The sequence below is a fragment of the Streptosporangium sp. NBC_01755 genome, from assembly GCF_035917995.1.
Taxonomy (GTDB): domain Bacteria; phylum Actinomycetota; class Actinomycetes; order Streptosporangiales; family Streptosporangiaceae; genus Streptosporangium.
Genome location: NZ_CP109131.1, coordinates 7,183,616 through 7,240,625, shown reverse-complemented (window position 1 = coordinate 7,240,625; position 57,010 = coordinate 7,183,616). Strand labels below are relative to the sequence as shown.

Genomic DNA, 57,010 nt, shown 5'->3' with positions numbered 1-57,010 from the left:
TGGCCGTCCGCAACAGCGCCAGGGCCCCGGCCACCCGGCTCTCGTAGACGGCCACGGAGGTCATCAGCCGCTCCTCGGACGCACAGGCGTCCTGGGCGCCGACCAGGACCGTCACGTAGTCGGCGCGGCGGTCGATCGCCTGCTTCACCTGCCCGGCCAGGTCGGCACTGGTGGAGCCGGGGACGGCGAGGTTCACATTGTGCCCCGCGAGTGCCACATCCGCCTCGCGTAGCCTCAGGTAGTGGCTCCTGACATCGCGATGATCACCGGTCGACCAGGAGTGCGAGGCGCAGGTGACGTACCACCCGCAGGCGTTGAACCCCGCGCTGATGGAGTCTCCGAGTGCGGCCATGACCACCGGCCGCCAGGGTTGCCCCGCCTGTGTCGCCCCGGCCGGAGCGGCCTGGGCGACCACAAGGGCGGCCAGCCCTGTGAGTACTGTCACAGTCCTGCGAAGCATGACACCTCCGCTGAGAGATCGCGTCTGCTTCGGATGTATCACCGCAGGCCAGGACGGCGGGGTCCGTTGACCGAGTGCCTTGGTTTTCTTGACACCGCGTGGCGCCCGTGCTGGCGGGAAACCGTCGTCGAACATGTTCAGTTTCCGGCATAGAGTGGCGGGGGTGAGTGTAGCGCTCGGATCAATCCGTCCTCTCGTGGTGAGAACCACCTCCGTCGACGACCCCGGCGACCTGTTCGCACGACTGCCGGAGACCGCGCCCTACGCCTGGGTCAGGCGCGGGGAGGGCCTCGTGGCCTGGGGTGAGGCCCTGCGCCTGGAGGTGCCGCCCGGCCCCCGGCGTTTCGACTGGGCCCGCGACCTGCTGTCGGACCTCTTCGGCGAGGCGGACGTCGACGACGACGTGACGACCCCCGGCTCGGGTCCCGTCGCCTTCGGCTCGTTCACCTTCGACCCGGAGTCGCGCGGGTCGGTCCTCCTCGTCCCCCGGACCATCCTCGCCCGCCGCGACGGCCGCGCCTGGCTGACCACCGTCGGCGAGCAGCGGCTCGACGCCGTCACCCCGCTCCGCGACCCGGGCAGGATCCGGTACGGCGACGGCAGTCTGAGCGCGCCGGAGTGGGAGCACGCCGTGGCCCGCGCCGTCCGGCGGATCAGATCGGGCCAGCTGGAGAAGACGGTGCTCGCCCGCGACCTGACCGCCGTCGCGGAACGGGCGATCGACGTCCGCCTGCTGCTGACCCGCCTGGCCGACCGCTACCCGGAGTGCTATACCTTCTCCTGCGCGGGGCTGGTCGGTGCCACCCCCGAGCTGCTGGTCCGGCGTACCGGGGAGACCGTCGAGTCCCTGGTGCTGGCCGGTACGATCGCGCGGGGCAGCGACAGGGCGGACGACATGGCGCGCGGCGCGGCCCTGTTCTCCTCGGAGAAGGACCGCCACGAGCACGCCTGCGCGGTCACGTCGGTACGGGAGGCGCTCGACCCGCTCTGCGCCGAGCTGAAGATCCCCGAGGAGCCCGAACTCCTGGTGCTCCCCAACGTCCAGCACCTGGCCAGCCCGGTGACCGGACGGCTGTCGGTGGGGGCCTCGGTCCTGGACGTGGTGGCGGCCATGCACCCGACCGCCGCCGTCGGCGGCACCCCGACCGGGGTGGCGCTCGGCGTCATCCGTGAGCTCGAGGGCATGGACCGCGCCGGTTACGCCGGTCCTGTCGGCTGGATCGACGCGCGGGGGGACGGCGAGTGGGGGATCGCGCTGCGCTGCGCCCAGATCGAGGGCCCCCGGGCCCGGCTGTTCGCCGGCTGCGGCATCATGGGCGACTCCGATCCCGCGTCCGAGCTCGCCGAGGCGCAGGCCAAGCTCCGGGTGATGCAGTACGCCCTGGAGGGCTGATCACCGCTGCGAAGGGCGTCGGCCGGGGCGACAAGTCGCTGACCAGGTAATTCCCCCCCGGCCTGGTCGTCCGCGGCCAGATGGGCGTACCCTCACAAGGGCAACACATCGGACATTTCCGGCAAGAAAACGATACTTTCTTCTGCTCGCTGTTCTCTCGTCGCCGCACGGCCGGCTTGCCCGCCGGGGAGAGGAAGACCATGGCGTTACTGACCACCGCCCGCCTCACGGTACGCGACTGGAGTCCCGAGGACTCCCGCGATGCTCTGGCCATCTACGGCACACCGGAGGTCACCCGGTGGCTGTCCCCGGCGATGAACCGGCTCGACGGCGAGCATGCCATGCGGACCACACTAGAGGCATGGCAACGCAACCGTGACACCCTGACGCCCCCGCTCGGCCGCTGGGCGATCGTCCGCAACTCCGACCAGCGGATCATCGGCGGCCTCTCCCTGAGATACCTGCCGCCCGACGAGGAGGACATCGAGATCGGCTGGCAGCTCGCCCCCGACTTCTGGGGCCACGGCTACGCCACCGAGGCCGGCCGGGCCCTGGCCGGGTGGGCCTTCTCCATCGGCGCCCACGAACTCGTCGCGGTCGTGCGGGTGAACAACGAGCGCGCCGCCGGCACGGCCAGGCGCATCGGCATGCAGTGGGTCGGTGAGACGGACAAGTACTACGAGACGCGTCTCAACGTCTACCGGCTCTGGCCCAGCGACCTCACCTCGGCCCAGGAGGACGAGCTCCGGCTCTGACCGGCGGGCGTCCCGGGGCGACCGTGGTCCCGGCCAGGGAGCTGCCGCACCACCTCGGGTGGGAAATACGGGAACTTCCGAGGCGCACGATGTCGCTGTTACTACGCTGGCTCGATGACCGATCAAACGATCTCTGCGGGTGGGCCGGCGACGAGCCTCGACCTTGAGGCCATCATGGCTGCGGGGTGGGCTGTCCCCGAGTCCTTCACCGCTGAGGAGTTCAGCCGAGCCGAAGCGTTCTGGCAGGCACGGCGCGCGGAGGATGAGCGGCTCCTGCGGGTCCGCGCCAAGGCGGCCCATCTTGTCGAGTCCTGGACGGGACACACTCCGCGCGACGTCGGTTCCTTCGGGATCCAGCTCAATCTGGAGACCAGCGATCTGGACCTGGGGATCGGCTACCCGGTCGCCGGTCGCGAGGAGCTGATGGCGGCGCTCGCCCCGCACGCGGCGTTCAAGGGCGAGCGCCACACCCGTTTCACCACCACCAGGCTGGTGTTCTCCTTCGAGGTCGACGGCGTCGAGATCGACCTGTCGGCGCTGACCGAGGAGGACTTCGCGGTCGCGTGCCGCATGCTCGACGAGATCGACACCGGCATGACCCAGGAGGAGCGGGTCGCCCACACCTGGGTCAAACATCTCCTGCGCGCCACCGGCCGGATGGAGCAGTACGCGGCCTGGAAGCTGGCCACATACTCCCGCTACTGCCCGGAGTTCAACTGGGTTCCGATCTCCGAGCCTGCCTGACCTACAGCGGGTCAGGTCCCACACGGATCAGCCGCATTGATCAATTTCCAGCCTGTCGCGGCCGCCCACCGAGTGTGCTCGTAAAGGAGCCGGTCGGCGGCCTGCGGCGGCAGCGCCGCGACAACCCCTGGCACGGTGGCGTCCATGCGGCCCCGGAGCACCCCGAACTGTTCCTCCAGCGCGGCACCGATCAGCGGCTCCATCTACCGGTTCGACGACGAGATGCTGGTCAATGTCCACGTCTACGGGATTCTGGCGGCGTACACACCAACACGGCCCATCGAGGAGGATGACCTGTGAGCAAGCGCAGCCGCCGGATCGACTACTGGCAAGATCCTGACGCTCCCAAGCCGACCAGCCGCAAGCCGTCGGCGAGCGTGTTCGTCCGCAATGACGAAGGCGCCGTGCTGCTGCTGAAGCGCACCGACAACGACCTGTGGACCATCCCCACGGGCGGCCTCGAGAAAGGCGAGACCGTCGCGCAGTGCGCCATCCGCGAGTGCGAGGAGGAGACCGGCCTGAAAGTCGAGATCACCGGTCTCGTCGGGGTCTTCTCCTCTCCGGACCACGTGATCGTCTACATGCACGAGAACAAGGTCGACGAGGTGCGGCAACCGGTCAATGTCTGCCTGCGGGCCCGCGTGGTCGGAGGCACGATAGAGCCAGACCCCCGCGAAGCGCAGGAGGTGCGCTGGGTGGCTCCCACTGACCTGGGCGACCATCCCGTTCATCCCGCCCTGCAGCGCCGCATCGAGATCGGCCTGAGCGATCAAGCGCCGTACCTGGAGTAGCGCAGTGCCCGCCGCCCGTCGTACCCGGACACCCGCGCTCCGCCGAGCAGCCGCAGCCGGGAGACCTCGGCGTCCGCCAGCCGGACGGCCCCCGCCAGCACGCGCGGGCGTATCCGCGCCACGAACAGGAACGGGCCCGCCAGCAGGAGGAAGACCGGAGCGGCCGGGGCCGAGAGGGCCCCGAGCGCGAGACCGGCCAGCGCCCGGCAGGCCCTGATCAGCGGGTCCACGGTCAGGCGTGGTGCTTGCCCTTGCGCCTGTCGGACAGCCTGACCACCAGGAAGACCACCACGGCGAGGATCACGATGCCCAGCACGGTCTTCGAGACGATCCCCATGTACTGCTCGACCAGATCCCACTGCTCACCGAGCAGGAACCCCGCCATCACGAAGGTCGTGTTCCAGATGAGGCTGCCCAGGGTGGTGAGGAGGGTGAAGATCATAATGGGCATGCGCTCGACCCCCGCCGGGATCGAGATGAGGCTCCGGAAGATGGGGATCATCCGGCCGAAGAAGACGGTCTTCCTTCCGTGCTTGGCGAACCACGCCTCGGTCTTCTCAATGTCGGAGACGCTGACCAGCGGCAGCTTGGAGGCGATGAACACCACGCGTTCGCGGCCCAGCAGGGCCCCGACCCCGTACAGCGCCAGCGCGCCGATCACCGATCCCAGGGTCGTCCAGAGCACGGCGTCGAACAGCCCCATGTTCCCCTTGCTCGCGGTGAATCCGGCCAGCGGCAGGATCACCTCGCTGGGCAGCGGCGGGAACAGGTTCTCGAGTGCGATCGCCAGCCCCGCCCCTGGCGCACCCAGGGTTTCCATAAGGTTGATCGCCCATCCGGCGACCCCGTCGACATTCGGTGAACTCATAGGGACAAGGCTACGGAGAGTTGGGTAGGGCGTGGATGAGGAATGCGCCCGCTCTTGCCTCGTATGCGCCACAGGGCTCGGCTGTGGAAAACCGCAGCCGTCTGGGTCACGACCGTGACGATCACGAAATATCCGAGGTTCTCGCACGTCAGGTGGCGTATTGGCCGGTCTGGCGAGCGCGGTGGGGATGCGGGCGGAAGCCCTTGGCTGCCGGGGAAAGGGGGGCCGCACCCGTCTTCCGGCCGGGATCGCCGCAGCCAACTGTGACCTATCCCACATTGACCATCGTCGGAAGACCGGGGTTCCGCAGTTGATGTAGCGGGATAGTCCGCGAATCTGGGGATTGACATGCGGAAACATGCCGTCTGCTGGCGGGACGGCGTGTATCTAGGGGCTGGGGTTCGGCCTGGTCAGCGGCTGGGCGGGGTGAGCTGGTAGATCCTGGGCGGGGCATCGATTTTGAGGGCGTGGAGCAGATCGCGCTGGGCTTTGGTGATCTCGGTGCGTTGCCGGAAGGTGCCGGCGGGGCCGGTGAAGGTGCCCAGAGTGATCCGGTCGAGCTCGCGGCGCAGGGCGGGCCAGGTCTGCCCGGTGGAGGTCTCGGCGATCCGGGCCAGCAGCAGCGCCAGCCAGCAGAGCAGGACGTGCGCGCGGATGCGCTGCTCCTTGCGGTGGAAGACCGGCCGCAGATCGATGATCTGCTTCATGTCGCGCCAGCCCCGCTCAACCTCGAGGAGCTGCTTGTAGCCGAGCGCGATGTCCTCAGGAGTCATCTTCGGGTCCGAGGTGCGCAGCAGGTACTTGCCGTCGAGGTTCTCCTCGGCCTTGATTCTCGCGGCGTCGATGCGCAGCAGCCCGCCGGGCGTGGTCCGCAGGTACCGGTTCAGGCCGGGCTTGGTGGAGATCACCCCGCGCAGCTCCGCACGTTTGGTCGCGTTCAGCCGATCGGTGCCCTCGATCAAGGTCGCGAGCTGGGCGAGCAGTCGTTCCCGGACCTTCTCGTCCCGCTGCGCGGCCTCGGGGTTGAAGCAGATGATGAACCGCTCGTCCTCGCGGATCCGAACCTCCTTGACCCGCAGGTTGTCGCGGATCTCCTGGTAGCGGCCCTGACGGGCGAGTGCTTCGGTGGCCTCGGCCGATCCGGAGCGGAGCTTCTCTCCGATGATGTAGTGGTGGTCGCCCTTGCGCAGGTGCAGCCGGTTGCGCTCGGAGGCGAAGCCGCGGTCGGCGACCCACACGATCCGCGACAACGTCCAGTCCCGCATATCGTCCTTGACCTGCCGGATCAGCGCGGAGTCGCCGGTCGCGCCGGGCCAGGACCACACCCGGACGGGGATGCCGGTGCGGGTGACGGCCATCCCGATCACGACCTGCGGCAGGTCATCGCGGTGGTCCTTGGACTTGCCGAACGACCGGAACCCCTTGCGCTTGTGATCGTCGGTGGCGTCCTGCTCGGGCACGACCTGGCCGAACGCGTCGCGAGGCACGGCTTCGTCGGCGTCTTCGGTCTCGAAGTAGGTCGAGGTGGTGTCGAAGAACAGCAGATCGACCTCGAGGTTGAGGAGGTTTGCGACCTGGTGGAACACCTCTTCCTCGAGCTTTCCGGAGATCTCGATCAGCCAGTCCATCGCCCGGTAGCAGGCGTCGTCGCTGGTCGCGGGCAGCAGGCCGTCGATCGCCACGTCCTCGTTCACCCAGCGGGCCGCCGCGAGCTTGGAGCAGGGGGCCAGGGCCCGGTTGGCGACCAGCGCGAACAGCACCCGCTCCGCGGCCGGGTCGAGCCGGCGGCCCTTGAGCAGCCGTTTCATCACCTTGCCGATCTCCAACTGCCGCCAGAGGGCATCCAGCACCCATGTGCCGCCCAGAGGTCGGGACTCGGTGAACGCCAGCCCGTCGGTCGCCGCCGACAAGGCGGCGTCGGGATCGAGGAACCGGGTGACCGAGGCGATCAGGCGCTGCAAGGCTTCCCGGTTCGCGGCATCCTCGCGGCCGAAGTTGTAGACGACCTGCACCTTCGACCGCTTCAACACCGGATCCCACACGTTGTGCGCGAGCTGCAGGTATCGGACTTCCGTCCCGTCCTTGTTCCGGCGAGGCGTCGACCGCAGATACATGGACTAGACGATAACGCCATAACCCTTGGCAGGCCTAGGAAACGGCGAATATGCGTGTATCTAGGCAGAATCGAGAATCCGACCAGTCCCCACCCCTCTGACCAGCATCTACACCTTCAGCCGTGGCCCAGAACCCTGATTAGCTGCGGAACCCAGGGAAGATGGTGGGGACCCGTGTGGGCGGCGTCCCGGCCACTACGGTCGAGCACCGTTTCAGCTGTTTCTGAAGCTGTTTCTGAGATGGACCGTCTCGCCCTGCTCGATCCTGGCGTGGCCCGCGGTCAGTGTGGCGACCCAGCCGGGGAAGGCCGCCAGGTCCCGCTCGCGTACCGCGACGCGGAAGCCGACCTCCGCGCCGTAGACGACCTCCCTGACCTCGTACGGCGAGATGTGCAGGTCGTTCTCCAACCGCCCGGCCCGCACGTGGTCCACGGTCACGGTCATGACCCTGGCGGGCACCATCTCGACCAGCGGCGTGAGATCCAGCGTCTTGCCGACCGACGAGCCGTACGCGCGGACCAGGCCCCCCGCGCCGAGCTTCACACCGCCGAAGTATCGGGTGACCACCGCCACCACGTCGGCGACGCCCCTGCGAAGGAGGGTCTCCAGCATCGGGGTGCCCGCGGTGCCGCCGGGCTCGCCGTCGTCGTCGGCCCGCTGGACGTGGCGGTCCCCGCCGATCACGTAGGCCGAGCAGTTGTGCGTGGCGTCACCGTGAAGCCGCCTGCGCCCGGCGACGAACTCCCTCGCGGCCTCCTCCGAGGAGACCGGGCCGACCGCGCACAGGAACCGGGATCGCTTGATCTCGATCTCGTGTTCTGTGGTGTCCTGCGGGGTCAGGTACGGGTCGGGCACCTGGCAAGGCTACCGGCGCGGGGCCGGCACGACGGTCCCGCGCGAAGGAGCGGCGGGTCAGAGGAAAGGAGCCCGGGGCTGGGCTGAGGCCGTACGACCTCGGCGCTCAGATCCCGCTGCCCCGGCCGCACGGGGAGGGAGCGGTCGGGGGGGCAGCGGGCCGCCTGGAAGGCGCGGCCCGCCCGGGTCGCGGTCCCGTCGCCGCGGAACAGCCCGCTGCCCGGTTCGGTCTCGGAGGAGGGCAGACCGAACCAGGCGTAGCGTCGCACGTACGGCAGGGAGGCCGGCATCCTGGTGGAGGCGGTGACGAAGGCGGCCTGCTGGGCGTCGGTGGCGTAGCGGGTGCCGTTGGAGAAGTCGATCAGGGCGTACTCGGTGAGCCGGATCGGCTTGCGGTAGCGCTTGTACACCGCCTGGACGTAGGACTTGAGCTGGCCGACCGCGGCCTGGGTGCGGAAGTCGCCGCCGTACCAGTGCAGCGCGATGAAGTCGACGCGGTAGCCGCGGCCATGGAGAAGGCCCACAGCGACCAGCTCGCCCGGCTGGAGCCGTGACAGGCGTCACGCGCGCCCGGCGTCACGGGACCCCGGCGCTGCCGTTCGCCCGGCGGGCGCACCCGCACCTGGTGCTCGCCCTGCTCTACGCCGGAGCCACCGCGGCGACCGCGAGACCGGGAGGCGCGGAGACCTCAGAGGAACATCGGACTCGAAATACGGCACGGGTATCGTGTTTATTCATAACACGACAAAACTCCCACATAGCACCGAAATAGCAGAAAAGAACTCAGTGCTCATTGAACGGGACGGCAGCGCTCACGTCCACGACCCGGGGATAGGCGTCGGCGGCGGGAAACCCTCGACCGGGAAGCCCCCCGGGTCACGACGATCCCACGGCCAGGCGCTTGCCTTCGCCAGAAAAGGGGCTATATTTACCAATAATAATAGTAGGGATTAAGGGTAATGACGATGCCCCTGCCGAATTTCCTCACAATCGGTGCCCCTAAATCCGGGACCACCGCCCTGCACACCGCATTGGCCCGGCACCCGGGGCTGTTCATGTCCCCGGTGAAGGAGCCGAAGTTCTTCCTCAGCGACGGCCCCCCTCCCACCGGGGGAGGCCCGGGCGACGCCCAGACCTACCGCGAGCACGTCTGGCGACGCGAGGACTACGAAGCCCTGTTCGACGCGGCACCGCCGGGAACGCTCACCGGCGAGTCCACCCCGTTCTACCTCTACGATCTGGCGGCACAGCGGCGCATCAGAAAGACCATCCCCGACGTCAGGCTCATCGTGGTGCTGCGCGACCCGGTGGAGCGCGCCCACTCCAACTGGACACATCTGTGGTCGGCCGGACTGGAGCCGATCGGCGACGTACTGGAGGCCTGCGCCGAGGAGAGCCGAAGGGTCACGGCCGGCTGGGCGCCGTTCTGGCACTACCTCGGGCTCGGCAAGTACGGCAGGCAGCTCGAACATCTGTTCACCCTGTTCCCCCGCGACCAGGTGCTCGTCTACCGCTACCGCGACCTGGTCGACCGCCCCGTCGACACCCTGGACCGGATCTGCCGCTTCCTCGGTGTGGAGACCGGCGTCGTCACCGAGGTCCCCCGGGAGAACGTGACCGCCCACCCGGAGCCGACCCGCGGGCACCGGATGCTGTCGCGGGCGTTACGCATGGGATCGTCCGTGGGGCGGTTCCTGCCGTCGCGGGTGAGCGTGGCGCTGACCGATCCACTGGAGCGCAAGCTGCAGCGGCAGGCCCGCTCCCGCCAGCCGCTGACCTGGGACCAGCGGGAGAGGCTGATCCCCCACTTCTCCCAGGACGTGGCGCTGCTGCAGAGCGTGACCGGTGAGAACTTCAGCGACTGGCTGCGCCCCCGCGAGCGCTCCGGCGGCCTGGTGGGCGTCCGCCCCAACGGCCAGCGCCAGGCACGCAACGGCCGCCCTCAGGTTTGACACTCCCTCGCACGTGGCGGCGCGGCCGGGGCGTGATCGGCATGGCCCGCGCAGGTCGGCGCGGCCGGGGTCAGCGCAGCTCGGTGCGGAGCTCGTGCGCCCCGTCCGCGCGGGTGTACTCGTAGTAGAGCCGCCGCCCGCCACCCGGCAGGTCCACGATGTCCAGGTAGCGCAGGCCACCGCCCGCGTGCGGCGAGAGGGCGGCGGGCACGGTGCCGACCGGGGTCAGCTCCGCCGGGTCGGTACCGATCGCGACACCGGTCTTCTCCTCGTAGTTCTCCGCCGCGGCGGCCCTGCCGTCGTAGAAGGCCACCACCCTCTCACCGAGGAAGCGGACCGCCGCCACCCGTGTCCCCCGGGCGTCCCAGGTTCCGGGACGGCCGCTGAGCGCGGTGCCCTGCCAGGTCCACTCGATGCCGTCGGCGCTGGTGGCGTAGTCGGTCACCATCTGGTCGGCCTCGTCGGCATCGGCCAGGGGGTGGCAGGAGGCCCACAGGTGCCACACGTCGCCCTGCCGCACGATCACCGGGTCCTTGACGCCGGTCTTCGGGTCGCCGGGCAGCACCACCTGCCGCTGCGCGGCGCGGAACCCGGACGGATCGTCGGCCTGGAGCACCTCGACCCGCCAGTGCTTGGTGTCGTAGGTGGCGCAGCTGAGATAGAGCCGCCAGCGCCCCTCGGGCGTGCGGATCAGGGTGGGCCGCTCCAGTGACTCGGTGTCCATTTCCTGTCTGCCGATGGTGAGCAGGGTCTCGAACCGCTCACCGTCGGTGGAACGGGCGACGACGACGGCGTAGCCTCGGCCCTCGCCGACGGGGCGGCGCAACCGGTAGGCGAGGTAGATCAGCCCGTCGCTCTCCACCGCGCTCGGTGCACCGGCCCAGTGGCCCGCGCCCGGCCGGACCGGCTCGATCGCGACTGTGGAACGGCCGGGATCGGGAAGGAGGTCGTCGACCGTCACGACACCGGGATCAGGCAAGCCCTGGGTAGTACTCACGAAGAATCACCAATCATGTTGACCTCCACTCGGCCCTTCAGGGACCGAGATTCCCCCACACCCTCACCGAGAATACGGGCATACTCGAAGACTTCTCGGCCAATCGGTCGGCGGCCGAAGGGTATGTCTTCCTTTTCGCACCGCCCAGGCCCGGCGGCTCCGGAACGCGCCTCCGCGATGACCGGCCGGCTCGCGGACGACGTGCCTTCCAGGATCTTCAGGACCGGCGGAGCGTCGCGCTCGGCAGCGGGATGGCGGGGAACGGGTTGTCCGGCGGCAGGATGAGCCGCCGCGCCTCCTGCGGACGTGAGGTGGCGTCCAGGTGCAGGAGCGCGGCCCCGATGCCCGCGGCGCCGACCATGTAGCCGGTGTCGGCGGTGACCTCCCAGGGGCGCAGCCGCCGGTAGGCCTGATACCAGCGGGCGCCCCGGCCGTCGTGCCCGGTGGCCAGGCCGGTCAGGTTCTCCCCCAGAGCGCGGGCGAACTCCAGGTGCTGCGGGCGTCCGGTCGCCGCCCAGAGCCCGACGAACAGCTCCACCAGCCCGGCGGTGCCGCAGCACTGGCAGGCCGAGTTCCAGTAACCACCACTCCGGTCGGCGGGGGCACCGCTGCTGACGATCCCCCTGGCCAGCCGCTCGACCCAGTCGAGGTCTCCGGCGTCGCCCGACACCCGGTGCAGCTCGTAGAACGTCCGGGCGACGCCCGCGGAACCGGAGCAGAAGCCCAGGTAGTGCAGGTCGCGGCCCTGCGGGATGTGGTGCGGCACCAGTGCGCACCGCTCGGTCACGGCGCTGACCGCGCGGACGAAGTCGGCACCCCTGCGGGAGCCGTCGAGAAAGCGGCTCTCGCCGGTCACGCCGTACAGGCGGGCCAGCAGGAAGGCGGTGCCGGCCGTACCGGACAGGAACCCCGGGGTGACCGCGTCCAGCGGCAGGTCGGCACAGGCGCCCTCGCCGAAGCGGTGGCCGGGGACGGCGAGCGCGGCGATGCGGGCGCCGGCCTCGACGGCGATCTCCTGGTAGGCGGGCACCCCCAGGATGCCCCCGGCGTGCAGCAGGCCGAGGATGATCCCGCCGTCGCCGCGCTGGGCGGGGTCACCGGTCCAGCCCAGGCCGCCGTCGACAGGGCGGGCGGCGCGCACGATACGGTCGGCGACCGCGCCGGCCTCGACCTCGAATTCCCGCTCCCCGGTGGCCCATCCGGCCTCGGCGAGGGCGAACATCACCCCGGCCAGGCCGTGGTGGAGGGAGAGGTCGGCCTGTTCCCGCCAGGTGGCGGCGAGATAGCGGGCCCCGGCCCCGGCATCGTCGAGGTAGCCCTCGTCACCTGTGGCGGTGGCGAGCTCCAGGAAGAACAGGATGATCCCGGCCGCCCCCGAGTACAGCGACAGGGGGTGGTCCGGCATGGCGGCCCGGCCCCGGGGATCGGGGTTGGCCTGCCAGTGCCGTCCCCGTTCGTCGTCCACGGCCGCCGAACGGATCCAGCGCGCGGTCTCGATCACGGTGGCCAGCGGGCTCGTGTCCCCCGGCTCCAGGCTCATGGCGGCTCCTTCGTACGGCGAGACAATCATGTTACCTGTATTTCCTACAGGATCAATAGGTAATGCGATGGCGCCCACCTGACGGACCAGCAGCGACCCCGCCGCCACGCCCCATGGACTGACCCTACTGCCGTAGGCGACGTCCGCCCACCCTCCCGCGACATGGGCCGGCTTGAGCGCCGTGCTGCCCGGAGATCACGCTCGTCGAGCATCGGCTAGATCGACAGAACGGATGGAAGCATTGGTTAAAGGTCAAATCTGCACCAAACAACCAGGAGCCGGGAGCGCCCACCGCATGGCGTTTCGTCCGGTGGGGATGTCATAGCAGGTAATCACCGCTAAGGAAGCTCTGGCGTATGACCCCAGATCCGAGACAAGATCATGCACGGCCGGAGAGATGAGCAGGCGGCGGTCCTCGCCCTGCTGGGAGGCATCGCGTCCCCGACGGTGAACGTCATGCTCGTCGAGGGCGAGCCGGGGATAGGCAAGACGCTGCTGCTCGGCGAGGCAGCCGGCCTCGCCGCCGCACAAGGGACGGCGGTCGCGAGCGGGCGGGCCGACGAGCTGGGACGGCTGACACCACTGGGACCGCTGCTGTCGGCTCTGGAGGAGTCGCCGGCGCCCATGACCGTGACCAGGAACGCCTTCCCCGACGGCCCCGGCCTGCTGCTCTGGCTGGCCGAGCAGGTCAGGACCTCGCTGGAGAGAAGGCTGGGCGCGGGGCCACTGCTGGTGACCCTGGACGATCTCCAGTGGGCCGATCCCGCCACGCTCATGGCCCTGCGCACCCTGCCCTCGCGACTGGCCGAACGGCCCGTGGCATGGCTGCTGGCCTGCCGCAGCACCCCGGCGCGCGGCGACGCCAGACGGCTGTTCGACCTGCTTGAGGAGGAGGGGGCCACCCGGACCGTACTGCGCCCGCTCGGAGAGGGCGCGGTCACCGAGGTCTCCACCGACATTCTGGGCGCGATCCCCGGGAAGGGCCTGGCGGCGCTGGCCGCCCAGGCCGGCGGCAACCCGCTCCTGCTGTCCGAATACCTCACCGGACTGCGCGAGGAGGGCGCCGTCCTCGTGGAGGACGGCGTCGCCCGGCTGGCCGAGACCGCCCCCGCCGGGGCGGAGCTGCCCCTGCGGGTGCACACCGCCGTCCGGCGACGGCTGAACGAGCTCGGCACCAGGACCCGGTACCTCCTGGAGGCCACGGCGGTGCTCGGGCGCTCGTTCTCGCCGGCGTACGCGGCCGAGATGCTCGGCGAGACCCCGGCTGCGCTGCTTCCCGCGCTGGAGGAGGCCCTGGCGGCCGGTGTTCTCGTCACCACCCCCGACGAACTGGCGTTCAGGCACGAACTGCTGTGGCGGTCGGTCGTCGAGAGGGTGCCCCAACCGGTGCGGCGGGCGCTGCGCGAGCAGGTCGAGCGCGCCGCCCGGGCGCGCCCGGCCCATCTGACCGGGGGCGGCGGCGCCGAGACGCTGACGGACCTGGCCCTGCTCGCCTGGGACGAGGGCAGGCTCTCGCACGGGCTGGACCTGGCGCGCGAGGCCGTGGGGAAACCGGCCGGCGGGCGGTGGCAGCCCCGGGCCGTGCTGGCCTCGATGCTGATCGACCTCTGGCTGCTGGACGAGGCGGAGGCCACAACGGAGAGCGCCGCGGCCGAGGCCGAGGGCGAGCCCGCGTGGGCCGCGGAGATCCCCGTCCTGCGCGCCCGCCTGCACCTGGCCGCGGGCCGGCTCGGCAGCGCGATCGAGCACGCGGAGGCCGGTCTGACCACCGCCGGGACTCTGGACGCCCCGCTCCTGGCCTCCTCGGCCCTGTCGGTACTCGGCACCGCGGCGCTGCGGGCGGGCGACCTGCCGAGGGCCATCAGATACATGGAGGGAGACTTCGCCAGGTCGGCGCGGTGCCTGCCCCCGTACACGCGGTTGCGTTCGGAGCTGGTGGCCGGGCGGATCAACGAGGCACGTGACGGGGCGGCGGGCGGGATGAGCTCGCTCGGCGTGCTGTACGACGCGCTGCCCCGGCACACGGGGGCGCTGACCAGCGAGCCCACCGCCGCGGCATGGCTGGTACGGATGGCGATGGCCGCGGGCCAGCGGCACAGGGCCGACACCGTGGTCGACGCGGCCGAGGGCATCGCCTGGCGCAACCCCGGCCTGCCCAACCCGTCGGTGGCCGCCGACCACGCCCGTGGCCTGCGGGAGGGCGACCCCGAGGCGCTGGGCCGCGCGGCGGCCGGGCACCGCGATCCGTGGGCCAGGGGCTCGGCCGCGGAGGATCTGGGCGTGCTGCTCGGCACGGGCGGCGGCTGCCGGGATCTGGCCGTGGAGAACCTCAAGGTCGCGCTCGCCTGCTACGGCGCGGTGGAGGCCACCCGTGATGCCGCGCGGGTGCGGGGCAGGCTGCGGCTGCTGGGCGAGCGGCGCCGCCACTGGGTCAGGACCACCCATCCCACCTCGGGGTGGGCCAGCCTGACCGGCACCGAGCAGGCCGTCTGCGACCTGGTCTCCCAGGGGTTGACGAACCGGAACGCCGCCGAGCAGATGTTCATCAGCGAGCACACGGTGGCCTTCCACCTGCGGCAGGTCTTCCGCAAGCTGGGCATCCACTCACGGGTCGAGCTGGCCAGGCTCTCCGCCGAGGAGGGCGCCCACCAGGGTCACCGGGCTCCTCGCTAGTGGCCCCACACCGAACGTTGACCGGGAAACCCGCAGCGGGGAACAGACGTTCCGGCCCGGAAAAGCCCGGTCAGGGTTCGGAGACGCCCCACCAGTTCCGGCATTGCGCGATATTTGGTGATATTGCCAATTCTCCTCATCAGTAGGTGACGGAGAGCTCGTCCTCGGCGAGGTCGACCCGGACCACAGCCCCCTCGTGCGCCTCCCCGGACAGCAACGCGCGGCCGATTCGCGTCTCGATCTCCCTGGAGATGAACCGGCGCAGCGGGCGGGCACCGTACACCGGGTCGTAGCCCCGCTCGGCGATGTACCTGAGCGCGGCCTCGGTGACGTCCAGCCGGATGCCCCGCTGTTCGAGACGGGTCCGCAGCTCGACGAACATCAGGCCGACGATGCGCTCGATCTCCTCCAAGGTGAGCGGCTTGAAGATCACGATGTCGTCGACGCGGTTGAGGAACTCGGGGCGGAAGTGCGCACGAAGCTCGGCCATCACCCGCTGCTTGGCGTCCTGCTCGATCTCCCCGCTGGGCGTGACGCCGTCGAGGAGGTAGACGGAGCCGATGTTGGAGGTCATGATCAGGACGGTGTTGCGGAAGTCGACGGTCCTGCCCTGCGCGTCGGTGAGCCGCCCGTCGTCGAGCACCTGCAGCAGCGTGTTGAAGACATCGGCGTGCGCCTTCTCCACCTCGTCGAAGAGCACCACGGAGTACGGCTTGCGCCGCACGGCCTCGGTCAGCTGGCCGCCCTCCTCGTACCCCACGTAGCCGGGGGGCGCGCCGACGAGGCGGCTGACCGTGTGCCGCTCCTGGTACTCGCTCATGTCGATGCGGATCATGTTGTCCTCGGTGTCGAAGAGCGCCTCCGCGAGCGCCTTGGCCAGCTCGGTCTTGCCGACACCTGTCGGTCCCAGGAAGATGAACGACCCGATCGGGCGGCGCGGGTCCTTGATGCCGGAACGGGCCCGGATGACGGCATCGGCCACCAGCTGCACCGCCTCGTCCTGGCCGATCACCCGCTCGTGCAGGATCTGGTCGAGCCGCAGGAGCTTCTCCCGCTCGCCCTCCTGCAGGCGGCTCACCGGGATGCCCGTCCACCGGGAGACGATCATCGAGATCTCGTCGTCGGTGACGACCTCGCGCAGCAGGCGCGCCGTCCCCTGCTTGGAGAGCAGACGCTCCTCCTCCGCCTCCAGCCGCCGCTCCAGATCGGGCAGCTTGCCGTGCCGCAGCTCCGCGGCGCGGTTGAGGTCGTAGTCGCGTTCGGCCCGCTCGGCCTCCGCGCGTACGTGCTCGATCTCCTCGCGCAGGCTCTGGACGGCGCGTAGCGCGTGCCGCTCGGCCTCCCACTGCGCCCGCATGGCGTCGGCCTCGGCACGCACGTCGGCGAGCTCGGCGCGCAGTTCCTTCAGGCGGACCCCGCTCGCGAGGTCCTCCTCCTTGGCGAGCGCGGCCTCCTCGATCTCCAGGCGCATCAACCTGCGGGTGAGCTCGTCGAGCGCGGCGGGCATCGAGTCGATCTCCGTACGGAGCATCGCGCACGCCTCGTCCACCAGGTCGATGGCCTTGTCCGGCAGGAAGCGGTCGGAGATGTAGCGGTGGCTCAGCACAACGGCCGCCACCAGCGCACTGTCCTGGATCTTCACCCCGTGGAAGATCTCCAGGCGCTCGCGCAGGCCGCGCAGGATGGAGATGGCGTCCTCGACCGAGGGCTCGTCGACCATCACCGGCTGGAACCTGCGCTCCAGGGCGGCGTCCTTCTCGATGTGCTTGCGGTACTCGCTGAGGGTCGTCGCCCCGATCATGTGCAGCTCGCCGCGGGCCAGCATGGGCTTGAGCATGTTGCCCGCGTCCATGGCGCCCTCGGCCGCTCCGGCGCCCACCACGGTGTGCATCTCGTCGACGAAGAGCAGGATCCGCCCCTCGGCGGCCTTGACCTCGTTGAGCACCGCCTTGAGGCGCTCCTCGAACTCGCCCCGGTACTTGGCCCCCGCCACCAGCGAGCCCATGTCGAGGCTGAAGACCGTCTTGCCCTTGAGTCCCTCCGGCACGTCCCCGTGGCTGATCCGCTGCGCGAGTCCCTCCACGATGGCGGTCTTGCCGACGCCGGGGTCACCGACGAGGACAGGGTTGTTCTTCGTCTTGCGAGACAGGATCTGGACGACGCGGCGGATCTCGGCGTCGCGCCCGATGACCGGGTCGAGCTTGCCCGACAGGGCATCGGCCACCAGGTCGCGCCCGTACTTCTCCAGCGCCTCGTACGCCACCTCGGGCATCGCGGACGTCACCCGCTGATTGCCGCGGACCGCGGTGAGCGCCTTGAGGAAGCCGTCCCTGGTCAGCCCCTGATCGTGCAGCAGCCTCCCGGCGGAGCTCGAACTGCCCTCCTCAAGCAGGGCGATGAGCAGGTGCTCCACCGACACGTACTCGTCCTTGAGCCGGTCGGCCTCCCGCTTGGCCGTCTCCAGCAGGCGGGAGAGCCGCTGCGTCACGTAGATCTGGCCAGGCTCGGCACCGGGGCCGCTCACATGGGGGCGGCGGGCCAGCTCGGCCTCCAGGTCGCTCCTGAGCCTGTCGGTGTCGACGTTCGCGTACGAGAGCAGGCGTGGTATCAACCCCTCCGGCTGGTCGAGCAGCGCCAGCAGCAGGTGCTCGCCGTCCACCTCGGTGTTCCCGAAGCGCAGGGCCTTGGTCTGCGCGTCGTGCAGCGCCTCCTGCGACTTCTGGGTCAGCTGGTTCATGTCCACGGCGAGCCTCCGGTGAGTCGGGAACGGTCACGTTGGGCGGCCTCCAACTGGGCGATGCGGTCCAACAGGTCCAGTACGAGGCCGAGCGCGGCATAGTTGATCGAGAACCCGGCCCGCAGCCGCCGGATCCGCGCCATGGTGAGCAGCTCGGAGGGCGAGAACCACAGGTGCCCCGCGGAGTCGGTCCCGGCGTCGAGCACGCCCAGCGTGACAAGACGCCGCACCAGCTCGGGGTGGGTCCCCGCCGCGTGAGCGAACGTCTCCAGATCCAGGCGCTCGGGCCTGGCGAGCTGGTAGGTCCGCTCCGCTTCCCGAGGGGCTCTCAGCAGGCGGGAGGCGGAGCCCCCGGCCGAGGCCGCCCCCCGAGGGCCGGAGGGTCGCGGGCCCGGGTGGGGCGACCTGCGCTCCGGGAAGGGGTGGGTCATCGCTGCCTCCTCGGATCGAACGTGGAGACCGCGGCGAGCTGCTCGAACAACCGCCGCTCCTCCTCCGGCAGCCGGGCCGGAACCATGATCCGCACCTCGGCGTACAGATCACCCGCCTTGTTCCGAGGGCTCGGCATCCCCCGGCCGCGCAGCCGCAGCCGCTTGCCGCTGGAGGTGCCCGACGGCACCTTGACCTTGGCCTCACCCGCGGGGGTGTCGACCGCGACGGAGGCACCGAGCGCCGCCTCCCACGGGGTGACCGGGAGCAGGACGTGAATGTCCCGCCCCTCGACCCGGTACCGGGGGTGCGGCGCGATCCTGACGACCAGGTAGAGGTCGCCGGCGGGAGCCCCGTCGCCGCCCTTTCCGCCCTGCCCGGCCAGCCTGACGCGCTGCCCGTTGGAGACGCCCGCGGGAATCTCGACCTGCAGCCTGCGCGAGCCGACGGTGAGCGAGCGGCGGCCGCCCCGGTATGCCTCCTCGACGGTCAGCTCGATCTCGGCCTCCTGGTCGGCGCCGGGGATCGGCCCCCAGCCTCCGCCGGCCCTGCCTCCTCGTCCGGTGAACAGCCCTTCGAGGAGGTCGTCGAGGTTGATCCCCTCCTCGAAGCCGGCCTGGCCGCCGGCCCTGCCCCGGCCCGCACGGCCCGCACCCGCACGCGTACGGCGGCCTTGCGCGCGCGCCCACGTCTCGGGGTCCACGTCCTCGGGCACCTGGCGGAAATTCGCCCCGAACGCGTCATAACGGCGCCGGGTCGCGGGGTCGGACAGCACGCTGTATGCCTCGGAGACCTCCTTGAAGCGATCCTCGGCGGCCGGGTCCCTGTTGACGTCGGGATGGTTGGCCCGCGCCAGCTTGCGGTAGGCGCGCTGGATCTCCTCCTGTCCAGCGCCCCTCTGCACTCCGAGGATCTCGTAGAAGTCGCGGTCAGGGGGCATCATGCCCCCTTGGCCACCACGACCAGCGCGGGCCGCAGCTGTTGTTCGCCGTCCCCGTAGCCGGGCCGCACCACCTGCAGGACCGTGCCGTCGGGCACGCCCTCCTGCGGGAGCACGGCCACCGCCTCGTGCCTGGCCGGGTCGAACGCGGTGCCGACCTCGTCGCGGCGCGGGTAGCCGAGGCGAGAGAGCACCTCCTGCGCCTGGTCCCTGATCGCCCGCATCCCGTCCACGATGGAGGCGGGATCGGTCTCCGCGTGCTCCAGCGCGCGGTCCAGGTTGTCCAGCACGGGCAGCCACTCGCCGGCGGCCCGCGCCCGCTCCTCGTCGCGCACCCGCCCGGTGTCCCTGCTGACGCGCTTGCGCAGATTGTCGAGGTCGGCGAGGGCGCGCCGCCAGCGGTCCTGCAGGTCGGTCACCAGGGCCTGGAGCTCGTCGACGCGGGCCTGGAGGTCGGCCGGGGCGGCCCCGGCCTCCCCGTGCACCTCCTTACCGTGCGCCTCCTTGCCATGCGCCTTCTGACCATGCGCATCCTTGCCTCGCGCCCCCTGCTCGCGGGCTTCCCTACCGTGCGGCTCCTTACCGTGCGCTTCCCGGCCCCCGTGTTCCTCCTGGCCCCCGTGCCGGTTCTGGCCCCCGTGCCCGGCTGCCTCACTCATCGGTCGTGAACTCCGCGTCGATGACGTCGTCGTCCCTGCCGCCACCCGCCTGGCCGCCTGGTGCCCCGGACGCGCCCGCCCCCGGACCACCCGTACCGGAAGCGCCGGAGGCCGACGCGCCAAGGCTGTGGTAGACCTGCTGGAGCTCGGCGGTGAGCGAGCGGACCCGGTCGAGCGGGGCCTCCTGCTTGATCGCGTCGCGGGCGTCGTTCACCAGCATCTCGCCCCGCGCCTTCTCATGGACCGGCACCGACTCACCCAGTTCCGCCAGGCGGTGCTCCACCTGGTAGGCGGCGCTGTCGAGCTCGTTACGCGCGTCGATGACCTGACGCATTCGCCGGTCCTCCTCGCGATGCCGCTCGGAGTCGGCGACCATCCGCTCGACCTCGCCGGCGTCCAGGTTCGAGCTCTCGCTGATCGTGATGCGCTGCTCGGCACCGGTGTCCTTGTCCTTGGCGGAGACGTTCAGGATCCCGTTGGCGTCGATGTCGAAGGTCACGTCGACCTGCGGCACGCCGCGCGGAGCGGGCCGGATGTTCTCCAGCCGGAACCGGCCGAGGGAACGGTTGTCGGCGGCGCGCTCGCGCTCGCCCTGCAGCACGACGACGTCCACCGCGGTCTGGTTGTCCTCCGCGGTGCTGAACACCTCGGACCGGCGGGCCGGAATGGTGGTGTTGCGCTCGATGACCTTCGTCATGACCCCGCCGAGCGTCTCGATGCCGAGGGAGAGCGGCGTCACGTCCAGCAGCACGACGTCCTTCAGCTCGCCCTTGATGACGGCGGCCTGGACCGCCGCGCCCAGCGCCACGACCTCGTCGGGGTTGACCGTCATGTTCGGGTCCTTGCCACCCGTCATGCGGCGTACCAGGTTCTGGACCGCGGGCATCCTGGTCGAGCCGCCCACCAGGATCACCTCGTCGATGTCGTCGGCGGTGAGCTTGGCGTCGGCCATGGCCTGCCGGATGGGGGGCCTGCACCGTTCGAGCAGGTCGGCGGTGATCTCCTCGAAGGTCGAGCGCCGCAGTGTGCTGTTCAGGTGCTTGGGACCGGAGGCGTCCGCCGTGATGAAGGGCAGGCTGACCTGTGTCTGGGTGACCGCCGACAGTTCGACCTTGGCCTTCTCCGCGGCCTCGAAGAGCCGCTGCAGGGCTTGGGGGTCCTGGCGCAGGTCGATGCCGTTGTCACGCTGGAACTCGTCGGCGAGGTGGTCGACGATACGCCGGTCGAAGTCGTCGCCGCCCAGATGGGTGTCGCCCGCGGTCGCCCGTACCTCGACGACGCCGTCGCCGATGGCGAGGATGCTGACGTCGAAGGTGCCGCCGCCCAGGTCGAAGACGAGCACGGTCTCGTTCTCCTTGCGGTCGAGGCCGTAGGCGAGGGCCGCCGCGGTCGGCTCGTTGACGATCCGCAGGACCTCCAGGCCGGCGATCTTCCCCGCGTCCTTGGTGGCCTGGCGCTGGGAGTCGTTGAAGTACGCGGGCACGGTGATGACCGCCTCGGTGATCTTCTCTCCCAGGAACTTCGAGGCGTCGTCCACCAGCTTGCGCAGGACGGCCGCGGCGATCTCCTCCGGCGCGTACAGCTTCTCGTGGATCTTGAAACGGACGGCCCCGTCCGGGCCGGGGACGACGTCGAACGACACGGCGTTCATCTCGCTGGTGACCTCGTCGTAACGACGGCCGATGAAGCGCTTGGCCGAGTAGATCGTTCCCTTGGGGTTCAGGATCGCCTGGCGGCGGGCAAGCTGCCCGACCAGGCGCTCACCGTTCTCGGTGAACGCCACGACCGACGGCGTCGTCCGCACCCCCTCGGCGTTGGGGATCACCGTGGGCTTGTCGCCCTCCATTGTGGCGATCACCGAGTTGGTGGTGCCAAGGTCGATTCCAACTGTTTTAGGCATGCTGGTCTCCTGTGCGATATGACGACAGCGGCACTCGCCGGACGGCATGGCATCTCCGCCCCGCTCCTCGGACCTGGTCGCTCCGCGCCCCGGTGATCCCGGTGATCCCGGTGATCCCGGTGGCGGGCATGGGAGCCCGCCGCGGGCGAAGATCGCCTGCGGCGCCCGGCGCGGGCCCTGTTCAGCCCCATTCGTCCCAGTTCTGCCCTGTTCGGCCCTATTCAGGAAGCGCCGATGTTCAGGAAGCGCCGATGTTGCCGATGTTCAGGAAGCGCCGATCAGCTCTGCTGGGGCATCTGCGGGGACATGCCCACGTTGAGCAGCCTGCGTGCCTCGGCCGCGTACGAGCTCGCGACCAGCACCTCGTAGCGGTCGGCGGCGATCGAACTCGACGAGAGGAAGTCGCGTTTGCCCGCGGTGAGCGCGTGGCCGATCAGTCCGAAGATCGCTCCGGCCACGGCACCCCAGATCAGGCCCCACAGGACCAGGACGAAGGGGAAGCGGCCCGGAGTGAAGATCGCGAAGAACAGGCCGATCAGCAGGCCGATCCAGGCACCGCCCCCGGCTCCCATCAACGCGGCGCGAAGGTAGGTCAGCCGCCCGAGCACCTTCTCGACGAGCCGGAGCCCGACTCCGACGATCATGGTGTGCTCGACCGGGAACTTCTGGTCGGAGAGCTGGTCCACGGCACGCTGAGCCTCGGCGTAGGTGCCGAAACCCGCCACCATCTCATAGCCGTGCAAGTTGACATCGGATGGCATGGCACTTCCCTTCAACGGGCACCCACGAAGTGGATCCGTACCCGCTCACCATGCCTTTCGCGATGACGCCCGCACATCCCCAGATCTGACAGTCATCTCCACCATGAGCCGACGCGGGCGCGACCGCCTTGGCTGGGGCGCGTCACGACATGACATCGCGGACGGCGGCGTGGGCCGCGTCACGCATCATGCCGTGCAGCACCGCGTTGGACTCCCGTTCCGTCCGCACCTCGACGATGCGCAATCCCTCACCGCGTAGCGCCTTCACCAGCTGGCCCGGCTCGTTCACGAAGGTGTACGGCGTGCCGGTGGCGGCTGCCACATAGCCCAGGTCCACTCCGTGCGCGGTGCCGAAGATCCGCTCGAAGGGGTCGCGGAGCGCGGCCTGGGGAAGCAGCGAGAAGATCCCGCCGCCGTCGTTGTTCACCACGACCAGGCAGAGGTCGGGGCGGGGCTCGCGGGGACTGAGGACCAGCCCGTTCTGGTCGTGCAGGAAGGTCAGGTCGCCCATCAGGGCGTAGGAAGGACCGTTGTGGGCCAGGGCCGCGCCCATCGCGGCCGACACGACGCCGTCGATTCCCGCCGCTCCCCGGTTGGCCAGGATCCGCAGCCCCCGCCGGGAGCGCATCGCCTGGTCGAGGTCACGGATCGGCATGGAGGAGCCGGAGAACAGCAGCGATCCGTTGGGCAGCGCGTCCACCAGGTCGCGGGCCAGGCGCGGCTCGCTGAGCCCGGTCCCGTCCAGCACGTCGTCGATCGCGGTCCTGGCCGCCGCCTCTGCGCGGCGCCAGGAGTGCAGCCACGTGTCGTCGCCCGCCGGGATCGGGATCTCCACCACCTGGGCGACCTGGGTGGCCGAGCGGGTCGGGTCGGGCCAGCGGGTCATGTCGGCGGCGACCACGATGTGCTCACCGGCGTGCTTCAGCCAGTCGAGCAGCGGCCGCGACAGCCCGGGGCGGCCCAGGGTGACCACCACGTCCGGCCGATGCCGGTCGGCGAACTCCGGGGTGCCGAGGAGGAAGTGGTAGGTCGACATCGCGTGGTCGCCGTAGCGGGCGCCGCCGTTGGGCTCCGACAGAACGGGCCACCCGGCCATGCCCGCCGCCGCCACGTATCGGCGCACGTTGGTCGCGCCGTCACCGACGACGAGCACACCCCGCCGGGTCGGCGGCAGGTGCAGCGCCACCGACGGGGAGCCCACCCTGGCGCGGATCCACGGCCCCGGCGCGTCGCTCTCCAGGGACTCGCACCAGGAGAGGTCACCGTCAGAGATCAGCGGCTCGCGGAAGGCCACGTTGAGATGGACCGGTCCCGGGTCGTACGGGCCCAGCGCGCGCTGGTAGGCGCGGCAGGCCAACGACCGCCAGTAGGCGACCTGCCCCGGCCGATCCTCGGGCACGCCGACCTCGCTGAACCAGCGGACGGCCGTGCCGTACAGCTTGATCTGGTCGACGGTCTGGCTCGCGCCGGTGTCGCGCAGCTCGGATGGGCGGTCGGCGGTGAGCACCAGCAGCGGCACCCCCGACTCGTGCGCCTCGATGACGGCCGGATGGAAGTTGGCCGCCGCGGTGCCGGAGGTACAAATCAGGACGACCGGGCGCTCGCTGCGGCGGGCCAGCCCCACCGCGAGAAAGGAGGCCGAGCGCTCGTCCACCCGCACGTGCAGCCGGATACGGCTGTCGGCGTGCACGGCGAGGGCGAGCGGCGCCGAGCGCGATCCCGGCGCGAGCACCACGTCCGTGACACCGCAGCGGGCGAGCTCGTCGACCAGCACGGTCGCGAGCACGGTCGCGGGATTCACCGCATCGCCTCCTTAACTTCACACCTGGGGGGGTAAGCCCATCCCGAGGCGCGCGAAACCGACCTCACCTACACGGGACGGCACACCTCTGGACCGAACCCGTTCGGATCGCTGCCCCTAGGGACGGCGCGGGAACCTGCCGAAGTCGGGGGCGCGCTTCTCCTTGAACGCGTCGCGGCCCTCCTGCGCCTCCTCGCTCATGTAGTAGAGCAGGGTGGCGTCGCCGGCGAACTGCTGCATTCCCGCGGCACCGTCGGTCACCGCGTTCAGCGCGCCCTTGAGCATGCGCAGTGCCAGCGGCGACTTCTCCAGCATCTCCCTGGCCCACCTGACCGTCTCGGCCTCAAGCTCGGCGAGCGGCACGACCGCGTTGACGAGGCCCCAGTCCAGGGCGGTCTGCGCGTCGTACTGGCGGCAGAGGTACCAGATCTCACGGGCCCGCTTCAGGCCGACGGTCTCGGCCAGCAGCCAGGAGCCGTAGCCGCCGTCGAAGGAGCCGACCTTGGGACCGGTCTGGCCGAAGACCGCGTTGTCGGCGGCGATGGACAGGTCGCAGCACACGTGCAGCACGTGGCCGCCGCCGATGGCGTAACCGGCGATCATCGCGATGACCGGCTTGGGGCAGCGGCGGATCTGGACCTGCAGGTCCAGCACATTGAGCCTGCCGACGTGCGGAGTGGACTTGTCGACGTAGCCGTCGTCACCGCGGATCTTCTGGTCGCCCCCGGAGCAGAAGGCCCTGTCGCCCGCACCGGTAAAGATGATCACGCCGACCTCGGAGTCCTCCTGAGCGGCGTTGAAGGCCTCTTTGAGCTCGAAAAGCGTCGTCGGGCGGAACGCGTTGTGCCGCTCCGGACGGTTGATCGTGATCTTGGCGATGCCCTCGCCGGTCTCGTAGACGATGTCCTCGTACTGGCCGGACCTCTTCCAGCCGACCGCATCGTCCCGCTCGGGAGTCGTCTCCGCCGCCACCTGCTCGTTCGCGCCAGGCTCGACTCTCTCCGTGCCCACGATTGCTTCGCCCCTTCCGCTGCGCCGGGACCGTCCCCGGCCGTTGTCCGGCTTTCGGCACTAACCTTACGACCGTGATGACCATTCCTGTGCACGAGGAGTGGCTTTCCGTGCAACGAGAACTGCACGCCGTGGTGTCGGCGGCCGGTCCGGAACTGTTCCGGGCCGTCGGTTCGGCACTGGACGGCCGCGGCCCCGCCGTGCTGCCCCTTTCCCCCGCCTTGCCCGCCCCCGCGCTGCGGGCGACGCTGGAGGCGCTGCGCCCGACCCACGTCGACGGGGTCCGGCGCGCGGACGGCGTCGGTGTGCCCGCCGAGGTGGCGGTGGTCATCGCCACCAGCGGTTCGACCGGCACTCCCAAAGGCGTGCAACTGTCGGCCGAGGCCCTGAGGGCTTCGGCGTCGGCCTCGCTGCGGCGCATGGACGCCGGGGCGGGCGAGCGCTGGCTCTGCTGCCTGCCCCCCTCCCACGTGTCCGGCCTGCAGGTCCTGGTGAGGTCGCTACTGGGCGGGACCGACCCGATCGTGCACGGGGGTTTCTCCCCCGAGGCGGTGCTCGCCAGCGGCGCGGACCACGTCTCGCTGGTGCCCACCCAGCTGCGCCGACTGCTCCATGCGGATCTGTCGGTATTCAAAACGATCCTGCTCGGCGGCGCCGCCGCTCCCCCCGACCTGCTCGACGCGGCCCGCGCGGCCGGCGCACGGGTGATCACCACGTACGGCATGAGCGAGACCTGTGGCGGGTGCGTCTATGACGGCGAGCCTCTCGACGGGGTGGGGGTCGGCATCGGCGGCGACGGCCGGATCCGCCTGAGCGGACCCGTGCTGTTCTCCGGCTACCGGCTCCGGCCCGGCCTCACCGAGGCCGTGCGCGACGGTGACTGGTTCCTCACCTCCGATCTGGGCGCCCTGGAAGGCGGGCGGCTGCGCGTGCTGGGGCGGGCCGACGATGTCATCAACACCGGGGGCGAGAAGGTCGTCGCCGCGGCGGTGGCCGCCGTGGTGGCCGAGCATCCCGCGATCATCGACGTCGCCGTGGTCGGCCGCCCCGATCCCGAGTGGGGCGAGCGGGTGGTGGCCTTCGTCGTTTCGCAGGCCCCTCCGTCCCTGACCGAGCTGCGCGCCTTCGTCAAGGAGCGGCTACCTGCCTACGCGGCCCCCGCCGAGCTGATCGTCATGGCCGAAATGCCACTTTTGGCCAACGGCAAGCCGGATCTGGAAACTCTTCGTTATGGTCGTGACCGGGAACCGTGAAGGCGCTGTCACACGTCCAAGGGATAGCCGAAGCAGGAGGACAATCTCGATGAACGTCACCCGGAAGACATGGGTCTCGGCTGGAATCGTGAGCCTGGTCCTGGCCGGCGGCATCTCCGTCACGGCGGCCGCCGCCTCGGGAGGCATCGGGAAGACCGGGAAACCGTCGGGCGAGCCGGTGCCGGTCGCTCCGCACGACCCCGCCCCGTCCTCGGACGGCCCGTACTCGCAGGAGCCGTCGCCGACCGCGTCGCCCCCGCCCGCGGAGGAACACGTGATCTCCGAGAAGATCAACCCTGACCCGGAGAAGGTCATCGGCTACTGGACGGAGCACCGCATGGAAGAGGCCGAGCCCTTCCCGATGCCCATGGTCGAGGGTCCTCTGGACGTGACCGAGTAGGCCGTAGCAGGCGCCCATACGCGGGTGGATCGCCGAGAAGGGCGATCCATCCATCATATTTTCCGCGTCAAGTCGGGAACAGAAAGTTCTTGACTGTGGTTATTGGTACTGGTGCGCCGAGCGGCCCCATGACCGCCCCACCCGACTGAAAATCGTAGTCAGACGACTCCGTGATGGAGGAGGTGTCCTCATGCCCCCAACCGCCGTGGCGGCCTCATCTGCAGCCCCGACGACCCTCGAACAGCTCATTGACCGAGGGCGAGTTCAGGGCCACCTTTCACTCGCGGAGCTGCGCCTCGCCTTCGCCGAGGCAGGCATCAGCCCCACCGAGGGCAGGTCGATCCTGCGGGAGCTCACCGAGGCCGGCGTCAACCTGGCCGCCGAGAACGAGCCCGTGCTCTCCGCGGCCACCGCCAAGGCGGCGAAGACCACCCGAAAGACCGCCACCCGCAAGGCGAAGCCCGCACCCGTGAAGAAGACGTCGGCCAGGACAGAGACCGCGGCCAAGGGCCAGGACACCACCAAGGACGCCGCAGCGGAGACGGACGACGAGTGGAACCCCCCGGAGGAGACGGAGACAGAGGTGGAGGCGGAGCCGATCTTCGACCTGGACGACCAGTCCTCCGTCATGGGCGACTCCGTGCACACCTACCTGAAGTCGATCGGCCGTCGCACCCTGCTCACCGCCGCGCAGGAGGTCGAGCTGGCCAAGCGGATCGAGGCCGGCCTGTACGCCGAGTCCAAGCTGGAGTCCGAGCCGGGCCTGTCCGCGGTCGTGCGCGACGATCTGGAGTGGATCGCCGAGGACGGCCGCCGGGCCAAGGACCACATGCTGGAGGCCAACCTCCGCCTGGTCGTCTCCGTGGCGAAGAAGTACACGGACCGGGGCATGGCCCTGCTCGACGTGGTCCAGGAGGGCAACCTCGGCCTGATCCGCGCGGTGGAGAAGTTCGACTACACCAAGGGCTACAAGTTCTCCACCTACGCCATGTGGTGGATCCGCCAGGCCATCCAGCGTGGCTTCGCCGACTCGGCCCGCACCATCAGGCTGCCGGTGCACGTGCTGGAGATGCTCTCCAAGCTGTCGCGCATCGAGCGTGACATGCACCAGCGCCTGGGCCGCGAGCCCACGCCGGACGAGCTGGCCGTTGAGCTGGACAAGACCCCCGACCAGATCGAGGAGTTGCTGCGCACCAGCCGCCAGCCGATCAGCCTCAACGCCACCATCGGCGAGGACGGCGAGACCACCATCGGCGACCTCATCGAGGACGTCGACTCGCCCGAGGCCTCGGAGGTCGTCGACCGTCAGCTGCTGGGTGAGCAGTTGCGCGGCGTGCTCGGCAACCTCTCCCCCAGGGAGGCCAAGATCATGGCCCTGCGCTTCGGCCTCGTCGACGGTAAGCCACACACTCTCGACGAGATCGGCAAGCACCTCGGCCTGACGCGCGAGCGCATCCGCCAGCTGGAGAAGGAGTCGCTCTCCAAGCTCCGCCACCCCAGCAACACGCGCCCGCTGCTCGACTGGGCCAGCTGACCTGCCTCGAAGGGCGCCCCGCGAGACCTCCCGGTCCGCGGCGGCGCCCTTCGCCGTCTCCGGATCGCCACGGAGGCCCTCCCCGGAGGGACCGGGCCTCCGCGGCCCCTGAAGATCACCCGGCCCCGCGGAGGCCCGGCCGGTCAGCCGCCCATCTTGTCGACGAGGCTCCTGGGGCGCATGTCGGTCCAGGAGCCTTCGACGTAGGCCAGGCACCCGGCACGGGAGTCCTCACCGTGGGCGACCTCCCAGCCCGCTGGGACGTCGGCGAACGCGGGCCACAGCGAGTGCTGTCCCTCCGCGTTCACCAGCACCAGGAAGGGCGCACTCTCGTCGTCGAACGGATTGGTCATCGGATACCTCCAGCGGGAACACCCCGGGCACCTGGCCCGGAGATCGGAATCGTTTGGCCCTCTCACGGATGTCACCCACCGGGCGGGCCGGGTGAGAACCGTCGTCCCCCAGATCCGGAGATCCTCCGAGGGCGCAGACGAAGGATCACTCGGCACCCTCGGAGGAAGACCTGGCCACGACACCGAACGAGTGGCCGGAGAGGCCCCTGAGACAGGTTTTACTTAGGCAAGGCTCACCTAAGATCTCCCTTATTGACGCCGACGTCAAGGGGCTTATCATCATGACCAGATCACATTCCACGCCCGCCTGGCGAATCCCTGACACTCAATGCAAGCGAGGCAAGCCTAACCTAAATTTTTAGTGAGGTATATGTGACCAACAGGCAAGACCATCCCGGCCTCCCCGGAACGGTGGCTCTCGTCACGGGCGCCGCGAGAGGCATCGGAGCCGCCGTCGCGACAGCCCTCGGCCGGGTCGGGATGATCATGGCCGGAGTCGACGTGCGCGACGAGCCATGGGAGGGCCGGGCAGAGCCGATCACCCGCCACCTGGCCGACGTCAGGGATCCCGGCCAGGTCGACGCCGTCGTCGGCCGGATCGAGAACGAGCTGGGACCGATCGGCGTCCTGGTCAACGTCGCGGGCGTGCTGCGTACCGACGGGGTGGCCGACTTCTCCGCCGAGCACCACAGGATGGCCCAGACCTACGCGGCCGAGCGGTGCGCGGCGATGCTGGCCGCCGTCCGCGTCCGGCGGCTGCTCACCGCCTCCGCCGCACACGCCGCACGCTGAGCGGGGCGGCACCTCCCGGCTCAGCGGGCGGCGGCGACCGGGCGCGGGACCCGGGGGATACCGGTCAGGCGGTTCTGCTCACGCAGGGTGCGCAGGCGGTTGACCTCGGCGGTCCACTCGGCGCCCTTCGGAGTGGCCCGGCCCTTGCGGCGGCGGATCCGGTCGTCGTACGACTTGATCCCGAACGTCGCGCGCTGGTTGGCCTCGGCCGCGCGCAGGGCCTCGGTCAGCGCCCTGTCGAAAGCCAGCCCGGCGGCCCGCAGTTCCTGCACGGGAGCCAGATCGGCCTGCGCCCGGCGCAGGTCGGCCTCGGCCGCACGCGCCTTCTCCAGAAGCCCGGGGAAGCCCTTCCCGACCTCCTGGTCAGCGTGGTAGCGAACCTCCGCCTCCCGGCTCACGCTCGGTCGGAAAAACGCCATCTTCTACCCTCTCTCACCGGTCGCCGGGTCGCCTCCGGCAGGTCACCGGTCGTAGCCTACGCCGTTCGCCCCCACCTCAGGTACTCGGGCATCAGCCGTACCCGGGACCGGCTCGGGGTACCGGTCGCGCGCGAAACGGAGCGATCTCCCCGGCGCGCCTTCCTTTACGTAGTAAGGTCAACGGTGGCAGGATGCCCCCATGCCTGCCAAGCGACCACCCGTCCCGCTCTCCAGGGAGCGCATCATCGACGCCGCCCTCCACATCGCCGACGGCCAGGGGCTCCGGCGCCTGACCATGCGACGGCTGGGCGACGCGCTCCAGGTGGAGGCGATGGCCATCTACCACCACCTGCCGCGCGGCAAGGACGCCCTCATGGACGCGCTGGCCGAGCATGTCACCACGGTCCACGCCGAGCCCGGCGAGAGCTGGCAGGAGAGCGCGAAGGCCTGGTGCCGGGCGAGCCGCGCCGCACTCAGGGAGCACCCCGGGGTGCTGGCGCTGGCCCTGACCAAGCCCCCGAGGGGCCGGGCCGCGATCGCGATCAGGGAGCAGACCGACCAGCTGGCCGACGCGGGGCTGGCCGACGCGGCGGGAGCGGTCAGGGCGCTGCGGGCCTACGTCTTCGGCGCGGTGGCGGTGGAGGTGCAGCAGTCGGGCTGGGCCGAGCCTTCCGGCGACGAGGACGAGCCCTGGCGCCCGCCTTCGAGGGGAGGCGGCAGCCCAGGGGCGGACGCCGATTTCGAGCACGGACTGGGCGCACTCCTGGCCGGCCTGGGCGCGCGATAGACGGCAAGGGCGAGAGAGCCGTATCTGCGCACGTCAGAAAGCCGTAACCGATCGTTTACCCGACGCGCGGCGTGTCGCCCTTGGTCGAATATCCTTATATGAGGCATGCTGTGTTATAGGTCACATCCCCTGATAAAGCCCTGACGGACTGGTCCTCTACCAGTTCGTAAACAGTCCTAACGGGCTATGTCGCCGAGGTGCGATCGATCGCACACTTGACCTGCTTGATATGCGATCCTGGCTCCGCCAGAGCCCGCATGGCCACATGTCAACATTCAGATGCTCGTCCCCCCGTCATGCGTGGGAACGGAAACCCATCGGTGACGGTGCCCGCCGGATGCCCGATGCCCGCCCCGTGCCCGGCGTGACAAGGGCGAGCCGACACGAGAGATCCGGAGGCACGCCGATGTGCCCGCACGAGCCGTCCTGTCCGTCCGCTGACGCGCTGGACCGCGAAGCCGCCCGCACCATGGCGGCCCACCCCGAGCAGGGCTGGAGCCTGCTCTGCAACGGTGTGGTGCTGTTCGAAGACACCGGCGAGCTCCTCCCCGACGGCGCCGTCATCGAGCCACACCGGCCACTGGCCGGCGTCGCCTGACGGCACTCACGCCGAACTCACATCGGACCCGGCCGCATCCTCGCGTCGAGCCATTCGGCGACCACCTCGCCCACCCTGGCGGGGTCCTTTCCGAGGTCGTGGCCCTGCCCCGGCAGCACCACCAGGCGCGCGGCATCCGCCGCTTCGGGCACGCCGAACGGGTCACGGTCTCCGTTCACCACCAGCACATCCACACCCGCCGCGCGCAGCTCCCCGGCGCGTGACCGCTCCGGCTTGCCCGGCGGGTGCAGCGGGAAGGCCAGCGCGACGACCGCGCGGGCCTCGACCCGCCGGGCCGTACGGCAGGCGACCCTGGCCCCGTTACTCCTCCCGCCCTGTACCAACGGCAGCCCCGGGTAGCGCTCACGCAGGGCGGCCACCAGCGTCTCCCACGCCTCGTCCTGCCTGGCCGCCGAGCCCGGCGCGCGGGCGCCGCGCATCCTGAACGGCTGGAGCACCCGCGCGACGGTCCCGCCGATCGCCGTCGCGGCGTCCCGTACGGCCAGCAGGTCGGGGGCGTCCACTCCCCCGGCCGAGCCGTGGGTGAGCACCAGCAGGAAGCGCGGCGAGGCCACCTCGTCGATCTCCACCAGGGCCGGACCGTGCGGAGTCGCGATCTCCAGGGGCGGAACGGCGCCCGCGAGGGGCATGGGCTTGGAGACGGACACGGATCTCGTCCTAACGACTGATGCCGGGCGGCCGGCGGAGGAGAACAATCGAGGGGTGCAGGATTACCAAGATATCCGCCAGGACATGCGCGCCACCGTCGAGGCCCGCCGTGATCTCGGCCCGGATTACGAGACCGCCCTCATCGAGTCGTTCGTGTCGCGCCTCGACGCGACCATCGCCCAACGGGTGCGCGCCGAGATGTACGCCGCCGGGGGGCACGTCGCCGAGATGCCTCGGACGCGGCCCCGCAGGACCGGGAACCCCTCGATCCCGATCGCGCTCGGTTCGATGGGCATCGGCATCCCGCTGACCGCCATCGCAGCGGCCGAGGCGGGCACCGCCGGGCTGCTGCTGGCCTGGGGAGGCATCATCGCGATCAACTTCGCCCACGCCCTGAGCCGCTGGCGAGAGCGCGACTGACGCCCGTCCCCGCCCGCGCTCCACGGGGTTCAGACGTCACGGCCCCGGCGGAGGCGGACCTCAGCGGCGAGGTCGGCGTCGGCGCTGTCAAGGCCGTAGCGCCACACGCGCTCGGCGTCCTCGACGCGCCCTCTGAGCGGGAACGTGCGGGCCAGCAGCTCGATGGCCAGCGCGCCGGTCTCGACGTCGCCGCCCTCCTCGATCGCGCCGGAGAACTCGGCGCACGCCAGCTCCAGGTGAGCGATGCCGAGCATCACCCGTAGCCTCGGCACCTCGGCCACGTCCGGTACCGAGAGCGCCTCCAGCAGCACCTGGGCGGCCTCTTCGGGCTCCCCCTCCTCGATGAACGCCTCCGCCAGCCGCTGAGCGGCACGTGGGGCGATCTCCGGGTCGCCGGTGGCCAGCGCGTCACGCAACGACCGCTCGGCCTCCTCCGCGCCCGTGGCGAGCCTGGCGAGGGCCATGTGCGCCGACGGGACGTAGGCGGGGTGGCCGACGCCCAGCGCGGCCTGCCAGGCGGCGCGGGCCTGGTCGGCCAGCCCCTCCCTTTCGAAGCTCCCCGCGAGCAGGCAGGCGGCCTGGGCGGCGAACTCCGGGTGCCCCGTCGCCAGCGCGGTGCGCGCGGCCGCGCGGGAGCCCGGCACGTCTCCGCGCTCCTGTCGCACCACGGCGAGGCCCACCGCCGCCTGTGCCCGATCGGGCTCGTCGGGGTCGGCGGCCAGCTCCGCGAAGATCACGGCGGCGCCGTCGAGGTCGCCGGACTCGGCCAGTCTTCGCGCGGTGTCCAAGGGACGGGTGTCCACCTCAGGCATGCAGGGTCCTTCCCGGATACGGAGACGCCCCGAGCCTAACCACTCGGGGCGCCGTCCGTCCTCCCGCATTCCCTACGGATACGCGGTTCTCGCGAGATGCGGGCCGCGGAGAGGATCAGTCCTCGTAGGCCTCCAGGGGAGGGCAGGAGCACACCAGGTTGCGGTCGCCGTAGGCCTGGTCGATGCGGCGGACCGGCGACCAGTACTTGCCCTCGCGCACCGAGGGCAGCGGGTAGGCCGCCTCGGTACGGGTGTAGGGATGCCCCCACTCGTCGGTGACGAGGCTGCCGGCCGTGTGCGGGGCGTTGCTCAGCGGGTTGTCGCCCCTGTCGTAGACGCCGGAGGCGACCTTCTCGATCTCACCGCGAATCGCGATCATCGCCTCGCAGAACCGGTCGAGTTCGGCCAGGTCCTCGCTCTCGGTCGGCTCGATCATCAGCGTGCCGGCCACCGGGAAGGACATGGTCGGCGCGTGGAAACCGTAGTCGATGAGGCGCTTGGCCACGTCGTCGACCGTCACACCGGTCTCCTTGGTGATCTGTCGCAGATCGATGATGCACTCGTGGGCGACGAGGCCGCCGCGGCCGGTGTAGAGGACCGGGTAGTGGGGGTCGAGCCTGCGCGCCAGGTAATTGGCCGACAGGATGGCCTGCTCGGTGGCCGCCTTCAGCCCGTCGGCGCCCATCATCCTGATGTAGGCCCAGGAGATGGGCAGGATGCCCGCGGAGCCGTACGGGGCTGCCGAGACCGGGCCGACCGCCGAGCCGCCGCGCAGCGGGTGGCCGGGCAGGTAGTCGGCCAGGTGGGCGCGGACCGCGACCGGGCCGACACCGGGGCCGCCGCCGCCGTGCGGGATGCAGAAGGTCTTGTGCAGGTTGAGATGGGAGACGTCCGCCCCGAACTCACCCGGCCTGGCCAGGCCGACCAGCGCGTTGAGGTTGGCGCCGTCGACGTAGACCTGCCCGCCGGCCTCGTGCACCAGCGCGCAGACGTCGACGATCGTCTCCTCGTACACGCCGTGCGTGGACGGGTAGGTCACCATGATCGCGGCAAGCCGGTCACGGTGCTTTTCGATCTTCGCGACGAGGTCGTCGAGGTCCACGTTGCCGTTGTCGTCGCAGGCGACCACGGCAACGCGCATGCCCGCCATGACGGCACTGGCGGCGTTGGTACCGTGTGCGGACGAGGGGATCAGGCAGACGTCACGGCCCGACTCGCCGCGTGCCGTGTGGTAGGCGCGGATCGCCAGGAGACCGGCGAACTCGCCCTGGGAGCCGGCGTTCGGCTGGATCGACACGGCGTCGTAACCGGTGACCTCGGCCAGCCAGCGCTCCAGTTCCCCGATCAGCTCGACGTAGCCCGCGGCCTGGTCCTCGGGCGCGTACGGGTGCAGCCCGGCGAACTCCGGCCAGGTGATCGGCTCCATCTCGGTGGTCGCGTTGAGCTTCATGGTGCAGGAGCCCAGCGGGATCATCGAGCGGTCCAGCGCGATGTCCTTGTCCTGGAGCCTGCGCAGGTAGCGCAGCATGGCCGTCTCGGAGCGGTGGCTGTGGAAGACCGGGTGGGTGAGGTAGTCGCTGACGCGCGCCAGCGCGCCGGGCAGCGCGTCGTGCGCGGCGGCGTCCAGGTCTGCCAGCACCGTGCCGCTGACCTCGAAGGCGGCCAGGACCTGCTCCAGGTGGAGGACCTCGGTCCTCTCGTCGCAGGTGACGCCCACGTGGTCGGCGTCGACCAGGCGCAGGTTGACCCCGTTCTCCCGGGCCGCGGCGACGACCTCGGCGGCACGCCCGGGCACGTGGGCGAGCACGGTGTCGAAGAAGGTGTCGTGTACCACCTCGACGCCGCCCTGGCGCAGGCCCTCGGCGAGCACGACGGCGTACCGGTGGATGCGGCGGCCGATCCTGCGCAGGCCCTCGGGGCCGTGGTAGACGGCGTACATGCCGGCGATCACGGCGAGCAGCACCTGCGCGGTGCAGATGTTGCTGGTGGCCTTCTCGCGACGGATGTGCTGCTCGCGGGTCTGGAGCGCGAGCCGGTAGGCGGGACGCCCCTCGACGTCCTGGGAGACGCCGACCAGGCGGCCGGGCAGCTGGCGCTGGAGACCTTCGCGGACCGCCATGTAGGCGGCGTGGGGGCCGCCGAAGCCGAGGGGGACGCCGAAGCGCTGCGAGGAGCCGACCGCGATGTCGGCGCCGAGCTCGCCCGGCGCGGCCAGGAGGGTGAGGGCGAGCAGGTCGGCGGCGGCGACCACCTGGGCACCTCGTGCGTGGGCGGCGTCGGCGATGGCGCGGAAGTCGCGGACCCTGCCGCTGGCGCCGGGGTACTGCACGAGCACTCCGAAGCACTCGGGGAGCCCCCCGGTGAAGTCGCTCTCGACCAGCTCTATGCCGAGCGGCTCGGCACGGGTGCGCAGCACCGCCTTGGTCTGCGGCAGCGCGTCGGCGTCGACCACGAACACCTTCGACGGGGTGCGGCCCGCGCGGCGGGCCAGGGTCATCGCCTCGGCCGCGGCGGTGGCCTCGTCCAGCAGGGAGGCCCCCGCGACGTCGAGGGCGGTCAGGTCGGAGACGACGGTCTGGAAGTTGATCAGGGCCTCCAGCCGGCCCTGGGAGATCTCCGGCTGGTAGGGCGTGTACGCGGTGTACCAGCCCGGGTTCTCCAGGAGGTTGCGGCGGATGACACCCGGGGTGATCGTGTCGTGGTAGCCCAGGCCGATCATCGAGGTGAGGACGGTGTTGCGCCCGGCGAGGACCCGCAGCTCGGCGAGAGCCTCGGACTCCCCCGCCGCCGGGGGCAGGCCCAGCCGGGTGAAGGAGCGGATCGCCTCGGGCACGGCCACCGCGACCAGATCGGCGACGGAGGCGAATCCGACCGCCTCCAGCATGCGGGTCTGGCCGGCGTCGTCGGGTCCGATGTGACGGGTCGCGAACGGCGGGGGGACGAGCTCGCTGAGCGATGGCAGATCGGTCATGGGAAGCCTCTCAGGGCGGGGTGGAGACCGGCGCTGGGCGCGGGCGTATGCCGGGTCTCCCCCTCTGTCATCACGACTGTCATCACGTGGTCGCGACCTGAGAGCTTCACCTGCCCTTGCCGGGAGGCTTGCACCGTCGGTGAGACGCACCTGGCGGGCGCGCCTGCTTTCCAGAGTTGCCTCGTCCGTGCGGTACAGGGTGCCTGAGAGATTCCGGGGAGGTTGCTCCTTCGGCGCCCCGATCGTGCCGGGGTCTCTCCCGCACAGGGTCAGTGGCGAGTCCGAGTTTACCCGGTTCGTCGTACTCGGCGACGGCGGGCCAACTCATCGGCCTGATGATCGTCTAAAGGGCCCCCGCCCAACTCCGCGCGTTCGCCGGGAAGATCCGCAAGAGAGCCCTCCACCTCCTGCCACACCCGTCCCAGCGCGATACCGAAGACTCCCTGGCCACCCTGGAGCAGATCGATGACCTCGTCGGGCGAGGTGCACTCGTAGACGCTCACCCCGTCGCTCATCAGGGTGATCTGGGCCAGATCGTTGACACCCCGCTCCCGCAGGTGCTGCACGGCGATGCGGATCTGCTGAAGGGAGACGCCGGTGTCGAGAAGGCGCTTGACAACCTTGAGGACCAGAATGTCACGGAAGCCGTACAGCCGCTGGGAACCGGAGCCGTGGGCCGCTCTCACGGTGGGTTCGACCAGGCCGGTGCGCGCCCAGTAGTCGAGTTGCCGGTAGGTGATTCCGGCCGCCGAACAGGCCGTCGGCCCCCTGTAGCCGATGTCGGCGGGCACTTTCACCGGTTGCCCGTCGAACAGCAGACCCTCTTCACCCGCGCGCTGACGTGCCGACTGGCGCCGTTCCGGGTCATCCTGGTCGGCGTTTCTACCCTCGCCGCTGCTGACCGCCACGCGGACCTCCGGCTTTCTCTCATCCCACGGCCTGATCTGGGGGTTTACGCATGACCGCGGGTTTCACTTGCACCGTAGGACTGGGGCCAAGTCCAGTCAACGACCCCACCCGGCGCGTCGTGAAGCGTAAATGCACCGAAATTCCTACCCCGCGCGGCCGAAGTCCTCGGGCGTGATCGTGTCAAGGAACTCCCTGAACTTCTCCACCTCGTCCTCCTGGTCGTCGGGGATGATGACCCCCGCCTCCCGGACCACATCCTCACTCGCGAAGATACGTGCGCCGGTACGAAGTGCCAAGGCGATCGAGTCGGAAGGCCGCGCGCTCACCTCGACCCCGTTCGAGAACACGAGATCCGCGAAGAAGATGCCATCGCGTAAAGCGACGATGTTGACAGTGCTCAACCTGACTCCGAGTCCTTCGAGCACGTCCCGGAACAGGTCATGGGTGAGTGGCCGAGGTGGTGGTTCCTCGGCCTGGGCCATGGCGATCGCCGTGGCTTCCGTCATGCCGATCCAGATAGGTAGGTAACGCTCCCCATGCGTCTCTTTCAACAAGACGATCGGCTGGTTGGAGGGCATCTCAACTCGAACGCCCACGACCTCCATCTGCAACACGGGCTGCTCCGTCTTCGCTGGATTCCGACCGGTTTGTTCAACGTAACACCCGTAGAGGTACGAGTGCCTGGTCAGGCTCTCACCGGCCCAGTGCCCCACGGACTCCGGAACGCAACAGTGAGGCGTGCAATTCCAGCATCAGGCCGGAAATCTCCCTCGCCGTCTCGTCTGCCTGGTCGATCGCGCCGGGGCCGCGACGGCGCAGCAGCGGGGCGACGGCCTGCTCCACCAGCCCCGCCTCGCGTTCCGCGGCGGCCTTGACCGCCCGCAGGTGGCGGGCGCGCAAGCCGAAGGCGGCCAGGGCTCCGACGCTGCGGGCCACGATCAGCGCCTCGGCGTCGTAGTAGCGGGCCACGGCGGCCAGGAGACCGTAGTCCTCCAGCTCCGTGAGGGTCTCCTCGTCGAGCTCGGCGGCGGCGAGGAACTCCTCACGGGTGAGGCGGACCTCGGGGGGCGCGTCGTCGGGGACGGCGCGTGGCCGGGCGGCCGGACGCTCCTCCCGGTCGGCCGCCTCCAGATGATCCTTGATCACGCGCAGCGGCAGGTAGCGATCACGCTGCTCGCTGAGGATGTAGCGGAGCCGCTCGACGTCGGCGTAGCTGAACTTGCGGTAGCCGGAGGGACTGCGTTCCGGCTCGATCAGCCCCTCGCCCTCCAGGAAGCGAATCTTGGAGATGCTGACATCGGGGAACTCGCCCTGCAGGAGAGCGAGCACCTCCCCGATGCTCATGTGCGCACGAGCGGCCTGCGAGCTCATCATCCTCCAGCGGCACCGCGGGTGAGGAAGACGAGGCGGAACTTGCCGATCTGCACCTCGTCCCCGCCGTACAGCGGGACCTCCTCTATGCGCTCACGATTGACGTACGTGCCGTTCAGGCTACCGACGTCACGGACCGTGAAGACCCCGCCGCCGCGCCGGTAGAACTCCACGTGGCGGCGCGAGACCGTGATGTCGTCGAGGAAGATGTCGCTCTCGGGGTGGCGGCCCACGGTGGTGAGGTCGCTGTCGAGCAGGAACCGGCTGCCGGCGTTGGGGCCGCGCATCGCGACCAGCAACGCGCTACCGGCCGGCAACTGCTCGACGGCCTGCCGCTCGGCGAGAAGCGTCTCACCGGTCTCCGCCTCGTAGGCCTCGATCCCGGAGAGGGAGATTGTCGATGTGCTGTCTCCGGGGGTGTCGGACCTGGTAAGCGGCGACCCGCATCGTGAACAGAAACGGGCATCCTCAGGATTGGCATGACCGCACTGCGTGCAGTAGACGCTCGGCATCGATCGGCTCGGCCTCCTACCGCGAAGACGCGGCAACGGTGCTCAGTGATGCGCGCCTCGCTTCTTCGCTTCTCAAGTGTTTTCTCGGACTGCGAATGCCGCAACATACAGCGATGAGGCGCGAAGGTCAAGGTTGACGCTGAACCGCGGGTACGGTCGGTGACAAAGTTACAGGGGACGCTGCCCCTGGTCCATGGCGCCGCGCTGTATTTGTCGCACAGGCCGCCTCAACCGCCGGCGGCCTCCTCCACCACCCGCGCCCAGCGCTCGATCAGGGTCTGCGCGGAGTCGACGTCGAACCCCTCGGCCCACAGGTGGGTGACCGCCTCGGTCGGATCGGGCAGCACCAGGGTCCAGCTGCCGTCCTCCGCGACGACCCGCACCCCGTCGGTGGTATCGATGCGGTGATGCTCGGCGGCCTCGATGACCGAGCGCATCACCGCCCCCTTGGCCGCCCACGGGGTCGGCACGGTACGGCGCAGCAGCTTGGCCTCGGGGATCCTGGCGTCGATCTGGCTGAGCGAGAGCCGGGTCCTGGCGACCAGGCCGAGCAGGCGCAGGAACACCGCCAGGCCGTCCACCGTGGGGCCGAACTCGGGCACGATGAAACCGCCGCGCCCGTCGGCCGCAAAGATCATCTCTGGACCCCTGGCGGAGGCGGTGAGCGCGTCGATCGCGGTGGACGTCCACTCGGCCTGAACCCCGTGGAACCTGCAGACCTGCTCGGCCACCCGGGTGGTGGTGACCGGCAGTGCCACCCTGCCGCCGCGGCGCTCGGCCGCGACCAGGTCGAGCACCACCAGCAGGGCGCGCTCCTCGCTGATCAGCTGGCCCATCTCGTCCACCAGCGCGACCCGCTCCCCCACCGGGTCGAAGCGCACGCCGAAGGCCGCCCTGGAGGAGCTGACGAGCTCGGACAGGCGCTGCAGGTCGCGGCGGCGCTCGGCGAGGGTCTCGGTGGGCGAGGCGTCGTCCAGCCGGTTGTTGACGGTCAGCACGTCCACCCCGACCCGGCCGAGCAGGCTGGGCAGCACCAGCGAGGAGGTGCCTCCCGCGCAGTCGACCACGACCTTCATGTCGGCGTCGCGGACCCCGCTGATGTCGATCAGGCGTAGCAGTTCGTGCGTGTAGTCCTCCACCGCCCTGGCGGGGAAGCTCAGCTCGGCGATCTCACCGGGGAAGGCGCGGCGGAACTCCTGCCGGGAGAAGACCCGGTCCAGCTTGCGCTGGGCCGGCGGTGACAGGTCCGCGCCGTGCTCGTCCATGAAGACGATGTCGACGCTCTGCGGGTCACCGGGGGTGGTGCGCAGCGCGATGCCGCCGACGGCGTTCTCCCTGGCGGTGTGGAAGCGCGCCACGGGGAGCGGGGACGCCTCCAGGTCGAGCACGTTGATCGCGCTGGCGTTGAGGGCGCTGATCACGGCCCGTTTCAGCGCCCGCGCGGCGCGGGAGGAGTCGCGGGAGGTGATGACCGAGGCCCCCTTCTTCAGGGTGGTGGCGTAGGCGCTGGCGAGCCGCACGCACAGCTCGGGGGTGATCTCCACGTTGACCAGCCCCGAGACTCCTCGGGGACCGAACAGGTTGCGCTGGGCACGCGGCTCCCAGATGACGCTGTTGTTGATCACCGCCCCGGCCTCGATGGTCTTGAACGGGTAGATCTTGACCCCGGAGGAGATGTACGCCTCGGCCTCGATGATGCACTCGTCGCCGATGACGGCGCCCTCCTCGACCCTGGCCGCCGTCATCAGGTCGGTGTTCTTGCCGATCACGCAGCCGCGCAGGTGGGCGCCGGGCCCGACGTACACGTTGTCGTGGACGACCGCGCGGTGCAGGAAGGCTCCCTCCCTGACCACCGCGTTGCTGCCCAGCACGGTGTACTCGCGCAGCTCGGCCCCCGCCTCGACCTTGGCGTAGTCGCCGACGTAGAGGGGGCCCTTGAGGATGGCGTCGGCGTCGACCGAGGCCCCCTCGGCCACCCAGACGCCCGGCGAGACCTCGAAGGCGTCGATGTCGACCTTGACCCGGCCCGACAGGACGTCGGCCTGGGCCTTGAGGTAGCTCTCGTGGTTGCCGACGTCCTCCCAGTAGCCGTCGGCCACGTACCCGTACAGCGGGGCTCCGCGCTCCAGCAGCCGGGGGAACACATCTCCCGACCAGTCGACGGACTCCCCCGCCGCGATCTCGTCGAGTACCTCGGGTTCCATCACGTAGATGCCGGTGTTGACGGTGTCGGAGAAGACCTGGCCCCAGGTGGGTTTCTCCAGGAAGCGCTCCACCCGCCCGTGGTCGTCGACGATGACGATCCCGAACTCCAGCGGGTTGGGGACGCGCTTGAGCCCGATGGTGACCATCGCGCCGCTCTCGCGGTGGAAGCGGATCATGTCGCTCAGGTCGATGTCCGTCAGCGCGTCGCCGGAGATGACCAGGAAGCGGTCGTCGCGGAGCCTGTCCGCCGCGTTCTTGACGCTGCCCGCGGTGCCGAGCGGCGTGTCCTCGGTGGCGTAGTACAGGCTCATGCCGAGCTCGTCGCCGTCACCGAAGTAATTGCGGACCAGCGCCGCCAGGAACTGCACGGTGACCACCGTCTCGGTGAAACCGTGCCGTTTCAGGAGGCGCAGTACGTGCTCCATGATCGGCCGATTGATCACAGGCAGGAGAGGCTTGGGCTGGTTCGCGGTCATCGGCCGGAGCCGTGTCCCTTCCCCGCCCGCCATGACGACGGCCTTCACAGATCACCTCTTAAGGCGTTTGGCCTCGCTTGTCAGCTGACGCACCTGTACCCAATACAGCACTCCGGACCACCAGTACAGGCCTGTGCCCCAGATGGCCAGGGACCAGCCGACGATCCGGGCGGGATCGGCGTACCAGGCGTCGTGGTGAGCGAGGAAGAGCAGGGGGAAGGCGTAGAGGAGGTTGGCGGTGGCGGCCTTGCCGAGGAAGTGCACGGGCAACGCGGGGCCGTACCCGAGACGGCGCAGGATGAGCGGGATGCCCAGCAGCATCACGTCGCGCAGCGGGATGGCCAGCGCCAGCCACCAGGGGATGATCTCACGCATGGCGAGGCCGAACAGGGTGGCCAGGATGTAGAGCCGGTCGGCCAGCGGGTCGAGCAGGCGGCCGAGCCGGCTGGTCTGGTTCCACGCGCGTGCGATCTTGCCGTCGAGCCAGTCGGAGAACCCGGCCAGCATCAGCAGCGCGACGGCCCAGCCGTCGGCCCTCGGGCCCAGCACCAGCCACAGGAAGACCGGCACCCCCAGGAGCCTGGCCAGACTCAACGCGTTGGGAACCGTCCAGATTCGATCTTCGGTTCCCGATGCTTCCGGATTCACCGGTCTGTCTCCCTCCCCCGCGCCTGATGCCGACCCTACCCGTGCGGAGCTCACACGGGCCGTACGGGCACCCGGCGGCACACGGGCCGCCGGGACATCGGGCATGGGACCGGGGGCGCCCAGGGCCGCAGCAGGGGCGGGCGAGGGGAACGGTGCCACGCGGGTCGCGCGGCACCCGGCCGTTCCCCCAGGGCACCGAGGCTTCCCACCTGGTCGAAACCCGTATCGGCTGACGTGCCCGCAGCACCGGCGCACCCCTTACGCTTCACAATATGACCAATGACACCACGCTCTTTCTTGGGCAGTGGATTCGCTCGCCGGGCACCGTCGGAGCGGTGGCGCCGAGCTCGCGGCGGCTTGCCGAGGCGGTGGCCTCGCCGGTCCCCCACCGAGGGGATCCGGTGATCGTCGAGCTCGGCCCCGGCACCGGCGTGTTCACCGCGGAGATCCAGCGTCGGCTGGGGGGCCGGGGGCACCACATGGCCGTCGAGATCAACCCCAGGCTGGCCGACTTCCTCGCCACCAGGAACCCGGGGGTGGACGTCGTGGCCGACGACGCGGCACGGCTGCCCGAACTGCTGCGGGAGCGCGGTCTCTCCAAGGCCGACGCGATCGTGAGCGGGCTCCCCTGGGCCTCGTTCTCCGCGGAGACACAGGGCCGCCTGCTGGACGCGGTCACCGCGATCATGGGTCCGCACACGGCCTTCACCACCTTCGCCTACAGCTTCGCCAAGCGCCTTCCTCCCGCGCGGCGTTTCAGGAAGCGCCTGATCGACACCTTCGAGGAGGTCGTCACGGGCCGCACGGTGTGGGGCAACGTGCCGCCCGCCTTCGTCTACCACACGCGCAGGCCGCGCCTGGATGCCGTCCAGCAGAACTGATCCCCGTGTCCCGGTGACCCTGGAGGCTTACCGAACTTCGTTCTACGATTGCGCGCGCAACCAGAATGGAGTTGGTCACCGTGGACTTCACACTTCCGGAGAGCGCCCTCGCCGTCCAACGCGGCGTCGGCGACATCTGCGCGCGCTACGACCTGGACTACTGGCAGCGGTGCGAGAGCGAGAAACGCTGGCCGGAGGAGGTCTGGCAGGATCTGGCCAAGGGCGGCTGGCTGTTCGACAGGCAGTTGCCCTGCGGCACCGAGGCCAATATCGCCAAGCTGACCGCCTCCCAGGCTGCCTAGGAGGCGGCCGACCACGCGTTCCAGACGCACGGCGGCATGGCCTACTCGCTGGAGTACCCGGTGGCCCGTCTGCTGGCCGACGCCCGCATCGGCAAGGTCGCCTCCGTCACCGAGGAGCTCCTGCTCAACTACCTGGCCACCCAGGTGCTCGGACTTCCCAGGAGCTTCTGACCGGATCGCCGGATGCGCCCGCTCGGCCGAAGCCGGGCGGGACGCCTCCCTGGTCCCGCCCGTACCCGCTCAGCTGAAAGCCTCAGCGAGACGGGCCGCGGCGTACTCGCGCGCCTCGGTCGCCTGGTCGAAGAAGCCCGGCAAGCCGAAGAAGCCATGGATCGCTCCCTCGTACCTTCTGACCTCGACCGGCACCCCGGCCGCGGCGAGCTGGGCCGCGTAGTCCTCACCCTCGTCGCAGAGCGGGTCGCACTCGGCGGTGATCACTGTCGCCGGGGCCAGACCGGCCTTGTCTGCCAGCTGGACGGGAGCCAGCCTGGGGTCGGCCGGGTCCCCTCCGTACTGCGCGACGAACCAGGCCATCTCGTCGGCGTCGAGCCCGAAGCCGTTGGCGTAGGCGCGGTAGCTCCCGGTCTCCATGGCCACGTCGGCTATCGGGTAGACGAGCAGTTGGTGGACCAGTTCGAGCCCGGCGTCCCTGGCCTGCCAGGCGGCCACGGCGGCGAGGTTGCCCCCGGCGCTGTCGCCGCAGACCGCGACGCGCTCGGGGTCGGCCCCGTAGGCGCCGGGGTGAGCGAAGACGTCCTGGACGACGCTCCAGGCGTCGTCCGCGGCCGCGGGGAAGGGGTGATCAGGCGCGAGCCGGTAGTCGACCGAGATCACGACCGCCCCGTTGCGCACCGCGAGGTCACGCCCGAGGGCGTCGTTGCGGTCGACGCTTCCGAAGACCCAGCCTCCACCGTGAAAGTAGACGATCGCGGGGAGGGGACGGTCGCCCTCCTCGGGCCGGTAGACGCGGACCGGTACGCCCGCGGCGACGTCATCTCTGACCAGCGGGAGCGGGATGATCGGACCACGCTGCTCGGCGAAGGCGTCGAGGGTCCGCATCGCGGCGATCGTCTCGGGTGTGAGCGTGGAGCGCGGGACTCCGAGGTCTGTCGGGAAGGTCTTCAGGTAGGCCTCGGCCTGCGGGTGCAACGGCATGACCGGCACTTTACCCGCCGGGTCCGGTCAGCCGCGGAAGGCACCGCGGCGTCGGTCTCGCCTCACCGGAAGCGCCCGCCCCCAGCGCGGGAATACGAGAAGAGTCGTACCCCCCGGCAACCCGAACCCCCCGGCAACCCGAACCCCCTGGCAACCCGAAACTCCGGAATGCCGGAAAATCTCTCGAAGGGTGGGACCGTGACTCAGGACGAACGTGATTATTATTCGCTTATTTTACTCGGAGCGGATTGCCTGGTCGCGCACAATAGCCCGCCAATTACGGATAGTTAGATTTCCCACCATATTGCCGAGAAACGGTTGTGACGCCTACACGGTGATGGAAGACTTGAATTTGAGCGACTCGGTGAGCCGGGGCCAACCGGTCGCTCGTCACCCGGAACCGTCAGGGAGGTGGATCTGCGTGATCGGACTTTGAGCCGGTCAATTAGGGTGGGTTCGTTAAATGTCTTTGAATCCGCGTCTCGTCAAGGAAAGTTTCGCCGTCGTCGAACCCGTCGCGGACAAGGCCGCGGCATACTTCTACGGCCGCCTGTTCGCCGAGAATCCGCACCTGCGGACGATGTTCCCTCCGGCGATGGACGTCCAGCGCGACCGCCTGTTCGGCGCGCTGACCAGGATCGTCTGGAGCCTGGACAGTCCCGACAGCCTGGCCTCGTTCCTGGGACAACTCGGCCGCGACCACCGAAAGTACGGCGTGGTCGCCGAGCACTACACCGCGATCGGCAACGCGCTCCTGGCCACGGTCAGGCGCTTCGCCGCCGAGATCTGGAACACCGAGATAGAGGCGGCGTGGACCGCCGCCTACACCGCCGCCGCCAATCTCATGATCGAATCGGCCGAGTCCGACGCGGGGGTGTCGCCCGCCTGGTGGCTGGCCGAGGTGGTCGACCACGAACTCCGCACTCCGGACATCGCGGTGATCACCTTACGGCTCGACCGGGACCTGCCCTACCTCCCCGGCCAGTACGTCAGCGTGCAGACCGCACGCTGGCCGCGCGTCTGGCGCACGTTCTCCATCGCGAACGCACCCCGGGACGACAACACGGTCCGCCTGCACGTCCGCGCGATCTCCGGCGGCTGGGTCTCCACCACGCTGGTCCAGCGCACCCGGATCGGCGACACCCTGATGGTGGGGCCCCCGATCGGCACCATGGTTCCCACCGACTCCGGACGCGACATCCTGTGCGTGGCCGGCGGCACCGGCCTGGCACCGATCAAGGCCATCCTGGAGCATGTGATCGGCTCCGGACGTCGCCCGAACATCCACCTGCTCCACGGCGCCCGCACCACCGAGGAGCTCTACGACCTGGCCGACCTGCTCCGGATGGCGTCGGCCTTCCCGCGGCTGCGGGTGCTGCCGGTGGTCTCCGGACAACCGGGGTACGACGGCATGCGGGGCCAGGTGGCCGAGGTGATGGAGCGGTTCCACTCCTGGGCCGGCCACGAGGCCTACGTCTGCGGTCCGATCGCCATGGTCAACGAGACGGTCCACAGGCTCCAGCGGGGCGGAGTGCCCCTGGCCGACATCCGCCGGGACATCGTGCAGGGCGAGCCCTGAACGACAATCAGGATTAATCCCCCAAAATGATTACGCAAATTCCATAGAGCCCGGCGGGACACGGCATGGCGTGGCAGCATGAGGCCCAATCCGAAAGGAGATGGTCATGCACGACTGCCCCCCTCACAGCCCGTGCCCCCCTCTCGACCGCCGCCCCCGTTCCCCGCACGGCCCCTCGGCCGGAGCCGTCCATCCGTACGAATCCGCCCCCGGCCCCCTCCACCGGCGGCTCCTCCGAGGCCAGGGCCACACCCGCCGCCGGCACGCGGCCACCCCCGGCCGCGGCACCCGCCCGTCGGGTCCACCGGTCGTGCCCACCCCGCGCCGCGCGGCGCTCTGAACCGATGGCCAGACCCGTCACGCTCGTGACCTTCATGCTTCCCAGCGCCCTGCGGCACTGGGCCGGCGAGAGCACCGAGGTCCGCGTCTTCGCCGTCGCCGACCGCGAGGACGGCGACCCCACGCTGGGCTCCGCTCTCGACATGCTCCGCCGCATGCACCCGTCGCTGGAGCAGCGGCTCCGCGACGACTACGGGAGCATCCGCCGGCACATCAGCATGTTCGTCTGCGGCGAGAACGCCCGGCATCTCGGCGGCCTCGACTGCGCGCTGCCCCCGGGGGCCGAGATCCTCGTCCTGCCCACCCTCTCACGCCGCCAGGAGACCACGAGCTGACCGCCCGCGCCCGCACCGCCCTGGACGCCCCGGCCATCTGGGCGCTGCGCAACCCGTACGAGCCGGTGGAGCCGTGGCCGGTGGAGCAGTTCGAGGCCACGCTCCACGCGCTGCCCGAGGCCGACAGATTCGGAACCTCTCGTCTAGAAGTGCACTGAAAATCTTGCGTTCTGGTCCCGCCTCGGATGATTCGGGGCCAGACTCGTTGCGTGCAGGGTGAATGGGCTGGAGAACCGGTAGGGCCGGATGTGTGGCAGACCTGCCGGGAGCTGATCCCAGCCGGGAGCGTTTTCGCGTTCCTGGCCGAACATCGGCAGACGCTGTTCCCAGCAGACATGTTCACGGACATGTATCCCTCGGCGAACGGGCGGCCGAGCATGCCGCCGCAGGTGCTCGCCACAGTGATCGTCCTGCAGAGCCTGCACGGGCTGTCGGACTTCGAGACGGTTCAGGAACTGCGTTGTGACCTGAGGTGGAAGGCCGCCTGCGGCCTGGGTCTGTACGACACCGCGTTCGACCCGTCGCTGTTGACCTACTTCCGACGGCGCCTGCAGCGCTCGGCCGATCCGAACCGGCTGTTCACCAAGGTCAGGGAAGTCGTCGCGGCCACCGGCGTCCTCAAAGGCAGGCAGCGCCGGGCGTTGGACTCCACCGTGCTGGACGACGCGGTCGCCACCCAGGACACCGTCACCCAGCTCATCGCCGCGATCCGCCGGGTCATCCGCGACGTCCCCGGCGCCGAGCCGGTCGCCGCCCAGTGGTGCACCGCCCACGACTACACCGACCCCGGCAAGCCGAAGATCGCCTGGAACGACCAGCAGGCGCGGGACACACTGGTCGACGCCCTGGTCACCGACGCCCTTAATCTCATCGCTCACGTGCCCGGCCAACCGCTCGGCGAGACGGCGGCAGGCGCCCTCGGACTGCTGGCACTGGTCGCAGGACAAGACGTCGAGCCCGCCGACGGCTCCGACGGCCGATGGCGGATCGCCCGGCGCACCGCCCACGACCGCATCGTGTCCACGGTCGACCCCGAGGCCCGCCACATCCACAAGAACCGCACCCGCCACCAGGACGGCTTTCGCGCACATGCCGCGTTCGAGCCCGAGGCGGGGCTGTTCACCGAGGTCGCCCTCACCGCGGGCAGCGGCGCGGACAACCACGAGGCCGCCGTCGCCCGAAGCCTCCTCGCCGGCGACGACGATGCCCTGACGGTACTGGGCGACACCGCCTACGGCACCGGCGACCTGCGACAGACCCTCCAAGCCGACGGCCACACCCTGGTGATCAAGCCGCCGCCGCTACGCCAAGCCGTCCCCGGCGGCTTCACCACCGACGATTTCCAGGTCGACACCCAAACCGGCCGCGTCACCTGCCCGGCAGGCCACACCAAAACCCTCGGCCGCCCGCTGGCAGGTGGTAACCGCCAGGCCCAGTTCAAGATCCTGTGCCGCACCTGCCCACTGCGCGAACGCTGCACCACGTCCAAGACCGGACGCACCTTCAACGTCCACCCCCACTATGACCTCCTCAAAACCGCCCGGCAGCAGGCCGCCACCAGTCAGCGATGGCAGCAGGAGTACCGCCGCTGGCGACCACCCGTCGAACGCGCCATCGCCTGGCTGGTCGCCAAAGGCAACCGTCGCGTTCCCTACCGCGGCGTCCTCAAGAACAACATCTGGCTCCACAACCGCGCTGCCGCACTCAACCTCCGCCGCCTCATCAACCTCGGACTCACCCACACAGGCGGCGCCTGGGCACTGAACCCCGCCACTGCATAAGCCGCCGGGGCGCCTGCTCCGCGCCGATATCCACTCAAACCAAGATCTTCAGTGCACTTCTAGGGCGCGACCCTGCCGCCGGCCACGAAGGCCTCGTGCGTGAGGGGCATCAGCGTCGCCCAGGCGGCCTCCATCTTCTCCGCCACCATCTCGATCTCGCGCTGCGGGAACGAGGGCACCTTGGCCTGCTCGTTCTTGGTTCGCAGGGAGAGGAAGTGCATGAGCGAACGGGCGTTGCAGGTGGCGTACATCGAGGAGAACAGCCCGACGGGCAGCACCGCCCTGGCCACCTCGCGGGCGATGCCGGCCTCCAGCATCTCCCGGTAGGCGGCGTAGGACTGCCGGTAGGACGCCTCCATCGCCTCGGTAACGATCTTGTGCTGCTCGGCACTGCCCTCGGCGAAGACGTACTTACCCGGCCGGCCTTCCTGAACCAGCTTCCGTTCCGTCCCCGGAACATAGAAGTTGGGCTGAAGCTCGCGGTAACGCCCGCTTTCTTCGTTATATGACCATCCGACCCTATGGCGGTGAAATTCACGGAAAACGAAGATCGGCGCACTGACGAGGAAGGTCATCGAGTTGTGCTCGAAAGGGCTGCCGTGCCGGTCGCGCATCAGGAAGTTGATCAGACCTCTGGACCGCGCGGGATCCTTGCCGATCTCCTCCAGGGACTGCTCCCCCGCGGTCGAGACCCGTGCCGCCCAGAGCACGTCCGAGTCGGAGGCGCTGTGCTTGATCAACTCCACGGTCACGTCGTCAAGAAAACGTGCCCCTGCCTCATCGCCCGTCAACTGGCTCCCCCTCGTCGCGTCGTCGGTCGCGCAACATCGTAGACCGTAACGGCGCGGGGAGCCCGGCCGCCCCGAAGACCGGCACCGTTCACAGCCGGTAGATCCTGCGGGCGTTGCCGGAGCCGATCATCTGGGCCACCCGGACGGCGTCCGAGGTGCTCCACTCTCCGTCTGCCAGTCGCGCGGCGAGCGCCCCGGCCAGCCCTCGCCGGTAGTGCAGGGCCCCAAGGTGACAGGTCTCCGCCACGCCGTGGCCACCGGAGCCGAACAACTGCTTGTGGAACGGTGCCAGCTCAAGCAGTTCCGCCATGACCGCGGCCGAACCAGTGGCGCTGCGGGTCAGCGCCGCTCCCACGTCGACGTAGACGTTCGGAAGCGCACCGGCGAGGTAGGCCGCCCGGCGGTGGAACGGGTGACAGTGCAGCAGGACGACGGGCACACCCACCGGCTGCACGGCCACGATGAAGCCGGTCATCGTCGCCGGACCCGCGCCGTACGGGCCGGGGCCCGCACGGCCTTCGAAGGCGCCGGAACCTCCGAAACCGGCGCCCCCCGCGGAACCGCTGTGAGCATCGCGACCGCCGTAGACCGTACGGCCGCCGCGACCGGCATGAACCCCCTGACGCGCGCCGCCGCCGTAACGGGTGTGACCGGTGTGGAACTGCAGCGGCCGTCCGTACTCCCTGGCCACGTCGACGGCCGTCCAGAGCAGGTGGCGCAGGAGCACCTGATCGACGAGCCTCTCGCCCGGGCAGGCCAGCCGCCGGGTGGCCGCCGCGATCACCGCTCCCCGGCTCGGCCTGGCCGGGTCGAGATGGAGCCCGGACCTGTGGGCCGTGACCGACTTCAGGGCGACGGCGCGGACGGCCCGCGCGGCGAGGCTCTGGGCGAGGGCCGAGATGTAGGAGACCCCCGAGACCGCGGTCCTGGCCACCCCCTCCTCGGCCCGCTCGATGTGGACGACCCGAGCGGTGTCGGCGCCACCCGCGTGGCCCATCTCGGCCGGCGGCAGCACCTCGGGCCCGTCGAGGTCCCCGTCCAGCCCGTCCAGCCCGTCGAAGCGGTCGAAGCCGTCGAACAGGAAGGTGGCGATCCCCGCGGCGCCCAGCAGTCGCCGGTTCACCTCGGCGGCGCCCAACTCCGCCCTGCGGGCCAGGTACACGGCCGGCGGCACGTGCGGGGCGAGACCGAGGACGGGCGCGCACCAGCGGCGGACCGCGGTGCCGACGGGGGTGTCGAAGTGGGTGGTACCCGGGGGCGCCGGAGTTCCCGCGTCGCTGAGCAGCGTCTCGAACCGGGCCCTGGTCAGGTCGTCACGGCGCACGCCGTGACAGTTCTGGTCGACCAGCGGCGCCAGCAGCGCCTCCCGTACGGCGTCGGGCAGCTCGACGGGCAGCACACCGTCCGACCTCATGCCCACTCCTCCCCCGGTCGCGGGGGCGGCGGCCAGATCCGGCCGTCACCCCTGCGATCCTTGCGACGGGGAGACCCCTGTGACTCCTCCGCTCCCCGAAGGGAGCGGTTTCTCGTCTCCCTCGGCCGAGGTGGGCGACGGCCAGGCCCTGACCGTTTCGATCCCAAGAACCGTAACGGAGCAGCGATTCACCTGCCGGATGAACCCGGCAATCCCCTCGCTGAACATGATGGTCACCCGAGGTGAGTGCCGGGTTCGAAATACCGGTTCTTTACCCGGACGTGCGGCAGAGCCGGAGAACGTTGGCGATGACCTTCGCTCCCGCTCCCCCCTCGGCGGTGAGGATCGACTCGGGGTGGAACTGCACGGCGAAGCGGCGCCGCTCCACGTCCTCGATCGCCATCACCGCGCCGTCGGGGGTGAGCGCGGTGGTGGTGAAGCCGGCGACACCCGTCCGCTTGGCGTGGACCGAGTGGTAGCGCGCGGCGGTGAACTCCTCGGGGAGCCCGTCGAGCAGCGCGCTGTCGCCCAGCCGCCGGACCCGGCCACGCTTGCCGTGCTCGGGATAGGACAGCAACTCCAGCGTGCCGCCCGCCTGCTCCACCATGCCCTGCAGGCCGAGGCAGACGCCGAACACCGGCAGGTCGCGCTCATAGAGGGCGCCGATCAGGGCCAGGAGGCCGAAGTCGGAGGGCCAGCCGGGTCCTGGCGACAGCACCACCAGGGACGGCGCGATCTCATCGATCATCGAGACGGGGAAGCCGTGCCGGAGCGTGACGACCTCGGCGCCCTGCTGACGGAAGTAGTCGGCGAGGGTGTTGACGAAGGAGTCCTCATGGTCGACGAGCAGGACCTTCATCCCGCTTCCCTGCGGCGTCGCGGCCACCTGGGGCTCGGTCTGCTCCTGCGGGGCCACGCCGACCGCCGCCAGAGCCCCCAGCAGGGCGCTGGCCTTGAGCTCGGTCTCCCGCTCCTCGGAGGCGGGGTCGGAATCGAACAGCAGCGTGGCCCCGGCCCTGACGGTGGCGACCCCGCCGCGGATCTGCGCGGTGCGCAGGGTCAGACCGGTGTTCATCGAGCCGTCGAAACCGATGTAGCCGACCGCTCCGCCGTACCAGCGGCGAGTGGTGGCCTCATGATCCTCGATGAACTGCATGGCCCAGGTCTTGGGTGCACCGGTGACGGTGACGGCCCACATGTGGGTGAGGAAGGCGTCGAGCGCGTCGAACTCCGGCCGCAGCCTGCCCTCGATGTGGTCGACGGTGTGGATCAGCCTGGAGTACATCTCGATCTGGCGCCGGCCGATCACCTGGACCGTCCCCGGCACGCAGATGCGCGACTTGTCGTTGCGGTCCACGTCCGTGCACATGGTCAGCTCCGACTCCTCCTTGACGCTGGACAGAAGGGTGCGGATCGCGTCGGCGTCCTCGACCGGGTTGCTCCCCCGGGCGATGGTGCCGGAGATGGGGCAGGTCTCGACGCGGTCGCCGCTGACCCGGACGTACATCTCCGGGGAGGCGCCGACCAGGTGCTCGCCCTCGCCGAGGTTGAACAGGAACTCGTACGGCGCTGGGTTGATCTTGCGCAGCTCCCGGTAGAAGGCCGCCGGGTCGGCGCAGGGCGCGTGGAAGACCTGACCTGGAACGACCTCGAACAGGTCGCCGCGGACGAACTTCTCCTTGGCCGCGGCCACCACCTGGGCGTAGGAGCCCTTCTCGGGGTCGGCCGGGAGCTCGAAGGGCGCGGGGGGCAGCGGCACGACCTCTCCCTCGCGGGCGAGCCCGTGGGTGGAGAGACCGTCCACCGTGAACTCGTAGCGGAACTCCTTGCTGGTCTCCCGCTTGCGGTCGATCACCATCACCCGGTCGGGCAGGTGGAGCACGAGGTCACGCTGGTCGGCGCCCCGCGGCAGGACCTGCCTGATCGGCTCGAACTGGAAGGCCAGGTCGTAGCCGAAGGAGCCGTACAGGCCCAGGTGCTCGTCCTCGCCCTTGAACACGGCGATGACCTCGCGAATCGCGGTGAAGACCGTGGGGCGGCGGCTGCGCATCTCCTCGGGGAGGATGTCCTCGGACTCCGCCACGTGGACCTCGACGAAATCGCCCGTCGGCTCCTCGACGGGCTTGCCCGCCGCGAGCAGGCAGGACACGACGGCGGGCAGCACCACCCTGCCGCGGGCGTTCAGCGCGCGGGCGGAGATCCTGCGCCCCCTGGCCACGATCTCCAGGCAGGGATCGACGTAGGCGAGGTGCCATCGGCTGTAGCGGCCGGGATACTCCATCCCGGAGGAGAGCACTCCACCACGACGCTCACCGAGCGTCGTGACGACGTCCTCAAGCACCGTCTCCGGCACGTCGGACGCGGTGACCTCGATCCCTACGCCGCCGGCGGTGGTATATCGGCTCGTCTCCACTGCGTTATCGCCCCTTTGATTTCCCTGATGCCCAGAGGGAGCGGACACAGAAAAGGCCGCCTCCCTGGGCGGCCGTCTGTCTGCTCGCGAATGCGAAACCTGCGCCGCCTAGAAGCGGCGCCACCACCGAAGGGCAACCGGGTATCGCATGTCGCCACAGTACCGGCGACAACCGTGATCATGCAACGTGGCCACGCGACGTACCCGCCCTGACCGACCACAGTGAGCAAAAGATCTACAGGACAGGGTCTAGGGTCGGGGTGTGCGCGCGGCCAGGTTGATGTCGTTGGTGCTGCTGCTCCAGGCGCGGGGCCGGATGACCGCGGTGGAGCTCTCCCGGGAGCTGGAGGTCTCCGAGCGGACCGTCCACCGTGACGTGCTCGCCCTGTCGGAGGCCGGCATGCCGGTCTACGCCGACCGGGGGCGGGGCGGCGGCTACCGGCTGCTGGACGGATACCGCACCCGCCTCACCGGGCTGGACCGCGCCGAGGCCGAGGCACTGTTCCTGTTGGGCGTGCCGGAGGCGCTGCGGGAGATGGGACTGGGCGAAGTGGCCGCCACGGCGCGCCTGAAGGCCTCGGCCGCGCTCTCTCCCGGCCTGCGCGACGCCCCCCGATCTCCGTGCCCGCGTCGCCGGTGCCGCCACCCGCCTGCATGACCTGTACGGCTCCTCGGGCGACATCGGCACGCCGGCCCGGTAACCGCTCACGACGGCCTCGGCGCCGGTCAGCGGTAGCCGGTGGCGTCGGCGGTGCGGGTTCCCGGCAGAAAACACGAAGGCCCCCACCACGAATGGTGAGGGCCCTCACATGAAAAATTGTCCGGCGGCGACCTACTCTCCCACACCGTCCCCGGTGCAGTACCATCGGCGCTGAAGAGCTTAACTTCCGGGTTCGGAATGTAACCGGGTGTTTCCCCTTCGCCATAACCGCCGTAACACTATGAAACACACAAACCACCGTTTGCTGTCTCAGAATTGCCTAGTGGACGCGAGCAAGAATTGCTTTGAGGTCAAGTCCTCGGCCTATTAGTACTGGTCAGCTCCACACATTACTGCGCTTCCACTTCCAGCCTATCAACCCGGTCGTCTACCGGGAGCCTTACCCCCTCACAGGGTGGGAGACCTCATCTCAAGGCGAGCTTCCCGCTTAGATGCTTTCAGCGGTTATCCCTTCCGAACGTAGCCAACCAGCCGTGCTCCTGGCGGAACAACTGGCACACCAGAGGTTCGTCCGTCCCGGTCCTCTCGTACTAGGGACAGCTCCTTTCAAGTCTCCTGCGCGCGCAGCGGATAGGGACCGAACTGTCTCGCGACGTTCTAAACCCAGCTCGCGTGCCGCTTTAATGGGCGAACAGCCCAACCCTTGGGACCTACTCCAGCCCCAGGATGCGACGAGCCGACATCGAGGTGCCAAACCATCCCGTCGATATGGACTCTTGGGGAAGATCAGCCTGTTATCCCCGGGGTACCTTTTAGCCGTTGAGCGACGGCGCTTCCACATGCCACCGCCGGATCACTAGTCCCAGCTTTCGCTCCTGCTCGACCCGTCGGTCTCACAGTCAAGCTCCCTTGTGCACTTACACTCGACACCTGATTGCCAACCAGGCTGAGGGAACCTTTGGGCGCCTCCGTTACTCTTTAGGAGGCAACCGCCCCAGTTAAACTACCCACCAGACACTGTCCCTGATCCGGATCACGGACCGAAGTTAGACGTTCAAAACGACCAGAGTGGTATTTCACCAATGACTCCACCACCACTAGCGTGATAGCTTCACCGTCTCCCACCTATCCTACACAAGACGTTCCAAACGCCAATGTCAAGCTATAGTGAAGGTCCCGGGGTCTTTCCGTCCTGCTGCGCGTAACGAGCATCTTTACTCGTAGTGCAATTTCGCCGGGTCTGCGGTTGAGACAGCGGGGAAGTCGTTACGCCATTCGTGCAGGTCGGAACTTACCCGACAAGGAATTTCGCTACCTTAGGATGGTTATAGTTACCACCGCCGTTTACTGGCGCTTAAGTTCTCAGCTTCGCCACACACGTGCGACTAACCGGTCCCCTTAACGTTCCAGCACCGGGCAGGCGTCAGTCCGTATACATCGTCTTACGACTTCGCACGGACCTGTGTTTTTAGTAAACAGTCGCTTCCCCCTGGCCTCTGCGACCCCCACCAGCTCAGAGTGCAAGACTCATCACCAGCGAAGGCCCCCTTCTCCCGAAGTTACGGGGGCAATTTGCCGAGTTCCTTAACCACAGTTCACCCGATCGCCTTAGTATTCTCTACCTGACCACCTGAGTCGGTTTAGGGTACGGGCCGCCACGACACTCACTAGAGGCTTTTCTCGGCAGCATAGGATCACCCACTTCGCCACAATCGGCTCGGCATCACATCTCAGACTTAATGTGCTGCGGATTTGCCTACAACACGTCCTACATGCTTACCCCAGGACTACCATCGCCTGGGCTGGGCTACCTTCCTGCGTCACCCCATCGCTTACCTACTACCAGTTCAGGCCAGGCGTTCACCCTCACCCCAAGCCCGAAGGCTCGGAGGGGTTAAGGACCCTTAGTATCACTGGATTCAGTATTGGCGCATCGTAGCGGGTACGGGAATATCAACCCGTTGTCCATCGACTACGCCTGTCGGCCTCGCCTTAGGTCCCGACTTACCCTGGGCGGATTAGCCTGCCCCAGGAACCCTTGGTCATCCGGCGCAGAAGTTTCTCACTTCTGATTCGCTACTCATGCCTGCATTCTCACTCGCACAGCCTCCACAGCTGGATCACTCCGCTGCTTCACCGGCCGCACGACGCTCCCCTACCCATCCACACACCTAAACCACAAAGGCTCGGATACATGTGTGAATGCCACGACTTCGGCGGTGTACTTGAGCCCCGCTACATTGTCGGCGCAGAATCACTTGACCAGTGAGCTATTACGCACTCTTTCAAGGGTGGCTGCTTCTAAGCCAACCTCCTGGTTGTCACTGCGACTCCACATCCTTTCCCACTTAGCACACGCTTAGGGGCCTTAGTCGGTGGTCTGGGCTGTTTCCCTCTCGACTACGGAGCTTATCCCCCGCAGTCTCACTGCTGCGCTCTCACTTACCGGCATTCGGAGTTTGGCTGACGTCAGTAACCTTGTCGGGCCCATTAGCCATCCAGTGCTCTACCTCCGGCAAGAAACACGCAACGCTGCACCTAAATGCATTTCGGGGAGAACCAGCTATCACGGAGTTTGATTGGCCTTTCACCCCTAAACACAGGTCATCCCCCAGGTTTTCAACCCTGGTGGGTTCGGTCCTCCACGCGGTCTTACCCGCGCTTCAACCTGCCCATGCCTAGATCACTCCGCTTCGGGTCTACAGCATGCGACTCAAACGCCCTATTCAGACTCGCTTTCGCTACGGCTCCCCCACACGGGTTAACCTCGCCACACACCATAACTCGCAGGCTCATTCTTCAAAAGGCACGCAGTCACATCACAAACACTCCGAAGAATGTTTACGCTCC

50 protein-coding genes, 2 rRNA genes, 2 pseudogenes and 1 riboswitch (2 of these 55 cut by a window edge) are annotated in these 57,010 nt (G+C 69.5%); of the genes and pseudogenes, 21 read left to right on the top strand and 33 right to left on the bottom strand.

Features of this window, described 5'->3' with window-relative positions; translation table 11 throughout:
- Window positions 1-445, bottom strand: the 5' portion of a protein-coding gene (locus OG884_RS33440) for an SGNH/GDSL hydrolase family protein (RefSeq protein WP_326639557.1). Its footprint begins 410 nt before the window's first position; 445 of the gene's 855 nt are visible here — the first part of the coding sequence; its start codon is at window positions 443-445; its stop codon lies off the left edge, out of view.
- A 178-nt stretch (window positions 446-623) separates the two neighbouring features.
- On the opposite strand from OG884_RS33440, the gene OG884_RS33435 reads away from it, so the two are divergent.
- The 5 genes from OG884_RS33435 to OG884_RS33415 all read left to right on the top strand — a co-directional run bounded on the left by OG884_RS33435 (window position 624) and on the right by OG884_RS33415 (window position 4,143).
- Window positions 624-1,853 (top strand): isochorismate synthase, encoded by a 1,230-nt coding sequence (locus OG884_RS33435; RefSeq protein ID WP_326639555.1) that lies wholly within the window; start codon window positions 624-626, stop codon window positions 1,851-1,853.
- Window positions 1,854-2,053: 200 nt separating this feature from the next.
- Window positions 2,054-2,608 (top strand): GNAT family N-acetyltransferase, encoded by a 555-nt coding sequence (locus OG884_RS33430; RefSeq protein ID WP_326639553.1) that lies wholly within the window; start codon window positions 2,054-2,056, stop codon window positions 2,606-2,608.
- A 114-nt stretch (window positions 2,609-2,722) separates the two neighbouring features.
- Window positions 2,723-3,352, top strand: a complete 630-nt coding sequence (locus OG884_RS33425) for a hypothetical protein (protein WP_326639551.1) — start codon at window positions 2,723-2,725, stop codon at window positions 3,350-3,352.
- 144 nt (window positions 3,353-3,496) lie between these two features.
- Window positions 3,497-3,652 (top strand): hypothetical protein, encoded by a 156-nt coding sequence (locus OG884_RS33420; protein ID WP_326639550.1) that lies wholly within the window; start codon window positions 3,497-3,499, stop codon window positions 3,650-3,652.
- On the top strand, window positions 3,649-4,143 hold the full coding sequence (locus OG884_RS33415) for an NUDIX domain-containing protein (RefSeq protein ID WP_326639549.1): 495 nt from the start codon (window positions 3,649-3,651) through the stop codon (window positions 4,141-4,143). Before OG884_RS33420 ends, OG884_RS33415 begins: the two co-directional genes overlap by 4 nt.
- Here OG884_RS33415 and OG884_RS33410 read toward each other — a convergent pair.
- From OG884_RS33410 to OG884_RS33390, 5 genes are all read right to left on the bottom strand, one after another.
- Complete coding sequence (locus tag OG884_RS33410) at window positions 4,122-4,373, bottom strand: hypothetical protein (protein ID WP_326639548.1); 252 nt, start codon at window positions 4,371-4,373, stop codon at window positions 4,122-4,124. The two genes, OG884_RS33415 and OG884_RS33410, sit on opposite strands and share 22 nt — an antisense overlap.
- A 2-nt stretch (window positions 4,374-4,375) precedes the next feature.
- Window positions 4,376-5,011 (bottom strand): DedA family protein, encoded by a 636-nt coding sequence (locus tag OG884_RS33405; RefSeq protein ID WP_326639546.1) that lies wholly within the window; start codon window positions 5,009-5,011, stop codon window positions 4,376-4,378.
- A 410-nt stretch (window positions 5,012-5,421) separates the two neighbouring features.
- Window positions 5,422-7,125, bottom strand: coding sequence for an IS1634 family transposase (locus tag OG884_RS33400; RefSeq protein WP_326639544.1), 1,704 nt, complete (start codon window positions 7,123-7,125; stop codon window positions 5,422-5,424).
- Window positions 7,126-7,338: 213 nt separating this feature from the next.
- Window positions 7,339-7,980 (bottom strand): YigZ family protein, encoded by a 642-nt coding sequence (locus OG884_RS33395; protein WP_326639542.1) that lies wholly within the window; start codon window positions 7,978-7,980, stop codon window positions 7,339-7,341.
- A complete protein-coding gene (locus tag OG884_RS33390; RefSeq protein ID WP_326639540.1) occupies window positions 7,962-8,504 on the bottom strand; it encodes a glycosyl hydrolase in 543 nt (180 codons plus the stop codon). Before OG884_RS33390 ends, OG884_RS33395 begins: the two co-directional genes overlap by 19 nt.
- Window positions 8,505-8,939: 435 nt before the next feature.
- Between OG884_RS33390 and OG884_RS33385 the strand changes: the two genes are divergently transcribed.
- Window positions 8,940-9,932: a sulfotransferase family protein gene (locus OG884_RS33385; protein WP_326639538.1), complete on the top strand. Its 993-nt coding sequence runs from the start codon at window positions 8,940-8,942 to the stop codon at window positions 9,930-9,932.
- A 70-nt stretch (window positions 9,933-10,002) separates the two neighbouring features.
- Here the strand turns inward: OG884_RS33385 and OG884_RS33380 are convergent, their stop codons facing one another.
- A complete protein-coding gene (locus OG884_RS33380; RefSeq protein ID WP_326639536.1) occupies window positions 10,003-10,911 on the bottom strand; it encodes a hypothetical protein in 909 nt (302 codons plus the stop codon).
- Window positions 10,912-11,146: 235 nt separating this feature from the next.
- Window positions 11,147-12,469 (bottom strand): lanthionine synthetase LanC family protein, encoded by a 1,323-nt coding sequence (locus OG884_RS33375; protein ID WP_326639535.1) that lies wholly within the window; start codon window positions 12,467-12,469, stop codon window positions 11,147-11,149.
- Window positions 12,470-12,850: 381 nt separating this feature from the next.
- On the opposite strand from OG884_RS33375, the gene OG884_RS33370 reads away from it, so the two are divergent.
- Window positions 12,851-15,142: a helix-turn-helix transcriptional regulator gene (locus OG884_RS33370; RefSeq protein ID WP_326639533.1), complete on the top strand. Its 2,292-nt coding sequence runs from the start codon at window positions 12,851-12,853 to the stop codon at window positions 15,140-15,142.
- 139 nt (window positions 15,143-15,281) lie between these two features.
- On the opposite strand, the gene clpB is transcribed toward OG884_RS33370, so the two are convergent.
- The 8 genes from clpB to menB form a co-directional block, all read right to left on the bottom strand.
- Window positions 15,282-17,879 carry an ATP-dependent chaperone ClpB gene (gene clpB, locus OG884_RS33365; protein ID WP_326647083.1) on the bottom strand — a complete coding sequence of 866 codons (2,598 nt, stop codon included), beginning with the start codon at window positions 17,877-17,879 and terminating at the stop codon, window positions 15,282-15,284.
- Window positions 17,876-18,310 (bottom strand): chaperone modulator CbpM, encoded by a 435-nt coding sequence (locus tag OG884_RS33360; RefSeq protein ID WP_326639531.1) that lies wholly within the window; start codon window positions 18,308-18,310, stop codon window positions 17,876-17,878. The genes clpB and OG884_RS33360 overlap by 4 nt, the downstream gene beginning before the upstream one ends.
- A complete protein-coding gene (locus tag OG884_RS33355) occupies window positions 18,307-19,251 on the bottom strand; it encodes a DnaJ C-terminal domain-containing protein (RefSeq protein ID WP_326639529.1) in 945 nt (314 codons plus the stop codon). The genes OG884_RS33360 and OG884_RS33355 overlap by 4 nt, the downstream gene beginning before the upstream one ends.
- Entirely contained in the window at window positions 19,248-19,907 is a 660-nt protein-coding gene (locus OG884_RS33350; RefSeq protein ID WP_326639527.1) for a nucleotide exchange factor GrpE, read from the bottom strand. The genes OG884_RS33355 and OG884_RS33350 overlap by 4 nt, the downstream gene beginning before the upstream one ends.
- Entirely contained in the window at window positions 19,900-21,807 is a 1,908-nt protein-coding gene (gene dnaK / locus OG884_RS33345; protein ID WP_326639525.1) for a molecular chaperone DnaK, read from the bottom strand. The genes OG884_RS33350 and dnaK overlap by 8 nt, the downstream gene beginning before the upstream one ends.
- Window positions 21,808-22,085: 278 nt before the next feature.
- Window positions 22,086-22,568, bottom strand: a complete 483-nt coding sequence (locus tag OG884_RS33340) for a general stress protein (RefSeq protein WP_326639524.1) — start codon at window positions 22,566-22,568, stop codon at window positions 22,086-22,088.
- Window positions 22,569-22,710: 142 nt separating this feature from the next.
- On the bottom strand, window positions 22,711-24,369 hold the full coding sequence (gene menD, locus OG884_RS33335; protein WP_326639522.1) for a 2-succinyl-5-enolpyruvyl-6-hydroxy-3-cyclohexene-1-carboxylic-acid synthase: 1,659 nt from the start codon (window positions 24,367-24,369) through the stop codon (window positions 22,711-22,713).
- 117 nt (window positions 24,370-24,486) lie between these two features.
- Window positions 24,487-25,341: a 1,4-dihydroxy-2-naphthoyl-CoA synthase gene (gene menB / locus OG884_RS33330; RefSeq protein ID WP_326647082.1), complete on the bottom strand. Its 855-nt coding sequence runs from the start codon at window positions 25,339-25,341 to the stop codon at window positions 24,487-24,489.
- 116 nt (window positions 25,342-25,457) lie between these two features.
- On the opposite strand from menB, the gene OG884_RS33325 reads away from it, so the two are divergent.
- From OG884_RS33325 to OG884_RS33315, 3 genes are all read left to right on the top strand, one after another.
- Window positions 25,458-26,633 (top strand): AMP-binding protein, encoded by a 1,176-nt coding sequence (locus tag OG884_RS33325; protein WP_326647081.1) that lies wholly within the window; start codon window positions 25,458-25,460, stop codon window positions 26,631-26,633.
- 49 nt (window positions 26,634-26,682) lie between these two features.
- Window positions 26,683-27,033, top strand: coding sequence for a hypothetical protein (locus OG884_RS33320; RefSeq protein WP_326639520.1), 351 nt, complete (start codon window positions 26,683-26,685; stop codon window positions 27,031-27,033).
- Between the two features lie 190 nt (window positions 27,034-27,223).
- A complete protein-coding gene (locus OG884_RS33315; protein WP_326639519.1) occupies window positions 27,224-28,567 on the top strand; it encodes an RNA polymerase sigma factor in 1,344 nt (447 codons plus the stop codon).
- Window positions 28,568-28,710: 143 nt separating this feature from the next.
- Here OG884_RS33315 and OG884_RS33310 read toward each other — a convergent pair whose 3' ends face one another.
- Window positions 28,711-28,920 carry an MbtH family protein gene (locus OG884_RS33310; RefSeq protein ID WP_326639517.1) on the bottom strand — a complete coding sequence of 70 codons (210 nt, stop codon included), beginning with the start codon at window positions 28,918-28,920 and terminating at the stop codon, window positions 28,711-28,713.
- 372 nt (window positions 28,921-29,292) lie between these two features.
- Between OG884_RS33310 and OG884_RS33305 the strand changes: the two genes are divergently transcribed.
- A complete protein-coding gene (locus OG884_RS33305) occupies window positions 29,293-29,712 on the top strand; it encodes an SDR family NAD(P)-dependent oxidoreductase (RefSeq protein ID WP_326639515.1) in 420 nt (139 codons plus the stop codon).
- 20 nt (window positions 29,713-29,732) lie between these two features.
- Here OG884_RS33305 and OG884_RS33300 read toward each other — a convergent pair whose 3' ends face one another.
- Complete coding sequence (locus OG884_RS33300) at window positions 29,733-30,131, bottom strand: hypothetical protein (protein WP_326639514.1); 399 nt, start codon at window positions 30,129-30,131, stop codon at window positions 29,733-29,735.
- 199 nt (window positions 30,132-30,330) lie between these two features.
- Here OG884_RS33300 and OG884_RS33295 point away from each other — a divergent pair, with 199 nt between their 5' ends.
- Window positions 30,331-30,918: a TetR/AcrR family transcriptional regulator C-terminal domain-containing protein gene (locus tag OG884_RS33295; protein ID WP_326639512.1), complete on the top strand. Its 588-nt coding sequence runs from the start codon at window positions 30,331-30,333 to the stop codon at window positions 30,916-30,918.
- A gap of 406 nt (window positions 30,919-31,324) precedes the next feature.
- On the top strand, window positions 31,325-31,516 hold the full coding sequence (locus tag OG884_RS33290; protein ID WP_089209664.1) for a DUF5999 family protein: 192 nt from the start codon (window positions 31,325-31,327) through the stop codon (window positions 31,514-31,516).
- Between the two features lie 17 nt (window positions 31,517-31,533).
- Here OG884_RS33290 and OG884_RS33285 read toward each other — a convergent pair whose 3' ends face one another.
- The gene (locus OG884_RS33285; RefSeq protein WP_326647080.1) at window positions 31,534-32,166 is read right to left on the bottom strand and encodes an alpha/beta hydrolase family protein; all 633 of its coding nucleotides are present in this window, start codon (window positions 32,164-32,166) and stop codon (window positions 31,534-31,536) included.
- Window positions 32,167-32,239: 73 nt separating this feature from the next.
- Here OG884_RS33285 and OG884_RS33280 point away from each other — a divergent pair, with 73 nt between their 5' ends.
- A complete protein-coding gene (locus OG884_RS33280) occupies window positions 32,240-32,605 on the top strand; it encodes a hypothetical protein (protein ID WP_326639507.1) in 366 nt (121 codons plus the stop codon).
- Between the two features lie 29 nt (window positions 32,606-32,634).
- On the opposite strand, the gene OG884_RS33275 is transcribed toward OG884_RS33280, so the two are convergent.
- From OG884_RS33275 to OG884_RS33240, 8 genes are all read right to left on the bottom strand, one after another.
- On the bottom strand, window positions 32,635-33,417 hold the full coding sequence (locus OG884_RS33275) for a tetratricopeptide repeat protein (RefSeq protein ID WP_326639506.1): 783 nt from the start codon (window positions 33,415-33,417) through the stop codon (window positions 32,635-32,637).
- A gap of 115 nt (window positions 33,418-33,532) precedes the next feature.
- Window positions 33,533-36,388: an aminomethyl-transferring glycine dehydrogenase gene (gene gcvP, locus OG884_RS33270; protein WP_326639503.1), complete on the bottom strand. Its 2,856-nt coding sequence runs from the start codon at window positions 36,386-36,388 to the stop codon at window positions 33,533-33,535.
- A 180-nt stretch (window positions 36,389-36,568) separates the two neighbouring features.
- A riboswitch (glycine riboswitch) is annotated at window positions 36,569-36,660 on the bottom strand.
- A gap of 15 nt (window positions 36,661-36,675) precedes the next feature.
- Window positions 36,676-37,296, bottom strand: coding sequence for a MerR family transcriptional regulator (locus OG884_RS33265; protein WP_442811584.1), 621 nt, complete (start codon window positions 37,294-37,296; stop codon window positions 36,676-36,678).
- A 144-nt stretch (window positions 37,297-37,440) separates the two neighbouring features.
- Window positions 37,441-37,911 (bottom strand): bifunctional nuclease family protein, encoded by a 471-nt coding sequence (locus tag OG884_RS33260; RefSeq protein ID WP_326639501.1) that lies wholly within the window; start codon window positions 37,909-37,911, stop codon window positions 37,441-37,443.
- A gap of 79 nt (window positions 37,912-37,990) precedes the next feature.
- The gene (gene ftsR, locus OG884_RS33255; protein WP_442811583.1) at window positions 37,991-38,641 is read right to left on the bottom strand and encodes a transcriptional regulator FtsR; all 651 of its coding nucleotides are present in this window, start codon (window positions 38,639-38,641) and stop codon (window positions 37,991-37,993) included.
- A 26-nt stretch (window positions 38,642-38,667) separates the two neighbouring features.
- On the bottom strand, window positions 38,668-39,180 hold the full coding sequence (locus tag OG884_RS33250; RefSeq protein ID WP_030915019.1) for an FHA domain-containing protein: 513 nt from the start codon (window positions 39,178-39,180) through the stop codon (window positions 38,668-38,670).
- Between the two features lie 227 nt (window positions 39,181-39,407).
- Window positions 39,408-41,909 carry a mannose-1-phosphate guanyltransferase gene (locus OG884_RS33245; RefSeq protein WP_326639499.1) on the bottom strand — a complete coding sequence of 834 codons (2,502 nt, stop codon included), beginning with the start codon at window positions 41,907-41,909 and terminating at the stop codon, window positions 39,408-39,410.
- Between the two features lie 3 nt (window positions 41,910-41,912).
- Complete coding sequence (locus tag OG884_RS33240) at window positions 41,913-42,509, bottom strand: CDP-alcohol phosphatidyltransferase family protein (protein ID WP_326639497.1); 597 nt, start codon at window positions 42,507-42,509, stop codon at window positions 41,913-41,915.
- Window positions 42,510-42,781: 272 nt separating this feature from the next.
- Between OG884_RS33240 and OG884_RS33235 the strand changes: the two genes are divergently transcribed.
- The 3 genes and pseudogenes from OG884_RS33235 to OG884_RS33225 all read left to right on the top strand — a co-directional run.
- A complete protein-coding gene (locus OG884_RS33235) occupies window positions 42,782-43,390 on the top strand; it encodes a class I SAM-dependent methyltransferase (RefSeq protein WP_326639495.1) in 609 nt (202 codons plus the stop codon).
- An 80-nt stretch (window positions 43,391-43,470) separates the two neighbouring features.
- Entirely contained in the window at window positions 43,471-43,692 is a 222-nt protein-coding gene (locus tag OG884_RS33230) for a hypothetical protein (protein WP_326639494.1), read from the top strand.
- A 12-nt stretch (window positions 43,693-43,704) separates the two neighbouring features.
- Window positions 43,705-43,863: pseudogene (locus OG884_RS33225) on the top strand (acyl-CoA dehydrogenase family protein); the annotation flags it as partial.
- A 69-nt stretch (window positions 43,864-43,932) separates the two neighbouring features.
- Here the strand turns inward: OG884_RS33225 and OG884_RS33220 are convergent.
- Window positions 43,933-44,847, bottom strand: a complete 915-nt coding sequence (locus OG884_RS33220) for an alpha/beta hydrolase (protein ID WP_326639492.1) — start codon at window positions 44,845-44,847, stop codon at window positions 43,933-43,935.
- 463 nt (window positions 44,848-45,310) lie between these two features.
- Here OG884_RS33220 and OG884_RS33215 point away from each other — a divergent pair, with 463 nt between their 5' ends.
- From OG884_RS33215 to OG884_RS33205, 3 genes are all read left to right on the top strand, one after another.
- Entirely contained in the window at window positions 45,311-46,426 is a 1,116-nt protein-coding gene (locus OG884_RS33215) for a globin domain-containing protein (protein ID WP_326639490.1), read from the top strand.
- Window positions 46,427-46,770: 344 nt separating this feature from the next.
- Window positions 46,771-47,100 (top strand): hypothetical protein, encoded by a 330-nt coding sequence (locus tag OG884_RS33210; RefSeq protein ID WP_326639488.1) that lies wholly within the window; start codon window positions 46,771-46,773, stop codon window positions 47,098-47,100.
- 209 nt (window positions 47,101-47,309) lie between these two features.
- Entirely contained in the window at window positions 47,310-48,881 is a 1,572-nt protein-coding gene (locus OG884_RS33205; RefSeq protein WP_326639485.1) for an IS1182 family transposase, read from the top strand.
- A gap of 59 nt (window positions 48,882-48,940) precedes the next feature.
- Here OG884_RS33205 and thyX read toward each other — a convergent pair whose 3' ends face one another.
- From thyX to OG884_RS33190, 3 genes are all read right to left on the bottom strand, one after another.
- Window positions 48,941-49,633 (bottom strand): FAD-dependent thymidylate synthase, encoded by a 693-nt coding sequence (thyX, locus tag OG884_RS33200; protein WP_326639483.1) that lies wholly within the window; start codon window positions 49,631-49,633, stop codon window positions 48,941-48,943.
- 127 nt (window positions 49,634-49,760) lie between these two features.
- Window positions 49,761-51,086, bottom strand: coding sequence for an amidohydrolase (locus OG884_RS33195; RefSeq protein ID WP_326639481.1), 1,326 nt, complete (start codon window positions 51,084-51,086; stop codon window positions 49,761-49,763).
- A gap of 271 nt (window positions 51,087-51,357) precedes the next feature.
- Complete coding sequence (locus tag OG884_RS33190; protein WP_326639479.1) at window positions 51,358-53,499, bottom strand: anthranilate synthase component I; 2,142 nt, start codon at window positions 53,497-53,499, stop codon at window positions 51,358-51,360.
- A 262-nt stretch (window positions 53,500-53,761) separates the two neighbouring features.
- Between OG884_RS33190 and OG884_RS33185 the strand changes: the two are divergent.
- Window positions 53,762-54,130, top strand: a pseudogene (locus OG884_RS33185) (helix-turn-helix transcriptional regulator); the annotation flags it as partial.
- 188 nt (window positions 54,131-54,318) lie between these two features.
- Here OG884_RS33185 and rrf read toward each other — a convergent pair.
- Both rrf and OG884_RS33175 read right to left on the bottom strand, forming a co-directional pair.
- Window positions 54,319-54,435, bottom strand: a 5S ribosomal RNA gene (gene rrf / locus OG884_RS33180).
- Window positions 54,436-54,506: 71 nt separating this feature from the next.
- Window positions 54,507-57,010, bottom strand: a 23S ribosomal RNA gene (locus OG884_RS33175) (it continues 622 nt past the right edge of the window).

Excerpts from the sequence above, each read along its gene's own strand:
- OG884_RS33290 (WP_089209664.1), top strand. The coding sequence starts at position 31,325 with ATGTGCCCGCACGAGCCGTCCTGTCCGTCCGCTGACGCGCTGGACCGC.
- gcvP (WP_326639503.1), bottom strand. The coding sequence starts at position 36,388 with ATGACCGATCTGCCATCGCTCAGCGAGCTCGTCCCCCCGCCGTTCGCG.
- dnaK (WP_326639525.1), bottom strand. The coding sequence starts at position 21,807 with ATGCCTAAAACAGTTGGAATCGACCTTGGCACCACCAACTCGGTGATC.
- OG884_RS33340 (WP_326639524.1), bottom strand. The coding sequence starts at position 22,568 with ATGCCATCCGATGTCAACTTGCACGGCTATGAGATGGTGGCGGGTTTC.
- OG884_RS33220 (WP_326639492.1), bottom strand. The coding sequence starts at position 44,847 with ATGCCGTTGCACCCGCAGGCCGAGGCCTACCTGAAGACCTTCCCGACA.
- OG884_RS33295 (WP_326639512.1), top strand. The coding sequence starts at position 30,331 with ATGCCTGCCAAGCGACCACCCGTCCCGCTCTCCAGGGAGCGCATCATC.
- ftsR (WP_442811583.1), bottom strand. The coding sequence starts at position 38,641 with ATGAGCATCGGGGAGGTGCTCGCTCTCCTGCAGGGCGAGTTCCCCGAT.
- OG884_RS33250 (WP_030915019.1), bottom strand. The coding sequence starts at position 39,180 with ATGCCGAGCGTCTACTGCACGCAGTGCGGTCATGCCAATCCTGAGGAT.
- OG884_RS33300 (WP_326639514.1), bottom strand. The coding sequence starts at position 30,131 with ATGGCGTTTTTCCGACCGAGCGTGAGCCGGGAGGCGGAGGTTCGCTAC.
- OG884_RS33425 (WP_326639551.1), top strand. The coding sequence starts at position 2,723 with ATGACCGATCAAACGATCTCTGCGGGTGGGCCGGCGACGAGCCTCGAC.
- OG884_RS33235 (WP_326639495.1), top strand. The coding sequence starts at position 42,782 with ATGACCAATGACACCACGCTCTTTCTTGGGCAGTGGATTCGCTCGCCG.
- OG884_RS33360 (WP_326639531.1), bottom strand. The coding sequence starts at position 18,310 with ATGACCCACCCCTTCCCGGAGCGCAGGTCGCCCCACCCGGGCCCGCGA.
- OG884_RS33285 (WP_326647080.1), bottom strand. The coding sequence starts at position 32,166 with ATGCCCCTCGCGGGCGCCGTTCCGCCCCTGGAGATCGCGACTCCGCAC.
- OG884_RS33210 (WP_326639488.1), top strand. The coding sequence starts at position 46,771 with ATGGCCAGACCCGTCACGCTCGTGACCTTCATGCTTCCCAGCGCCCTG.
- OG884_RS33405 (WP_326639546.1), bottom strand. The coding sequence starts at position 5,011 with ATGAGTTCACCGAATGTCGACGGGGTCGCCGGATGGGCGATCAACCTT.
- OG884_RS33385 (WP_326639538.1), top strand. The coding sequence starts at position 8,940 with ATGACGATGCCCCTGCCGAATTTCCTCACAATCGGTGCCCCTAAATCC.
- clpB (WP_326647083.1), bottom strand. The coding sequence starts at position 17,879 with ATGAACCAGCTGACCCAGAAGTCGCAGGAGGCGCTGCACGACGCGCAG.
- OG884_RS33310 (WP_326639517.1), bottom strand. The coding sequence starts at position 28,920 with ATGACCAATCCGTTCGACGACGAGAGTGCGCCCTTCCTGGTGCTGGTG.
- OG884_RS33420 (WP_326639550.1), top strand. The coding sequence starts at position 3,497 with ATGCGGCCCCGGAGCACCCCGAACTGTTCCTCCAGCGCGGCACCGATC.
- OG884_RS33215 (WP_326639490.1), top strand. The coding sequence starts at position 45,311 with ATGTCTTTGAATCCGCGTCTCGTCAAGGAAAGTTTCGCCGTCGTCGAA.
- OG884_RS33430 (WP_326639553.1), top strand. The coding sequence starts at position 2,054 with ATGGCGTTACTGACCACCGCCCGCCTCACGGTACGCGACTGGAGTCCC.
- OG884_RS33275 (WP_326639506.1), bottom strand. The coding sequence starts at position 33,417 with ATGCCTGAGGTGGACACCCGTCCCTTGGACACCGCGCGAAGACTGGCC.
- OG884_RS33320 (WP_326639520.1), top strand. The coding sequence starts at position 26,683 with ATGAACGTCACCCGGAAGACATGGGTCTCGGCTGGAATCGTGAGCCTG.
- OG884_RS33195 (WP_326639481.1), bottom strand. The coding sequence starts at position 51,086 with ATGAGGTCGGACGGTGTGCTGCCCGTCGAGCTGCCCGACGCCGTACGG.
- OG884_RS33375 (WP_326639535.1), bottom strand. The coding sequence starts at position 12,469 with ATGAGCCTGGAGCCGGGGGACACGAGCCCGCTGGCCACCGTGATCGAG.
- OG884_RS33370 (WP_326639533.1), top strand. The coding sequence starts at position 12,851 with ATGCACGGCCGGAGAGATGAGCAGGCGGCGGTCCTCGCCCTGCTGGGA.
- OG884_RS33315 (WP_326639519.1), top strand. The coding sequence starts at position 27,224 with ATGCCCCCAACCGCCGTGGCGGCCTCATCTGCAGCCCCGACGACCCTC.
- OG884_RS33400 (WP_326639544.1), bottom strand. The coding sequence starts at position 7,125 with ATGTATCTGCGGTCGACGCCTCGCCGGAACAAGGACGGGACGGAAGTC.
- OG884_RS33325 (WP_326647081.1), top strand. The coding sequence starts at position 25,458 with ATGACCATTCCTGTGCACGAGGAGTGGCTTTCCGTGCAACGAGAACTG.
- OG884_RS33350 (WP_326639527.1), bottom strand. The coding sequence starts at position 19,907 with ATGAGTGAGGCAGCCGGGCACGGGGGCCAGAACCGGCACGGGGGCCAG.
- OG884_RS33355 (WP_326639529.1), bottom strand. The coding sequence starts at position 19,251 with ATGATGCCCCCTGACCGCGACTTCTACGAGATCCTCGGAGTGCAGAGG.